Below are 57,671 nucleotides of genomic sequence, written 5' to 3' on the forward strand. Positions count from 1 at the left end.
TCCCTGCCTGAACCGTCGACCCAGCTTGTGTTGCCGGCGAGAATTTCATCGACGAGTTTCTTAATCTCGTCCGCCTCTTCGGGAGACGAATTCTGGTTGCCGACATGCTGGACAGCGAGATAACGCAGACCCACCCCGCTCACACGGCTCGACGACTTAATCTCCTGCCGCTCCAGTCCCGCGCGCGAGCGAAGTCGGCCTTCATAGAAGAGTTCCGACGTGAAGGCGCAGATATCAGGGTGCAGCCGCCATGTTTCTCCAAGGAAAAGTCCGTGGCCGGCCTCGATCGTTGCGTGCTCGCCCAGGACGTGATCAAGCGCCGATGTCGCAACGCCGTCCGGATGGCTACCCTGTATCGGCTGCTCAAGCTGTCTTGGGTCCCCCAGGAGGACAATGCTCTCGGCCGCCTGGGAAACGGCCAATACGTTTGCCAATGACATCTGCGCCGCTTCGTCCACGAACAGAACATCGACACTGCCTGCCGCATCCGGCCGTGCCCAAAACCAGCTGGTGGCACCGCCAACCTGGCAGCCATTGCCGAGCCCGTCGACGAAGTCCGCGTTCTTCGTCGTTTGCTGCAGTCCCGGACGAGACGTCGGCTCATCCTTGACCTTCTGGATGCATTGAATGGGCAGACTTTGCTCGGCGGCCGCTTCTAGGGATTTATCAAGTAAGTGACGAATAATCTTATGGCTATTGGCTGTAACGCCAATCGTCCGCTGGTCACGGGCAAGCGCGCAGATCATCCGCGCACCGGCATGAGTTTTGCCGGCCCCCGGTGGCCCCTGCACAGGCAAAACGCTCTGATCAAGCGAGAGTGCAGCACGTATTGCGGTCGCTAGCGGCGGCTCGCCGGCTTGCTCGAACACCTGCCCGGACAGACGTGGAGCGACTTTGAGCAGCAAGTCGCGCGCTGCACGATAAGCGCCCGGTCCAATGATGTCGTGGTCCGCGACATACTCACCAATCCGGAACACCGATTGAGCGAGAACCTGATTGTCGATGAACTTATGCGCGAACACGGCCTCTGGATGGAAACTGGCCGTATCCTGGCGCTTCTTGATGTCGATCGTTCTGTCATCATCGGAAATCGCGACGACGCTGCCAAGCTTGTCGCCGCCGACACTTCTCAGATCGTCATCAGCGCGAACGTCAGTTTCCTGAACCGTGAATTTGTAGCGATGAATCGGCGCCTTCGCTGTTCCACCAGCGTGGCTGAGAAAGGTTAGCTCTCCCAACCCCGCGCGCTCATACAAGAGATCCTCGGCCGGCAAATCGCTCAACCGAAAATACTCCCACCAAACCGCCTTGTTCTCGCGGCCGAAGAAGTCGATCAAGTGGGCCAGTAACCAGCGCGCCTGCTGCTCTTGACTTCGTTCGGCGATGTCGTCCGGAACATCGCCTGTTAACCGCGCCACAAGTCCAGCGACCCGCCGCTTCCAGGCACTGAGATCCTCGCCAATCTCGGCAGCCTTCGGCTGCGGCCGATCGATCGTCTGCCCTTGCGCGATGAGCTCGTCGCGCACCCCCTCAAGCCAGTCCCGCAGGGCGCGAGTCGAGGCGCAATCGTCGCGATTGTAACCGATGATGGCGGCCTGATCGCCTGGTTCAATTCCATCTGCGTCGGCCAATTCGAGGCAAGCCTGCACCCGCGCCATAGCGCTGCCGACATCGATCAGCGCAACGGTGCGGTCAAACCGGTACAGCGGTTCCAGCTTCTTGATGGAGTAACTTTCGACGCTGGCGCGAATGCTCTGCCGGACAATGGCGTACAAGTCCACGAACACGCCAGCGCGAAGCAGGTTGTCGACCTCGTCCTCCCGCGTGGCGTACCGCCCCATCAGACGCTTCAACGCCGCCGGTTCATAGGGCGCGAAGTGATAGATGTGCAAGCCGGGGTGCTTGGTCAGCCGCCCCGTGACGAAGTCGATGAAGCGTTCGAACGCGGCCCGTTCGTGGTGCCGTGTCGTCACCCAGTCGCCGACATAGGCGTCTGTGCCGTCTTCATTGGCATAGAGGTAGCCGAACAGGAACTCGAGCCCGCCGCCGTCCACGAACGGATCGCCCTCGAAATCGAAAAAGATGTCGCCGGCGGAAGGCTCAGGCAGCCGGAACAGGCCAAATTCCGATACCAGCGGCAGCGGCTCGTAAAGCACCTCACCCGCAATACGCCCCTCCACCTGGAGCCTCGCCTGCTCGCGAACCTTCTCGTACCTTGACGAAGTGCCCCGATCGGGCCGCCACTGCAGCGGGATCGGCAGGGTCGCAAGTGCGGCCATTGTACCCGCACCTCGCCTCACCAGCTCCTCAATCTGCGTTTTGGCTATCCCCGCGACGAGCGACAGGTGATCGTCGGCCCGCCGCCTCGATGCACAGGGCTCGCGCCATCGGCAGACCTCGCAGTGCTCGATGGGGTCGGGATAGAGGCCATCAAGCGGGGGCTCAGCCGCAAAGGTTTCCAGGCTTTGCTTGATCCGGCGGTAGAACGCCGCAAAATCGGCCACGCGGTAGGCCTCAGGCAGGTACTCCGTGCCGGGCGTCACAACGTGGGCCGCCTCCGGGACCTTCTGCTGGGTGATCGCCAATAGATCCGAGTAGAGGCTCAGCTGCAGAACGGTGTTGCCCTTGGTCTCGCGGGCCAACTTGGTGTCGGTGACCTCGTAGGACCAGGCGCCCAAGCCGCTCGGTGCCTCGACCCGCCGCAGCACGTCGGCGCGACCGCTCCAATGCCCATTCCGTAACGCCGCCTGAACGATTACCGCATCGCCCCGCACCATCGCTTGCCGGGTTTGGTCAACCGAGACGTGATCGACACCGACGCCGGCGATAACTGTGACGGTCCCACCCTCCTTGGCCAGGTGATCGACGAAACCCTGCTCATGAACCTTGCCGCGCTGCACCAGGGCATCGAGAGTCGGGTCATCGCGGAGCTTTGGCTTGGCCAGCTCGCCCTGGGCGACCTTGAGGTCGAGGTGTGTGAGGTAACGACAATTCAGGTGTCCAACGAGGTCGCCAGCGCTGAAGACGATCACCGCACCGTTCTTTTGCATCTATCCCCCCGAGACTGCTGCCGGGACGCAAGGGCCACGGCGCAGCAACGATACCGGCCTTCCGACGGGCGCAAAAGGCCTCCGGAAGTAAAACACACATAGCGCGAATCGACAGCGTCGAGGTTACGCTCGTTCCCAAGGCGGAAGAGAATGCACCGCATCAATCGGACAACAAGCTCTACTACAAGCGCCAAGACTCTATCGGAATGATGTGGAGGGCAATGAGAGCCGGGACAGAGCCGCGTGCACTGTGAAGTTTGGCTTGCGAGTGACCTTGGCAGTAGCGGTTGAATCTTGGCATAAGGGTGTGACTACTTAACGCTTTATCCCAAGGATGTTTTCGTGAGCACCATAATTGACCTTGCCGCCCTTAAACCGATAGCGAAACCCCTGGTAATCGACTTGGTCAAAGAGGCAGGCGTGGATGTGAGCGAATGGAGCGATTTCAAGGGCTCCAACCCGGCTATCAACCCAAAGTACTGCTATAACTGGTCCTTCCGTCAGCCGGACAAGGTGGTCGTTGCACTATTCTTCCACGAAGACCTCACGATTGCCGGAGAGAACATCGTACATGACCAAAATATTCGCCTGCGCGACGGGCGGTTTGGCGGCAGAGGCGCTGCACAATGGAAGAAGCGCGCGAATGAGCTCGATGACAATCTGCGGATTGCATATCGCGATGGGCTGCCAGTACGCGCGATTATCTTAGAAGGCGAGAAGCGCGATCATTTGGACGCTGAAGCGGAATCATCGGCGGTCGAGAAACGACGTCTTGATCCCGTACCTTGGGCTGTCACTTCCTACGATGTGACAAGCGGCAATTGCATTGTGACCCGTGGTGCTTTGCCAGCTAGCTCAACCGATGCGGACGATCCAGAAATTCAAGGTTTCGAGGGCGAGGAGCGCAGAAGGTACATTCTTCATCGCAGACGCGAAGCCTCTGTACGCGCAAAGAAGATCCAGGCAGCTCTCTGGGAAAACAAGGGCCTTTTAAAATGTGAGGTACCGCGCTGCGGCTTCGACTTCAAGGCAACTTACGGGGAGCTTGGCAAGGAGTTTGCGCATGTCCATCACTTAAAGCCACTGAGCGAAGCTCCTGCTGAAGGACGGCCGATCAAACTGAACGAACTTGCAATCGTTTGTGCGAACTGCCATGCGATGATCCACCGCGGCGGAGAGTGCAGACCAATCGACGCTCTCATACCAGCCCATTGAATGCATTAACCGCAAAGATGGCTGCCCTCGCCAAGGTCCAAGGCGCCTAGCCGCCGGCTCCCACTCACGACGAACGCTCGCGTATCACATGTTATGGAGGAAACTAGGGCAATGACTCATTCGGAATAGCTTGTCCAAAGCGTGAGGCACTTTGCCCAGCCGTTGGTTAGCCTCTCCGTAACCGGAGACTAGAGATATCGACGGCGAGCGCACGAATTTCAGGCAACGTGAGCTTCCCAGCGAGCTTCTTAACAAACTGATGAGGATCGGGCTGGCCAAATGCCAGCCGATACAGTGCCAGCTCTTCGGTCAAGTCGTCGAAGCGTATCGTTTCGGCACTATGTAGGGGCGCTAGCACGACGCGCGTGTATTGACCATTCTTCATCACCCACCACGGCCGTAGTCCCGGCGCATTACCTTGCCGATCCTTTGCGTAACCCTTCGCAATTTCGATGATCCTGCTCCATGGGCTTCTAAAACTCTCTCCCTCCGCGCGCGAGAGAGCAGCTTCCTCGTACATTCGCGCCAGCGCTCTTCGCACTGACAAAGATGCGAACCTTGCTACTCGACCTTCTCTTTGCTCAAGGGATATCGGATCGGACGGGGGGTCCCAGTGAACGACGCGGCTGCACCACACATGAAAATCCAGTCCCTCCTGCCCAACGGACGTAGTCGTCAACACATGCGGCCAAAACGGCGAGTTAAATGCCGCCTGGAGCTGGTTAGGGCGAAGCGTCCCACTTTTAGCAGCCTCTTGTCCTGCGAACGCAAGCGCAGCATGCGCGCGAAGCCGACCGACTATTCTACGCTTCTTAGTAGTGTTTTCATGTAGGGCCAAAGCACCGTCGCTTACGGTCAATGCTTCTTTGAGGTGTGCTAGGACATCCAGCAATCCAGATTTCGTGGAGTTCAGTAGTCGAAAGGTCGCTATGTGTTCGTCAAGAACAGCCTCAAAATTGCCAGCCACGATGGCATCTAGAAGGCTGTCGCGATCCGCAGCTGATCTCGATCGGAAGCCTCTGACGTTGTGACGAGCAAGTGCACCATCAAAGTATCTTCTGCCGAGATAGGGCCTGAGGGCGTTCCAACTCAGCTCCCCTATTGCGGACAAGTGCTTCTTCGTTTCAGGCCCGTAATGCCGATAAAGTGCCCGGACAAGCACTGTCCCCGGTCCAGCGAGAGCCAATTTCGCAACTCGCTCTGAGTCGCTTCCCTTCCGAAGTCCGAGACGTGCCGGCAACACCAGTCGCGACTCGCCTTCGTTCACATGCTGTAACTCGTACCTCCTCAATTTCTGCATAACCGACTCATGCGCGGATGACTTCCTTGTCAATCGAAACCGACTCCGAGCTTGCTTGACAAAGACGTCAAGAATTTCCTCGCTCGTGCGCTTTTCCACCCCGAGAGGATCAAAAATCATAGCTAGCGACATCCAAGGATGAAACAACGAACGAAGCTCATCATTCCTATTGCCCTTCCGACCAATGAACCTCGGGCGCCGCGGGATATCGGACCATTTAACGAACTTCGATCCTGTCGCGCGTTCGATTGCAAAGCTCACGAGGCCGCTAATAGCTGGCGGGGTTGCCCGATATCTCGCAAAGACAATAGACTTTGGTTCGCGGTCTTCGGCTTCGCGCCATTCACCGGCAAGGCGCCACCAAGGTAGCGATGGCGCTACCCAAGGCAATGCCAGCACCTTCTCAGGCGATACTTCGCTCAAGAAGCACCGAAGCTTTGGGTGATTTAGTGCCTGCTCCTGCCTCCTCGGCGAATGTCCATCAACGGGACGCCTAAGGTTAGGTGCTGCCGTTCGCTTGATTTGAGCCTGGGCGAGCGCGCGGCTGACGACATAGCCGGCCGGAAGAGTTTGGGTCGGGTAGGGCAGTGACATCCAAAGCGGCGTCGCGTGGGCTACCCCTTTCGCTCGCAGTTGATGACTCCGAGCGCTCTGCAACCTTCTCGCCAAATCATCGAAAATCACAAGGTCAGCAGGAATCGGCAACGGATGAGGCCTGGCTACGATTGGCGCCGCCATCAACTCGTCATCCCAACGCTCTGTCCGCTCGAGGATCGGCCTCAACTTACCTTCCAATTTGTCTCTGGCAAGCTGAACCGATTTCAGCCACGTTGCACGGCTGCGCTCATCCTCATTGCGAAGTATCGCGTTTCGGAACGCGGCGGCTGAGTTGCGAATGCAATTTGCTTCGCTGGCATCCTTGGTAAGAAATTCGACGATCTTATGCAGTGGCGCTGTCGCATCGCCGCCGCGATGCCAGGCAAAGGGTGTCGCGGACAACATCAACACGGCCGCATCTGAAAAGACGCTTTTCGCCAGCGACGCATCATTCACTTTATTCAATAGCTGCGGATAGTTTTGAAATTCATCCAAAATGATCAGATCCGGCTTAAGGACCCCTCTTTCCAACGTAGCCCTGCATAAAGCCACCCGAAGAGCCTTCCTGATGTCAGCCAGGCAGGCAAGGCGCGCACCCGAGTTGCGGTTTGACGATTCCAACCTGGCTCGAATTTCCTTCCGCAAGCTTCGACCGCGGATTCTCCCTTCGATCTTGAGTGACTCTGCGAGTGACGATAGGAAAGTCCGAGACATTCGCATGATCATCGACTTGGACTGCCGGATGTCACTTTGAATTTTTCTTGCAGTCGCAAGGACGAGTTGATCGAACTCGTCGAGTTTGACTCGGGATGCGGCGGGGCCGGGTCGACGCGCTCCGCCTGCAAGGAATACCCTTACCTCCCGATCAAGAGTTCGGCCCATTGAGAAGCGCGCCCATGCGGCCGCAGTCGCGCGCTCCAGCTTGGTCCCCGTACCGAACGAGGACGCTTCCATATCTGGCAGCGACGTCGACGGAGTAAACAGCGCCAGCCGAAGTTTCTCGGTCGGCTGCCATTGCCAAGCCAGGGATATTCTATTTGTTTGGGAGTCAAGGGCCCGAGTCTGACGCGCAAGAGGATGTTCGGCGGCTGGCAAAAACCTTGTCTTGTTCTGCGCTACAAGCTGCAGATTGCTTCCGAAATAAACAACGCAGAACGACTTTCCTTCATGGAGAGCTTGCTGAGCCAGTCGGTGTGCAATCGATGCCGCGATTACAGTTTTGCCGAGCCCTACTTCATCTGCCACCAAGAAGCGGCGGGCTCCTCTCTTTTGCGTAAGGGCAGAAATCGCAACAGAAACGGTCTCTTCTTGAAATGCCTGCAACATTCAAATTGCCTGCGTGCCAAACGCCACCGCGAACGGTTCCCATAACGCACGTAGCTGAGCTATCTGCGCGGCAGAGATGGCAGCATCGTCGTTTTCCCAAGAGGCCAACACTGAATTAACCTTTTGGATGAATTCGAAACGCCAACCATCACGATTTCGGATCCGATGGCGAAGCAATTCCTCCAGGCGTAAGGAGGGCGCGATTGACAGGCTGTCACCTGAAACGTTACTCGAGCGCTTCTTGGAATTGTGTCGCCTTAGCGTAACAGGAAGGCCCGCAAGTTCTGCTGAGATCAATTCACATAGCTCTTGGAATCCTAACCGACGCAACAGGGCCGTTTCACTCCTTTCGCGCATTTTGTCCAGCGTTAGCCCCTGCGGAAGTTTGACTTCCGCTCGTTGCACCCAAGAAATCGGAGCGGCTGGCAAGTGTGAGTTATCAGAGACCTTCCAACAGACGAATTCTGTGAATTCATCCGCTCGAACGCCACTCCACTCCGCAGTAAGCTGGCTGGGACCGACGCTCTTAAATTCAGCAAGCCGTGTAAGGGGCGTCACCTCAACAGACAAATCTGGTCGAACCAAATCGACGCGCCAGTCTGATAACGTCAACTGAACACTCGTTCCGTCGTAAGATAGAATGGTCTTCAGCGTAGCCGCCATCTCAGAACGAGTTGCCTCTAGGAGACGCGAGCGCTCCAACGTCTCTGAAAGATCGACGTCTTCCGATTCGAAACAGCGGCTCATCCCCCGAAGCTCGGAGGCGAGACGGTCTCCCATAGCAGAAGGAATGGATAACCTGATCATGATCTCGGCATTGCGCCCAGACAGTCCGCGGCCGGTAAGGTTTGCGCTTCCGAGCCAGAGAGTGGCTCGCCCTTTCTTCCTCCGGGCAAGGACGATCTTTGCATGCAAGCCCGATGGTTGATAGTCCGATGGCTGTGTAGCTGCATCTAAATCATCTCCTGTTACCCCAGCATAGTCGTTATCGGATTCCAACGGCGGGGCGCTCGATCCTTGCTGTGATGACGCAAAAAATGCGGCGCGAGCATTTACCTTGGAGCGCACCCTCTCGGACGATGCCTGAAGCGACTCTTGGGTTGATACCAGCACGGTGCGCGACGGATGTAATGCGCACTTGTCGAGAATGATCTGAATTCCATCATTCACAAACGGGGAAACCAACCACAAATCTTTAAGCTCCGTTTCAGTCGGCAACGCAAACCAGTTGTTGGGAATAAAGCCCCGTACGGGATCACCGCTCGCAGCGATGGTTTCGACAACTACGCCGGGAGAAGCATCCCAATAGATTGCTGACGCTAAATATTTGAGTTGCTCGGACAGCTCCCTAACAGCTACGCCATTTCGCGTGACTGAGTTCGCCAATACCTCTTCGATGTTGGACTGTGCTGCAGAGAAGATCTCGAACAGGGCGGCTCCAAGGGAAGGAATCTTCTGCCGCGAGGGCTTCAGCTCCGTCGAACCCTCCAGGAGTATACCAAAGTCTGCGTCGCGGCTGCGGCTCAAATTCCGACTGCCGATCCACAGCCGCCACGAAGACCCCAGGCGCTTTGAACGCTCTTCATATCCGACCAGAACAATCTTCGGATGAAATGAAGAGTTTCGTTCATGGCGTGCCACATGCACGATGCACCTTTCAAGCGGTGACAGGCATCGCGCTTGGCCGGGCCGTCGCGGAGGCCTCATCCTTCCGTTCTGACAAAGAACAACGGTTCTGCCAGCTAACGTAAGAGCGGCGCGTAGATCGTCTGCGTCAGATGTATCCGTTGAGTCTATTCGGAGGCCGGAAAGCCCCCTGAGTAAGGCTAAGAGAGCAATCGAGTCCAGGGAGAAGCTGCAAACAACTACGGACCGAACGAATTGCCCCGGTTGCGGCCTCAACGATTCAATAAGCGCATGATGCGGGCGAGTCGTCATTTAGTTGGCTTCACGGTGAGTTCACTCAATAGAGAGCTGGCTATTCCCCATCTAAAGTCTGGTGGCCGAGTCAAAGGTCGATCACTGTCGACATCTTTGATCCGACGGGCGATCCATTCTGACCGCAGGTCCTTTGCTTCGCAAAGTCTCGCCCTAAGCGAAGCTCCCTTAGCCTGAGCCTCTCTGACTGCGAACGAATGTTCCAAATGCCGAATATCCTTCCCAGATTTCATCCACTGTTTTGCTTCTTCTAAGAACTTGAAGAGATTCCCTGCTCGAACAGGCCCGCTCGCTTCTCGGTCCATAAGCACGGTCTCCGGCTGGAGCTCAGCTACCAACTTTGCTTCATAGCCGGAACGTAACTGAGATAGAGCTGCTTCTGCGCGATCGACCACCTCCTTCGCGCGAGAGACTTTGTCCCGATCCCGGCACCGTCGGGCTACCAAGACAACGTAAGCCGCGTTACATACATGCATTAGAGCGGACGTTGCCTTGGCACGGACCAATGCTTTGGCTTCCGCATCGTCATCGCTTACTAAGCGTTCGAAATCCGCTTCCCAGAAATTCGGAGCGCGCACAAGACCTAAAAGGCCAGATTTCGAATTCGCTACCCGGGCTAGAAGTGCCGGAGCATTAGAACCCGGCCGAACAACTGAAGACATGCGCTCGCGAAGAAAATCGACTTCCCAGCGATCTAGATCAAATCCAAGCGGCCTGCCTAGCTCACCAAGGTCTTTCAAACTGTGGGTGGATTGAAGACCTTCTTGCCATTTCTCCTCGAGCTCGGAGCAGAACAAATTTCGTCGCTCGTTCTCAACATCGCCGCCGCGCAGCGTTCGTCTGGTATATATCTTCCAATCCGCATGCATAACGGGCCGGACTGGCCAACGATCCCTTCTGTCGAAGATCTGCCAATGCGCGAGTGCGGTAAAATAGGACATGCTCGGCAGGACCTTCGGTACTTTGCCACGTCCCGATCGAGAGCTGCGATCGACGACTGTCCAACCGATCACCCCTGATCGAGTCAGCGACTGACCAGCATTTTCGACAGCCTCCTTGAGTTGCACCGCGATATCCCATTCTAAGCCGGGTAGGAGCTCGTCTGGTGCACCGTCCCGCGCTTCCTGCCGTAGGCGCTCGTATGCGGCCGCTACAAAAAGCACGTAGCGAAGCTTCGTCATCTGCGTAGATGTGCCAGGAAAGAACCGATCGGCGTATAGGAAGTGCAAGAATGATAAACCTAGTTCGTCTCGAACATCCTGCTCGTCCAGATCGGCAGCTCGTTCAGCCGCTCGGATCTCTTCGTCTGAAATACTAGTCCAGCCAAGCCAGGTCACGACATCTGCCCAATGAATCAACTATAGGCTGCACCGTAGCAAACGCGAATCCCTAGTCCACTGGACTTTTGATTAATTTTTTCAGATGGGAGGCTCCAAACCAACTAGTCGGTTTTTAACATCGTGGGAAGCAATCGCGTTACGCAATACAATCTGCCTAGATCTCGTATAGAGAGATTGAGGGGCCGGAAGACTGGGCGCATTTGATCTATTGTGATGGCGCTTCCAGAGGTAAAGTTCGCAAATGAGATGTTATGGAGGAAATCGGCCAGCGACCGACTTTCACTCTGCTCAGTTTGCTCGGTCAAGCAGCGGCAACCCGCACGCCGTTAAGAACTCGGCCGTCCCGTCGTAGAAGGCTGGTGGACGGGTGGCGTCAATCGAATCCCCTCTCGGGATGTAGATCACCATCCCCTGTCGTGCGCGGGTCAGCAGCACACGGTAAGCGTTGGTCAGATAGATCTTGCGGTTGTCGTCATTGACGTTCTGCCATCGCGTGCCGGAAAACCGATAGAACTGCCACCTGCCATCGACCGACCGAAAATCAGCATCCCAGCACACCCCCGCCCAATCGAGCTCGAGGCCCTGAATATCAAACTCGGTTGCAAGATCCTCCATATAGTAGGACGAGCGAACATCATCTTTTCCGTTCAAGAACCATGTCGTTGCTTCGATCTTTTCGTGAACGTTGATTCCCTCAGGCTTCAGGCGCGATGCGCCCGACGAGGCCACCAGACCAATGCGTTCCGAACCCCGCCCACGATCTCGGAGCCATTGCCGAGCGTGGCCGAGCTCTCGCGTCAGCACGATCGGATAGGTCTCCTTAATCGCCTGGTAAAGCGCTTTAGCCTCTTTGGCCTGCCCAGCGACGAGAGCGCCAACGAACGCAGAGAGCTTTTCGGCACGAAACGATCGCACAGAGACCGCCAAATGAAGCGCGGGCAGAGATTGGCTCTCAAGCCCTACGAGAAGTGCCGGCAGATCTTGCCCCCAATGGTAGTCTCGATGAGCTAGTTGTTCCGACGTATAGACTTTCCAGTCCCGAAAACTTCGCTGGAGCGCGGAAAACCATTCGGTTAGGCCCGCTTCACCGGCGTTTATCTCCTGTCCTCCGCCTATGAGACATATGATTGTGCACCAGCCGTCGTGCCTGTCCATGACGCTGATGAGAAACTCAGGTTCCGACATCTGGAAATTTGTCTGCCCCTTCTTCTGACTCATAAAATTTGACAGATGCTTGGCGTCCCATGCCCGCTGCGCCTCGTCGAACACCGCAACCCGCTCGATCGGAGGCTCAGAGGTGACGAGGTTGCTGTCGCGGAAGTGCATAATGTTCTGAACGAAGCTTTTGACTTTCCGGAGCGCGTCGGACTTCTTACTCTTCTCGCCGCGCTCCTTTAATTGCGCGTGTTCGTCCCGTGCGAGTGCCTCGCGCAGCACCTCCACCAAGGGGCCGTTGCCGGACAGGAAGACGGCATGCTCTTCCTCGTGAGCCTTCGTCCGAAGTGTCACGAGATTGAGGCCTGCCAAGGTCTTGCCTGCACCCGGCACTCCCGTGACAAAGCAGATCGCCTTGCGTCGGTGGGCCTTGGCATCCTCTATGATGTCAGCAAGGCATGCTGCCGTCTGACTTAGATTTTTAGCTCCGGCGTCGGAGCGCGTAATATCTTCGACCCGATGGCCCTGGTAGAGCGCCTGCGCGGCTTCAATGATTGTGGGCGTGGGCTTGTAGCCACTCCGCGACCACTGAGCGCCATCCAAGTCAGCCTGCTTTGGTATCTCACGCACGACACGCCCGAGGATCTCTCGCAGATTATCCCCATTCGATTTGACCGGGCTTGCGACGCCGTCATTTTGCCATGCGAGCTCAACCGATGGATTCGCCGCCATCGTCGCCACAACGATCGGTACGATTCGCCGATCATGGCTCCCAGCATGGAAGTTCTTGAGGTCGAGGGCATAGTCGACAACTTGATCGAGGGCTGCCGCATCGAACTGATCCGAGCCCACTTTGAATTCGACGACGAAAACGATTCCCGCCGTAGTCACCACCACGTCGGCACGCTTGCCCATGCGCGGGATCGCAAACTCAAATGCAATCCAACCATCGAGCCCACCAAATTGAGCCCGCGCGAGCTCGATCTGGCTCAGCCACGCGTTGCGCTGCAGCGCATCTAGTGCAAAGGGATTCTGCTTGGCGAGACGTCCCAGAATAGCGTCTGGGGCTAGATCGACAAGCTCTTGGATCGAGCTAGAATAAAAGGCACCATTCATTGTGTTTCGCGCGCTTCCGCCTGATTTTTGGTTGATTCTATGATGTCGAACGAGATCAATCTAATAGCAATGGCCGACATATTATCGAAGTCCCCGGACTATCGGGTCCTTCGCCGGCTCACGCCCCGGACAGAATTCGTCCCATGCGATGGGCAGACAACAAAGAAAGGTATCTTGCTTGATGTTGAAACCACCGGCCTGAATACAGAACAAGACGAAATCATCGAGCTGGCGATGGTGAAATTCGACTATCTGCCAGATGACAGGATTGCACGAATCACCGACGTCTTTTCATCATTCAACGAGCCTCAGAATCCCATCCCTGCTGAGATCACCGAGCTCACGGGCATTACGGACGAAATAGTTCTGGGCCACCGGATCGATCCGGACGCGGTTTCGGCGTTCGTCTCAGACGCTGTGATCATCGTCGCCCACAATGCAAATTTTGACCGGAAATTTGCCGAACGCTATTGGCCCTTTTTTGAGCGGAAGCCCTGGGCATGCTCTGCGACGGAAATCGAATGGCGTAGGCACGGATTTGACGGATCGCGCCTGGGCTACTTATTGGCCGGAGTGGGCCTCTTTCACCAAGCCCATCGCGCAATCGACGATTGCCGCGCCTTGATTGAAATCTTGGCCACAGACATCCCAAACCAGGTTCGGTCGGCTTTCGCCATTCTCCTCGAACGTGCTCGGCGCAAGACAGTTCGGATATGGGCAGAGCAATCGCCCTTCGAACTTAAGGACACGTTGAAAAGGCGAGGTTATCGATGGAGCGACGGCACAGATGGAAGGCCGAGATCTTGGTACATCGACGTCGACGACGCTCTCCAAGTAGCAGAAATCGAATTCCTGAGAACGACCATTTATCTGCAGGATGTCGATCCAAGAATTCAGACCTTGAGCGCGATGAACAGATTTTCGACCCGCATATAAAGGAATAGTGGAACTGCTGCCCGGCCCTGCAAATCCGGTAACGGCCCCAGCTCTACCGCATCGATTCTGACTAGCGTGCTTCACGTTGGGCCTTGAACGCAGCAATGAATACCTCGACCCCGGCGCTGGTTAGTCCGTCTTCGGTGATGAGGCCCAGCTGCGCTAAGTTGACTGTCTCATTGGGACTGTCATTCTGTGTCGACCCGCCGCCGAAAAGCTTGACGACTATTCGCTGCTCCCGCCGCGTCAGCCCATTCCAGAGCTTCAAATCAGCCACCTCGACGCCTCGCGCGAATCGCTCCTGACCCTGGGAATTAGCTGACCAGTCAGAGGCGAAATCGTGGCAGATGCCGCAACGTCGCCGTTGCTCATGGGGGCGGTAGCAGGCTCAACCGTCAGCTTGCTTCTGCCACTAACATTATGACCGCTCTGAGGGCAGTGCCGGCGCTGCAAACATCCCGCAAAATCGCCCATGATTGCAGCGCAGCGTCCTTTCTTCACCGGGCTAAGACTTTTCGGCTCCAATCTCCTGTTTAGTCAAAGTGGGCTTTTTGTTTTTATTTCTGAACTTTTTGCGTGCGAACCAGGAAGACCGGTCCGGGAGGTCTGCTGCTAGACTTTTGGCCCTCCCCCCTCGCAAGGCCCGCTTCACCGTGGAGACGAAGAGCGCGCGCATAGAACGACATGATTCAAGGTCTCGTCGTCGAGCTCGTGACGTCGCTCCAACGCGGTGAGGCGCTCCCTTTCCGAATTGCTCAGCTCACCCAGCACTAACCAACCCTCTGGTCCTAATCGGCGAGCTATCCGGTTCTGAATGACTTCAGTTGGTTCTTGGTTAGCCCGGAAAGCCTGCAGTCTTGCCTGCGCATCATTCGTTGTTGGCAAGGCTGACGGTTCTTTTGAAGGTTCTATTGAAGGTTTAAGCCGCATAGCTGTGCGGCCTGGCAGACGTTCCAGATGCGGCCTGGCCGTGCCGCAAACTGATGCGCTACTGCGGTCAAATGCGGCCTGGTGGTCGATCAAAGCGCCGCCCGGACCAGCATCAAACGAGCGAAGCCTTTCGACGAGTCGATCAGCCGCTTCGATGACACTCCCTCCAGTGCCACGCCTCTCGACACCCTGCGCGTGAGCAAACTTTGGGCTGGCCGCAGCTCGGCTGCTTCGCGGAGCACTGATATCGGCATGGAGCGGTCGAGCCTCGTTCCGAGCGCCCAAATTGTGGGGCATTCCCTCGCGAGCGGACATGCTTAATTGATAAACGAACGTTTGCCATTGCCCACGGCGCTTTGGTGGGCGCGCGATGGTCAGAAATTCCTCATTCTTCAACTTCTTTGTATGACGCTGAATCGTATCGAGCGACATACCTGTATCTTCGGCCAGCGTCTCCTGAGACGGCCAACAGATGCCATGCTTGTCGGCATAGGTTGCTAAGACGAGAAGCAACAGCTTGCGTGCGGGCGGCTCGACCTTCTGACGCAACGCCCAGGCGGTAGCTTGCCAACTCATTGGTGGGCATCCGCGGCCGCGTAAATCGCATGTAGAGCTTGCTTCTGCTTGCGAAAAACTCCTAAGGCCTTATCGTCCCGATCGAACGCCTGATACTCTCGCTCTCCCGAGCGAACGAGGCGCCCAAGTCGCACACGGCCTGAATAAACCGAATATTCAATCGGGTCTTGGGCGTAGCAATCCCGATGTATGTCGAACGGTGGAGTTTTCACGACCGGAACTCCGTCCGGCGACCAAACGTATTGGCATCGATCCACGTGATGAGATCACGGCGGCGGTAGCGCACGGCGCGGCCGACTTGAACGAATGGAGGACCGGCTGCGCGAATGCGCCAGGACTGGAGCGTGCGAATAGACAGGCACAGCAGATCTGCGGCCTCCTGCTCTCTAAGCAGGGCGTCTGGGTCTCGAGGTGAGCTTTCAAAGGGCATGTCAGCACTGCATTGGTTTTCGATGCAGTAAGACTGACTACGTTCAGGAACGGAAAATAGCCGACGCGATCTCGAAGTGCGGCGAATCGATCTACGATCGCTTACGCCGGGGGCCTGGACGCTCCCATAGGTACCGCTGTTCTTCGCTCAAGCTACTCAGAGCGTTCGCCCGGCATCGTACAAACTCTCGCGCGCTGAGCGATCCTGGCCACCTGGTTTCCGCCTCGCTCCAGAGCTGATCGTTAGACATTGGCTCGATTGCTGAATCGGACATCATGGCCGACAGCCAAGCTACGCATTCCCGACGGGATTTCTCTTTGGTCTGAATCTGTTTTCGTGCCCTCGTCGGCTCATCGGACTTTGGTTCCGCAACGGCCCTTTCAGTGATCACCGCCTGCTGATCTGGGAGCTGAAGCCAGACTCCTGTCCAAACGGCCATAGGACGATGATTTCGCATCTCGCAAACGGCGCTATTCTGTACGTCTATCAGGAGGTCCGATCGCGTCCACTGGCCCCTCCCGATTGGAGCCTCCAAACCAGTAGCTGCCACCGTGCCGATGGCAATGAGATCGCGACGCACAAGGAGGCTTGTAAACGAATCAATCCGTTCAGCGAGCCTGCGGGAAACAGCGATCTCCTGATCGGAAGGGCTCGGCAATGGGTCACCCAAGAAGACGATGGGTTGACGAACGAAGGCGTGGGCGATGGTTTCCGCGGTGGCGTGCAGAGGCCAGTGGAAGTCAACAAATGGCCCCGGAAACTGGCCTTCCGAAAACACCGCCGGATTGGTCGGCAAGACCTTCCGACCAAGGTCGGCGACTTCTTCGTCCGCCAGCACGTGCTTGCGAAACGCCTCGCCAAGTGTCAGCCCATCAAGAGAGCTTGCCGCACCTTGAGCTTCCGCTTGCTCACGTCTTCGAGCATCTGGCTTTTCGAACAGCATTGGCAGGCTCCGAATCAGTCACCCAGTTTTGCCCCACCAAGGATCGAGTGAAAGATCGGGCCAAGGGCTATTCCCCAGAGAAGCATGCCTCATCGACTACGCCCAATTGCGATCCAATGCCGGCTTCTACCGTTTCATATGAAACCGTTGGACCGTCGAGAGGACTGCGCCCAGTAACGGCGCATGACTACTCAAGACGACGACACACTCCCAGAGGTCGCTGCCCTCCTCGCGGCAGCCCTCGTGCGGCTTTTGGCCCGGAAGTCCAGTCATAAATTGCGCGGTGAAGCAAAATCTCTGCTCGACTGTGGCAGGCCATCTGGGGGTGATGTCGCTCGCAAAGCCCAGGAAGTTAGCCCGTGAAAGAGAGCGTTTTATCGCAGTTGGCGGCCCTGAAAGGCGCCTCCGCCCCCGTTCTGAAGGCCCGTTGGCGCGAGCTTTTCGATACCGAGCCCCCTGCCTATAACCGCCGTTTCTTGGAGAGCCGGCTGGCCTATCGCATTCAGGAATTGGCCTATGGCGGTCTGTCCCGCGAAACCACCGAGCGGCTCAAAGCCATGGCCAAGCAATATGAGAAACCGGCCGACCGCAAGGCCAGACCGCCTTTGCGCCCCGTCGCCGGCACCAAGCTGATCCGCGAATGGGAGGGCGTGGAGCACTGCGTCACCGTTCGCCATGACGATTTCGAATATCTCGGCCGTCCCTACAAGTCTCTGTCCTCAGTTGCCCGCCAGATCACCGGCACCCAGTGGAATGGCTGGGTTTTCTTCGGCCTCAAGAATTCGGTTGGCAAATGACCTCCCGCCGACCGCAAAAGCGCCCAGCTAGCCCATTCGCAAGCGCCTTTAAACAAGCCGGCTCGCCCCGCTCCGCAACTCGTAAGGTTCGCTGCGCGGTGTATACCCGGAAGTCGAGCGAGGAAGGCCTCGACATGGACTTCAACTCGCTCGACGCTCAGAGAGAATCTTGTGAGGCTTACATCGTTAGTCAGCGAGCGGAGGGCTGGACGGCGGTTTCCGATCGCTACGATGATGGCGGATTCTCGGGTGGTACCCTCGAGCGACCGGCCCTGAAGCACCTTCTGGCTGCCGTCCAAGCCGGCAGGATCGATGTCATTGTCGTCTACAAGATCGACCGGCTTTCGCGGTCGATGCTGGACTTCCTCAACCTTGTCGAATTGTTCGAACGCCATGGCGTGACGTTTGTCTCGGTCACCCAATCTTTCAATACCAAGGATGCCATGGGCCGCATGGCGCTGAACATCTTGGTGACATTTGCCCAATTCGAGCGCGAGCTGATTGGTGAGCGAATCCGCGACAAGGTCGCAGCCTCTCGCAAGCGCGGCAAATGGATGGGCGGCTGGACGCCACTCGGCTACGAAGTCCGGGATCGCAAATTGCTGGTTCACCAGGGCGATGCCGAGCGGGTTAGGGCCATTTTCCGGCGCTTCGTGCAGCTTAAGTCTGCGACCCTTCTGGCCCGCGAACTTATCGCTGCCAACGAGCGCACACGGTACGGTCACCTCCTAGACAAGACCCTGCTGTACAGGATCCTCCGTAACCGTGTTTATCTCGGCGAGGCCGTTCACAAGGGCACCTGCTACCCGGGCGAACACGAGGCCATCATCGATCAGAAACTCTGGGATCAAGCGCACAGCATTCTGAAGGAAAGTCCCCGCAAGCGCGCCAACAACAGTCGGGCGCAAACACCAGCTCTATTGAAAGGTCTGCTGTTCGGCCCGGATGGCGCGGCGATGTCGCCGACCCACACGCGAAAATCGGGCCGCCTTTATCGCTACTATATCAGCCAGACTGCTATGAAGCAGGGTAGATCAGACTGCCCGGTCAAGCTGGTGCCCGCGGCGGAGCTCGAGCGCATCATCATCGACCAAGTCCGCCGGCTACTGCAAACCCCTGAGATCATCGTCCAGACCTGGCGCGCGCTGCGAAAGCAGGCCACTGAGGTCAGCGAAAGCGAAGTCCGAAGCGCGCTGGTCGGCTTTGACGAACTCTGGGATGAGTTATTTCCGGCCGAACAGGCCCGCATTGTTCAGTTGCTGGTCGAACGCATCCACATTCATGCCGAACGGCTGGACATCACCTTGAAGGTCCAGGGCCTGACCTCGCTCTCCTCCGAATTGCAGCCCCAGCCCTTCCAGCAGGTCGCCGAATGAATCGACCGACCACCCTCACCCTCGGCCCTATCGGTCGACCGAAGCTCGGCCGCGACGGCCGAACCATGGTCGTGAGCATCCCGATTTCATTCCGGCGGCAGGGTGGTCGCAAACGCGTCGTCACGCCTGCGAGTGTGGACACCTGGTCACCGCCGAAGCCCCAGGTCGACAACACGTTGATCAAAGCTGTGGTCCGCGCCCATCGCTGGCGCCACATGCTTGAATCGAACTTGTTTAGCTCGGTGCGAGAACTCGCCAAGGCCGAGAAGATCAACGAGTCTTATCTTTGCCGTGTGCTTCGGCTCACTCTCCTCTCGCCGGCCATCACCGAAGCGATCTTGAACGGGCTGCAGCCGGACGGTCTCGAGCTGGCGCAGCTGTTGAAATCCATCCCACCTGAGTGGGACCAGCAGCAGGCCCTGATCAGCGCATCCGCTCGGAAAGCCGGAAGCCGCTAAAACCTCTTCCAAGATGGAAGCGGTTTTGCGCGGGCCGATTCGCTGATCGAACGTTATGGAACGTGCCGGATTAAGTACAGTTGGATGGGAACCGCGAACCGCCGGCAAAAGCATTGAATGACAAACGAATTTTCGCCCGCATCAGTCTCTTTTGTAGCAACAATTTGTATTTTGCAACAGGCTGTTAGCGAGCGTGCCGATGCGTCCATTGTCGTACGTAACCAGCGACATCGAGGAGAGTCCGCTAAGACCGGCGTTGCCGATCCGGTGACGGAACAGAGTTCGAGGGAGGCTACTGAGCGTGCGGCCGTTTAGGCTGCTCGGAGATCGCGCCTGCTATGCCAGCTCATTCATAAGTGATGCGCTGCACTGTAACTGGATGGAAGCGAGCATCAGAGGCGGAGCAACTCCGACGATCTGTTCTGGTGTCCAACCTGCCCGAGCTCTGTGACGCGCAACATCGGCGGAAATTCCGTGAGCCTGCGCAGCACTTGCTATCGACCGGAAAGTGCGTCCACGGATCACAATGCCGAGGAGGGGCGGGTCCAACTCAAACGCTTGTGTGAGACTCCAGCCTTTCGAGAGCCTGAGGCGCACTCTTGCATCCGGAAGTTCGAAGAAGCGACAGTCATCTGCGAAAGTGAGAACCTCTTTTGCCTCCGACGCTGATTGGTCTCGTCTTTTTTGGCATTGATTGATCGGAGGCCGCCTGCTGCTCCCAGTGGTTTCTGACACTCGACAGGCCCTTCCGCCCTGTAGTCAGCAACTTGTCCCATTCACCCTTCTCCAACAATCGTGTTATTTTCCGCTAGCTGCGCGGCGACTCATCATCTTGTCGAGAGATTCGCTTAAGTATTAACAACTACTAGATATCAGGTTAGTCGCAGACCAGTGCAGCGTTGTAATAACGCCGCGGCTCCAAGAATCCCAATGCAGTGAGGCGCGGGCAGGTACAGCGGGTGATAGAGCCGTCTAACAGCTTGGCCTTTGACAAAACTGCACTAGCGCAACGAAGGAATGCCGTTTGGTGGGGCGTTCTGTATTTCAGCAAGGCAGCACCGGCTTGACTTTGGGGGATGATTTGATGCGCAACCGTTACGACGAGACATGGCACCGATTGATCGAATGGACGAAGGGTCAAGCGCCATCCGAACGGCTGGCAGCACAAATTCTAATTCATGAAGGCTTCTCCTCGTTGGACCCAAGTCATCCTCTGGGAGGCCCCGATGGTGGCAAGGATGCGGTGGCGACCAAGGGCGGCGTTCTCTTTGCGATGGCCGTCTACTTTCCGCGCGGCGCCCAACGGTTTTCGGACATCCTGTCAAAGTTTGAGGGTGATCTCGCGGGGGCGCAGCGCACAGGGGCCAAGGGCATCGCATTCGTCACCAATCAGGAACTCAGACTCGGTGAGCGCGAGCAGCTCAGGGCGGTCGCAGGTGAAACCCTCTTGGATCTCTTTCACTTGGAGCGCGTTACGACAATTCTTGATACGCCTGCCATGGGGGGCGTTCGCGAGCAATTTTTGGACATGGAGCCCGAAGGAGCACACGTCCATCACCTAGGCGGTCTCGGAGGTTCGGCTCCTGGCGCCGGAGGTGGTGGTGGGGGCGCAATCGGCGGCAATGCATCGGGAGGACATGGCGGCCCTGGAGGGGACATGATCCTTCTCGACGGCAGTCCGGGGAAAGCACCCGGTGCGGGTGGTGGGGGAGCCGGCACCATCGGCGAGGACGCTATAGGGGGCGAAGGCGGAGGCGGAGGCGAATACGTCAAGGCAACGTTTGGCCCCGAAGAACTCGCCGGGGTCCACCATCTTCAGTTTCACGTTGGAGAAGGAGGCAAAGGCGGTCCCGGTGAAGATACCATTGTCAACCTTTGTGCAGAGGACGGCACAGTCCTTCGCCAGATCAAGGCCAAGGGCGGCAAGGTGGGAGCACCACCCTACTGCCCCCCTCCTCGTCGTGTACCAAACCAGTCGGATTTGGATGCGGGCTTGAGGGTCACAAGCATGCTCGCCGCCGAGTTCATTCGGGTGCGGGATGGACTATGGACAATTGTGGAAGGAGGTTGGGATTGGATACAGGTGACTACAGTCCCGTTTCGACAATTGCTGCCGATCTATGTCGAAATCGACACGGGGACCATTTCACCGGCGGGCAGCAACCTTGAACTAACTCTGGTCATCTTGCGCCCGGATGGCTTTCTAGTGACTCAACAGAGCCAAATCATCACGGTTGAGGGCGGTCTAATCAAGCGGTCGCGGTTCGTTGCGGGATTGGAGCTTGTAGGTTCTCAAGGAGGGGTTTGGCACGTGCAGGTAAGAGCGGGCCTGAACGTGATCGCCGACTTCCCAATTGAGATACGCCTTCCTACACAAAACTCCTGACGCGTATGGCAGGAGGGAAGACTAAATTTCAGCCTGAAGCAGACCGGGGCTTCCCTTAGCAATAGGCAGCGGTGACGCGAAGCAAAACGTTGGAGCTGTAAATCTAGGGAAGGTACGCATCGTTCCATTCGTCGTCAGCCGTCATCGAGAGCAACTGAACCTCTATGGTCGGATCCGCAATCGCCACTCTCAATTCTTCGGCTTTAGCCGAGAGACGCGCAGACATTTCTTCCATCACCGCTAGCGTAACGACGTCTGGACGGAGGCGCCGCGCTACCTCAACTAGTGATTCCAAAGCAATTTCGCGCGCCGAGCTTTTCACTTCACAGAGATGAACGCGTCCGTCCAGAATGCAAATTAGATCAGCTTCGTGATCGTGACGTGTCTGTTCGTTATCAGGGTATTCTTTCCACAGATTGTGAGGGCCCAAGTAGAAAAATGTGTCGCGCGCTCGCTTTTCAAGCTCGATGAGGCACCACACGACCGCAAGTAAGCCGTGCTCTCTCAAAGCGTCTTGTAAGAAACCGTTAAGACGGAAACTCCATGGCTTGTCTACGAATGCCTTTTCGTTCGCTCCACAAATCGAGCATGAAAGCTCTGGTCCGAGGGAGGAAATGTCATTCCAGTTCGTGGCGAAGCACGTATCACATCGCCACTCATAACCCTGAAACAAAACCCTTTGAGCGCATCGATCCTGGACTGCAGCTCTTAGCGAATTTCTCGCCCGATTCATCCAATCAGCGGGATCCTCTACCTTATTGTCTCTCAGAATAGCTTCTTCCTTTACCAGGTAAGGATCGTGTCTCTTTAGTAGCTCTCCGTATGACAAGGCTCCCTGTGGCACGCGCACTTGGTAGGCTTCTCTCGTCACTAATGCAGTTAACCTCTCCCAAGTCGCATCATCCCAATTGCTTGGCTGCGTCCTTACGGCTCGGATCTTCTTCTTAATGGCGTCTTTGATTTGCTCTCTACGCGCCCGACCAACAGCCCCTCCCAGTTCTTCGAAGACTGAGCGCCAATAATTGTGCAGGAGGATAGCGCCAGCATTTTGAAGACCGCCGAACATTCGAAGCGCGCCCATCAAGTACCGTCCCTTGTCGGACGGCTGCGACCAAGCGAACGGTCCAGTCGGAGTGATGGGCGCTGAAAGCCGATGGAGCGGTGGCCACTCGTTGCCTCGCTGCATTGCGCGGCGGAACGCGATCTCGTCGTTCGGAATTGTTATGACGGGAAGAGCTTCGTTCAAGCCAGCGAACAGGACGAGCGATCCCTGCGCGTTTGCTCTCGTCCAGCGCCATTCCCGGCCACTGTGACTACTCTCGTAGGAATGCAAGAAGGCGCCGTGCAGAGGGAGACGGCGGGGAAAATGCCAGTTATGTCGAACGTTTGAATAGCGAGAGTGGCTTTCCCGTCTCTCCAAGCTGACATCGACGGCCCAAGAACCCGTAGTAGCGAAGCTCTCGACCTGAATGTGGTTGAGATGCTTCGGCACTACCTGTGGGGGCTTGACCTGACGCTCGGCTGCAGAAAACTCTTTCCATTCGGGTTTGTTTTCGAGAAAGCCGCCGCTCACTAGCTGGCGGGCATACGACAACACCTCGTCAGATGGAACGATGCTGTCCAAAGTAATCGCGCGGCCAACGCGATAAGCGTTCCACCTATCTCTTGCAATAAACCGGTTCTGCAGTTCGCCAAGTCTCTCCTGAGAAACGCTTGTAGAGACCAATTCAACCAAAGGCGGCCCCGAACTGCGCCAAACGACGTTTCTGGCCTTTAGAAGCTCAATTAGAGCGGCGAAAAACGCATCCTGTTCAAGGAGGGAGACCGGCGCAATCAGGCTACATATTCCGATTCCGATATGAATGGCCACTCGACTGCGGAGATTCCAGAATGCAATCCGGTCGTCGGCAGTATCCCCTACAACAATGGTAAAGGCAGACTCAGAACCGCTACGCACTTCAATACGGGGCGTCGCGTCAGCACTTAGTTGCGAGAGCCCGTACGTATTGCGATTAGCGGCCATGAACTGCAGCAACGAACAAGGATCAGAAACCGTCTCACCGTTGTAGTTTGCCGCCATACGGTTGGCACGAACTTCGGCTGAAGCCAAGGCGACGGGCCGGAAGGCATCCGCTAGGTTAGAAGGCATTGGCCACATGCCATGGCTTCCGTACAATGAACCAAAGTTGTCATCGACAAACCGGTCGTTAGGCTGACCCGGCAGATAATCGACGATATGTAACGGCTGTGGTGCGGATGCGGGAAATGCACGAGCGTATTGAAGCGTCGTTGAAAGCGACGACAGCACCTTGATCGGCAGCTCGACTCGGAAATCGTGTGCGGTTGGGGGATTCTTGGACGGCTCGCGATGCCGCGTAATATACGCTGGTCCAAGCTCTTCACGCAGCCGATACAGACTTTGATCTGCCAGATCAGTGAAAGAGTAAACGATGTCGGGATCGAAGACCTTAAGCCAACGCAGATACGCGGGCTGTGGGTAGCCATCGACGCAAGGGCAAATGAGGCTGTAGCGTCCACCCCATCTCGAAACGGATTCTGCAAAAATTGCGTCTATGATGAGTTGAGTATGCGGGTGACTCGAAATTAAGAACGCAACTCTGATCGGTCGGGCTCGGGCAAACCCCTGCGGCTGTTCGTTTTCTGGCTCTTCCATCGAATCACAAAACTCCGATCCAACGCAGATTGAAGCAGCGGCAGGAGCTATGCAAAATGGAATCGCAGGGATTCCGCAACCTGCTCGTCTAAAACCTAAATGGACGATTGCCCGGTGTTCGGAGGCATGATCAACGCGCTTTACAGTAACGACCAACGACAGCCCACCCTTCAGATCGGGCCGGTCTTGGGGTGCCGGTTTCAAGTTCGCGGATTGACCCTAGCTCTTCTTGGCTGAGCGAGACGGGTTCAAACCGCCGCGCAGCCAAGCCGTTGATTTTCTGAGAAATGCCGTACTAGACCGATTTTGCGGGTTCAAAGATTCGGAGAAAATTCGGTTCTCCGGCTTCATTCAGCCCCTTGTTGGATGACCGCTTGGAGTTCTCCGCCCGCGAAAAAGCAGGAAAACGGCCGAGTTTCTGGCCTGTCTGCCGCTCCAAGTACGAGATCGTTTTTGCCGGTTGGCGGAGAGAGTGGGATTCGAACCCACGGTACGGTTTCCCGCACACACGCTTTCCAAGCGTGCGCCTTAAGCCACTCGGCCATCTCTCCGGAGCGCCCTCTCTTGAAGGGGCGCCGACGATTTTGCAAGGGATCGCGGAGATATCGGGCGATTTTTCCGCAACTTACTGTATTTGCAGCACAATATCCGGCTCCGCGGGCACCCGAAGCGGCCGCGGGGCTGAACCGCGGGCGGCCCTGGCGCGACGATTCACGGCAAGCCGCCACACACGACCGGGGACGCCATGACCATCCGCAAGACCATCGCCGCCTTGAGCCTGATTTCGACCCTCGGCTCCGCCCTTGCCGCGCCGGCCCTGGCACAGGTCTGCACCCGGCAGGGGGTCGACGTCAGCTGCGACGACGGCCGGCGCGGGGTGCTTTCAGGCGATACCATCCTCTGGCCGGACGGAACCCGCTCCAGCTCGGCGCCGCATCAGAGCGTGGTCATCGGCAACAAGAGCTCGGTGCGTGTCGGGACCGGCGTGTTTGTCGGTCAGGGCAAGGGCGTGGTGCCGCTGGACGATCCGAACGCGCCGAACAAGCGGCAATGCGCGATCCTGGACGGCGTGTCGTATTGCTATTGAGGGGCGCTCTTGCCTTCTCCCCCTTGCGGGAGAAGGTGGCGCGAAGCGCCGGATGAGGGGTTGCATCCACGAATCTTGCTGCGAGACGTTCACGCGTGGAGAGACACCCCTCACCCGTCTCGCCGCTGTCGCCATAGCCGATGCAAAGCATCGGCGTTCTTAAGAACGGCGGCCAGAGGCCCCCTATGCCACCCTCTCCCACAACAAGGGGAGAGGGTGAGATCGAGCCAAGCTGAGATTAGATCAACCGCACGCCTGAGATCGCCGACTTCAACCAGCGCAGCGCCTGCGGCGGCTGGGCCGCGAGCGGCGCCACGGCGGCCTTCTCGGTGCGGCACTTCTCGAGCTCGGCGACGAAATCGGCGGACCATTGCTGGATGGTGTGGCCGCGCAGCTTCTTCATCATCGCATCCCAGCGCATCTTGCGCTCGGTGAGCGGCATGGATGCCGCGACCGCGACCGCGCGGGCCATGCCGTCGATATCGTGCGGATTGACCAGCAGCGCAGCGTCGAGCTCGTTGGCGGCGCCGGCGAACTTCGACAGCACCAGCACGCCGGGATCGGCGGGATTTTGCGCGGCGACGTATTCCTTGGCGACGAGGTTCATGCCGTCGTGCAGCGGCGTCACCACGCCGACCTGCGCGGTGCGGTAGAGACCGGCGAGCACGGCCTGGCTGAAGCCTTTGTTCAAATAGCGGATCGGCGTCCAGTCGACCTCGCCGTGGCGGCCGTTGACGTCGGTGACGAGGCGCGCGACCTCGTTCTGGAGATTGCCATAGGCCTCGATGCCGCCGCGCGAGGGATTGGCGATCTGGAGCAGCGAGATGCTGCGCGCAAATTGCGGCTGCTCGGTCCAGAGCCGGTCGAATGCGCTGATGCGGTTGACGAGACCCTTGGAATAGTCGAGCCGGTCGACGCCGATCGCGAGGCGCTCGCCGTTGAGGCTGCGGCGCAGGCGCGACACATCCGGATGCGCGGCCGACTTCGCGGCATAGGCGGCGAACTTCTCCGCATCGATGCCGATCGGGAAAACTTCACAGCGCGTGCGCCCATGCTGCGAGACCACGACCCCGTCCTCGATGGTGAGGCCGAGCTCGGCGCCGACATAGCCGAGGAAGTTCTGCCGATCTTCCTCGGTCTGGAAGCCGAGCAGATCATAGGCCAGCATCGCGGTGATCAGCTCGCGATGGTTGGGTACGCCCTGCATCACAGCAGTGACGGGCCACGGCGTATGCAGGAAGAAGCCGATGGGATCATCGACGCCGAGCTCGCGCAGCTCGGCACCAAGCGCGAGGAAATGATAGTCCTGAACCCAGAACGCAGTCCGGGCTTTGCGGAAACGCATCAAGGCGCGCGCCATGAAGGCGTTGACCTCGCGATAGCTGACATAGTCCTCGCGCGAGACGCGGATCAGGTCGCTGCGCGAATGCAGCGCCGGCCACAGCGCCGAATTGGCAAAGCCTTCGTAGTATCCGCCGTAATGGGCCGCCGGCAGATCCAACGTCGCAATCGCGCCTGTCCCGAGCGCCTCGATCTCGGCGAACGGCTCCTTCTGGTGGCCATCACGCACCCGGCCGGAGGAACCGACCCAGATCGCACCAGAATGTTCCACAACGGGAAGCAATGCCGCCGCAAGGCCGCCCGTCATGGGCTCGTTGGGTTTGCCGCGGGCGACGCGATTTGAAACGACGATCAAGTTCACAGGTCGTCCCCTCCTGTTCATTCCGCCCCATTTAACTGCCGTTCATCAATATGGTTCCTGATCATCGTTTCAACCAATTGAAACCAAAATCGGGCGTGCGCGTTGGAACTGGTTTCGCTCGTGGAACCCAGTCATTTCGCTGCAAAGACAGCGTTTCCGGTCCTGTTGCGCAGCATGCATCGCACCGCGCAATGGCGCTGCGATGCAAGCCTTTGTGTCTGCGAGATGACGCTGCCTTGGTTTCACCTGGGATCGAGCAGGTGCGCAAGGAACGCACGCACATCCGCCGGCGCATCGAAGTGGCCATTCACGCCCATGGCGCGGCGGCCGACCGAGAACGCCAGCCCGTCCATGTCGGGCATGATCGCGAACACGGTCTCATCGGTGACGTCGTCACCGATGAACAGCGGACGACGTCCTTTGAACGGCGCGCGCTTCATCAACTCGCGCACGCCGCTCGCCTTGGTGAATCCGGAATGCTTGATCTCGCAGACGAACTTGCCCGGCAGCACCTCGATCGGCGCATTGGGCAGATCGGCGCGGATCAGTGAGACGGATTCGTAGATCGCCTTCTCCGCATGCGGCGCCAGGCGGTAATGCAGCGCGAGCGAATAGCCCTTGTCCTCGAGCAGGATTCCAGGGCTGAGCTTGGCGATGGCGGCGAGGCGCCGCTTCAGCTCCTTGTCGAGCCGCGGCGCGTGCAGGGCATCCGCTTCACTGTCCACGGCCAGCCGCATCTCCGCGCCATGACCGGCGACGGCGCGGAACACGTCGGGCGCGAAGATCAGGTCGATGTCGTTGAGCGAGCGGCCGCTGACCAGCGCCAGCGCCCCCGAGGTGCGCTCGGTCAAAGCTTTCAGCGTTTCCGACAGGCCCGGCGGCACCCACACCTCGCGCGGCGTCGGCATCAGCTCAAGCAGCGTGCCATCGATGTCGAGCAGAATGGCGATTTCATCGAGATGCGGCACCAACGCATGCGGCACCGGCACCGTTTCCGGCGTCTCGTCGTCATCAGGTATGGTGAGCTTCTGGTCCAACGCCATTTCCGCAAGTTCCGATTTCATCAGTCTACTCCATAAAGGCGAGCGGCCGCGCGATGTGTTCGAGCGATTTGCGCTCGGCGGCGACGGCATAGCGCCACGCCACGATCGCAGCCGCGATCATCAAGACGGCCCCCAGCAGATAGCCGGCGAATACGCTAGTGCGCGATCCCGTGTCGATCAGCGCGCCGAACAGCGCCGGCCCGATCACGCCGCCGATGCCGGTGCCGACCGCATAGAACACCGCGATCGCCAGCGCGCGAACCTCGAGGGGAAAGGTCTCGCTGACGGTGAGATAGGCCGCGCTCGCGGCGGGCGAGGCGAAGAAGAAGATCACCATCCAGGCGATGGTCTGCCCCTGCGCGCTCAGGACACCGATCGAGAACAGATAGCCTGATAGCGCCAGCAACAGGCCCGATGCGCCATAGGTGAACGTGATCATGGTGCGGCGTCCCAGCGTATCGAACAGGCGGCCGAGCAGCAGCGGCCCGAGGAAATTGCCGGCCGCGAACGGCAGCAAGTACCAGCCGACGTGGTCGGCCTTGATGCCGTAGAAATCAGTCAGCACCAGCGCGAAGGTGAAGAAGATGGCGTTGTAGAAGAATGCCTGCGCGCTCATCAGCACGAGGCCGACCAATGCGCGCCGGCGATAGACCGAAAACAAGGTGTGGACCACCTCGGGGATCGGCGTGTGATCGCGCATCTTCAGGCGGATCTTGGTGAAGCGTCCGTCGCTCGTATCCTGGTCGTGCCCGATCACCGACCGCTCGATCCCGTCGACGATGGCATGGGCCTCGTCGGGACGACCATGAATCATCAGCCAGCGCGGACTTTCCGGGATCCACATCCGCATCAAGAGCACGACGAGGCCGAGGGCGGCGCCGATCAGATAGGCCAGGCGCCAGCCGAGATCGGGAGCGAATACTGCGGGATCGAGCAGCACGATGGCCGCCACTGCGCCCATCGCAGCCCCGATCCAGAAGCTGCCGTTGATCACAAGATCGGTCCAGCCGCGATAGCGTGCGGGCACCAACTCCTGGATCGTCGAGTTGATCGCTGTGTACTCGCCGCCAATGCCGGCGCCGGTGAGAAAGCGGAACAGCGCGTAGCTCGCGACATCCCATGACAGCGCGGTTGCGGCCGTTGCCGAGAGGTAGAGCGCCAGCGTGATGAAGAACAGCTTCTTGCGGCCGATACGGTCGGTCAGCCAGCCGAAGCCGAGCGCACCGAGCACGGCGCCCGCGAGGTAGGCGGAGTTGGCGATGCCGAGATCGAGATTGGAGAACTGCATCGATGGGCTTTGCTTCAGCGCACCGGAGAGCGCACCCGCAAGCGTCACCTCGAGGCCGTCGAGAATCCAGGTGATGCCCAGCGCGAGCACGACGCGGGTGTGAAAACCGCTCCACGGCAGCGCATCGAGCCGCGAGGGAATGCTGGTCTCGACGATGCGGTCGGTCACGGCCGCCGCCGAGACTACGGGTGCATAGTTCAGCGCTGGGCTCTGCTGCAGTTCCATCGGATTGTTGCGTCTGATCAATGGAAGCGGCCCCGGCTCACATGACGTGGACGGGGTCGATCCGATCATCGGGGTGCGGCATTCTGCCTGCCACCTGCGACAACGTTTGCGAGGGGGCCGGGTTCCCGCGGGAACGCCAGCGAGCACCGCTCGTTTCCGCTGGACCCGCAAGGAGTTGGCGCATGGCTCAGGTCAGAAAGACGACACATTCTCGAAACAGCAGCTCGCGCAAGACGGCACGCAAGGCAAACACCCGGCGGAGCGGGACCGCGCACAAGAGCACCAAACGCGCCACAAGGCGCTGGTCGCAGCGCGTGACGGAGGAGAGCGATGCGCTCGACCTCAAGCAAGGGGTGTTCAAGCTGACCAGCGCGAAGAGGATTGCGGCCTCGCTGAAGCGCTCGGCCGAGCACAGCTCGCGACGCAAGACTGGCGCCTATCGCTCGGCGCTGTCGATGCTGACCTTCTACATCAACCGCGCCGGCAAGACGCTGCCCAAGACGCAGCGCACGCGACTGGAGCGCGCGAAGGTCGAGCTGAAGCGAGCGTTCGGAAGGGAATGAACTCACTCCGCTGTCGTTCCGGACAGCGGAGTGTAAGGCGATAGCGCGGCCCTTCGGGACCGCGAGCTACAGGAGCAGCGAACCTACGCCGCCCTGATGTTCGCCATGAAGCGGTCGAGCTCGGCGCGAAGACGGGTGCTTTCGCTCGATAGCGTCTTGGCCGAGTTCAGCACCTCTTCCGAGGCCGAGCCGGTCTCGGCGGCGCCGCGGTTGACCTCGCCGATATCGGTGGCCGCGGTCTGGGTGCCCTGCGCCACGGTCTGGACGCTGCGGGCGATCTCCTGGGTGGCGGCGCCCTGCTGCTCCACCGCGCTCGCGATCGAGGTCGAGATCGACGAGATCTGGCCGATCGTCGCGCCGATCTCCTTGATCGCGGCAACCGATTCGGCGGTGGCGCCCTGCATGCCCGTGATGTGCGAGGAGATCTCGTCGGTCGCCTTCGCGGTCTGGCTCGCCAGCGATTTCACCTCGCTCGCAACCACCGCGAAGCCGCGGCCGGCTTCACCGGCGCGGGCGGCCTCGATGGTGGCGTTCAGCGCCAGCAGATTGGTCTGCTCGGCGATCGCGGTGATCAGCTTGACCACCTCGCCGATCTGCTGGGCGGCATGCGAGAGCTTGCCGATGCGGCCGTCGGTCTCCTTGGCCTGCATGACGGCAGCCTCTGCGATGCGGCTGGAATCGCGCACCTGGCGGCCGATCTCCTCGACCGAAGCCGAGAGCTCTTCGGTCGCGGTCGCGACCGACTGCATGTTGGAGGAGGCCTGCTCGGAGACGCCGGCGACCTGGCTCGACAGGCTCTGCGTGGTCTCGGCGGTGCGGGTCAGCGTCGAGGCGGCCGATTCCAGCTGCACGGCGGAGGCCGAGACGTTGGAGACGATGGCGCCGACCGCGCTCTCGAAATCGTCGGCAAAGCGGATCAGTTCGGCGCGGCGGCTTGCGGCCTGCTCGCGGTTCTGCACTTCGCTGGCGGCGGCGTCGCGCTCGGCCTTTGCAACGGCCTGGATCTTGAACTCCTCGACCGCGCTGGCCATCTCGCCGATCTCGTCCTTGCGGCCAAGACCCGGCAGCACGACGTCGAAATTGCCCGAGGCGAGCTCGCGCATCGCCTTGCACATCGCGATCATCGGCCGCGAGATGCCGTTGCCGAGCCACAAGGCCAGCACGATGCCGATGGCCAGCCCGCCGAACGCCATCATCAGCATCAGCTGCTGGGTCTCTACGATCGTCGCATTGGCGCTCGCCTCGATGCGTTGCTGGTCCGCGGTGAGATCCGAACGCAGCTCGGCCGAGAGCTTGAGGATGGTCGCCGCTGTCTTGGTCATCTCGCCGTTCAGCTTGACGATGACCTTCACGTTCTCGGTCAGCTTTGCGAACGAGGTGCGGTACTGCTTCAAGAGATCGCCGATCTCCTTGACGCGATCGGTGATCTTCTGGTCGTTCGCGTAGACAGAGACCAGCAGCGTCTCGAGGAACTTGATGCGGGCGATCACGCCGTCGGCGGTCTTCGGCTCCGGCTTGGCGACGAAAGCGCTGACCGAGGTCGAGACCGCCAGATATTGCGAGGTGATGTCCTTGGCCGTGGTCTGCACCGAGGAGAGACCCGCCAGCGCCGCGGTGTCGGCGAGATCGTCGAATTTGAAGCGGATCTTGTTGCCGACACTGTTGAGCTCGTCGGCCGCGATCTTGTTGTTCTCGCGCGTCAGCGTGATGATCTCGCTGAAGACTTTCGTAAAGCTCTGGAACTCGGCCTCGAGCTTGCCGACCTGCTCGCGGCGAGCCGCGCCCGTGGTGGCGGCCATCGATTTGGCGATCGCGCTCTTCAGATTTCCTTCAGCGGCCTTGGCCGCGGTCTCGTCATCAGCCGCGCCGGTCAGGGTATAGGCCCGTGCCAGCCCCTGATAGGCGATCAGCTCGCGATCGACCGTCCGCGCCAGATCGGCTTCCGCTACGCTGGTGCGGTAGGAGGCCACAGCGCCTGCGATCCGCTCGAAGCCGAAATAGGCGAACGCCATGCTGACGGCGAGGATGGCGAGCACCGCCACGAAGCCGAGGATGATTTTTGCGCGAAAACGCAGCGTTGGCAGCTTCGATTGGCGCGACTTCGATTGGCTCGATTTGGACGTGACCGACATTCCCCCACCCCATTCCATTCGCGGAAAACCAGGCGCAGCCGGGAAGCAGCCCGCTTCCGACTCGTGTGCACGGTAACCGGCAAAGGATAAGCTGCGGTAAACTTGTGGCGCCGCAACTGGCGGTTAGGTGACGTAGGGATTTGTTAAGGTGCGCTTTACTACGCCGCCCTGATGTTCGCCATGAAGCGGTCGAGCTCGGCGCGAAGACGGGTGCTTTCGCTCGATAGCGTCTTGGCCGAGTTCAGCACCTCTTCCGAGGCCGAGCCGGTCTCGGCGGCGCCGCGGTTGACCTCGCCGATATCGATGGCCGCGGTCTGGGTGCCCTGCGCGACGGTCTGGACGCTGCGGGCGATCTCCTGGGTGGCGGCGCCCTGCTGCTCCACCGCGCTCGCGATCGAGGTCGAGATCGACGAGATCTGGCCGATCGTCGCGCCGATCTCCTTGATCGCGGCAACCGATTCGGCGGTGGCGCCCTGCATGCCCGTGATGTGCGAGGAGATCTCGTCGGTCGCCTTCGCGGTCTGGCTCGCCAGCGATTTCACCTCGCTCGCAACCACCGCGAAGCCGCGGCCGGCTTCACCCGCGCGGGCGGCCTCGATGGTGGCGTTCAGCGCCAGTAGATTGGTCTGCTCGGCGATCGCGGTGATCAGCTTGACCACCTCGCCGATCTGCTGGGCGGCATGCGAGAGCTTGCCGATGCGGCCGTCGGTCTCCTTGGCCTGCATCACGGCAGCCTCTGCGATGCGGCTGGAATCGCGCACCTGGCGGCCGATCTCCTCGACCGAAGCCGAGAGCTCTTCGGTCGCGGTCGCGACCGACTGCATGTTGGAGGAGGCCTGCTCGGAGACGCCGGCGACCTGGCTCGACAGGCTCTGCGTGGTCTCGGCGGTGCGGGTCAGCGTCGAGGCGGCCGATTCCAGCTGCACGGCCGAGGCCGAGACGTTGGAGACGATGGCACCCACCGCGCTCTCGAAATCGTCGGCAAAGCGGATCAGTTCGGCGCGGCGGCTTGCGGCCTGCTCGCGGTTCTGCACTTCGCTGGCGGCGGCATCGCGCTCGGCCTTAGCGACGGCCTGGATCTTGAACTCCTCGACCGCGCCGGCCATCTCGCCGATCTCGTCTTTGCGCCCCAGGCCCGGCAACACGACATCGAAATTGCCCGAGGCAAGCTCGCGCATCGCCTTGCACATCGCAATCATCGGCCGCGAGATGCCGGTGCCGAGCAGGAGGCGAGGACCGCGCCTAACAGCGTGCCGCCGACGGCCAGCATCAGCACCAGCTGCTCGGTCTGCCCGATGGTCGCCGCCGACTCCGAATCCAGCCGCTGCTGCTCGGCGACGAGGTCCGCCTTCATGGCGGTGGCGCCTTGCTGGATCGCGCCGGCCGAGCCGCTCATCTCCGTGACGAGGCCATCGACCAGCTTGGCGTTGGCGATCAACTTCTCCAGCGCCTCGCGATAGGCGCCGAGGATGGACTTGGCCTCCTTCAGGCCAGCGACAATCTTGTCGTCCATGGAATAGACCGCGCCCAGCGAGTTCTCGACGAATTTCAGCCGCGCCAGGGCGCTGTTCGCGATCGCCTGATCGGACGTCAGCACGAACTGGGTGGCTGCAGCGCTTGCGGTCTGGAATTGGGCGTTGACCTGCTTGGTGCCGAACTCGATCGCCTGCGCTTCGGCGTCGGAGGCGTTGTTGCCGATGTCGTCGAGCTTGTACTTCAGGAGATTGGCTTGGCGCTGGAGCTGGTTCTGCACCAGCAGCGCGCTGTCGCGCTTGGCCTGGAGCACCTTGGCGAAGGTGGCGGAGAAGTTGGAGAACTCCTTGGCGAGCTTGCCGAGGCTTTCCTGCCGCGGCGGCTTGGTGGCGGCCTTGACGGCCTGGTCGATGGCATTCTTCAGGCTGGCCTCGGCATCGAGCGCCGCCTTGGCGTCGTCTTCCTTGCCGGTGACGACGAAATATTTGACGGCCGAACGATAGGCGAGCAGCTCGCGATCGATGTTACGCGCGAGATCGGCCTCCGACACGCTGCTGCGGTACGATCCGACCCCGTCGGCGACCCGCTCGAAGCCGAAATAGGAAAACGCCATGCTGCCGGCGGAGATCACCAGGACGGCGGCGAAGCCGAGTATGATCTTTGCGCGGAACTTGAGGGTCGGAAATAGTGCACGCTTCGACGGCGACGCGGTACGCCCGGACATTCCCAACCCCCAGCTCATGTGATTCTGCGGCCCGGAAGCAGCCCTTTCCGAACGTTGCGGAAAATTAGGGCAGAATCCTCAAGGGGTGGTAAATCCGTCCGGGCTTGCGGGGAGCGGCTGCCGTGTTGCGGCTCACCGGAAAACGCCCTACTCTCGATAATTATCAGGCACTTGGCATCAGACCGAGCCTTAAGGGAGAAACGGAGTGGGGCAAACCGATTTTCGGTTTGGCGGTGCGTCTGGCGTTGCCGTGGCCAAGTCGAAGGCCGCGAGCGTCGATGACGCCGTGGCCGAGCTGGCGGCCCAGCTCCCGTCCGACGGGCTGGCGCTGATCCTGGTGTTCCTCTCCCCCAGCTACGACCCCCATCGCTTCATCGCGGAGATCAGCCGCCAATTCGACGACACAGAGGTCTGCGGTTGTACCACCGCGGGCGAGCTTGCCCCCGATGGCTGGGACGAGAACAGCGTCGTGGCGCTGGCGTTCAGCCGCGCCGACTTTTCCGCGGTGGTGCGGCCCATCTTCAACCTCGACAGCTTCCGCGTCGAGGACGGCCGCAGGATCGGCGGCGAGCTCCGGCACGAGCTGTTGCGGGCCACGCCGCAGGTCGAGCGCGGCAGTCCCTTCGGCCTGGTCCTGATCGATGGCCTGTGCCGCCGCGAAGAAGCGGTGATGTCCGCGATCTATGCATCGCTGGACGACATTCCGGTCGTCGGCGGGTCGGCAGGCGACGGGCTGCGCTTCGAGAAGACGTTCGTGTTTTTCGACGGCAAGGCACACAGCAATGCCGCGCTGTTGATCCTGCTGAACACCTCATTGCCGTTCCGCGTCTTCAAGTGCGACAATTTCGAGCCGCAGGCGCAGAAGATGGTGGTGACCGAGGCCGACATCGAAAACCGCATGGTCCGGGAGTTGAACGCAGAGCCTGCCGCGCAAGAATATTCGCGCGTGGTCGGCATCATGGATGCCAAGCTCGATCCGTTCTCCTTCGCCTCGCATCCGGTCCTCGTGCGCGTCGGCGGCGCCTATTACGCACGCTCGATCCAGCGGGTCGAGCCGGACGGCTCCTTGCATTTCTTCTGCGCCATCGACGAGGGCATGGTGCTGACCGCCGCGACCTCGCGAAGCCTGGTCGGCGCGGCCCGCGAGACGTTCGCCGACATCCGCGACCAGATCGGAGACGTCTCGCTCTATATCGGCTTCGAATGCCTGCTCCGCCGGCTCGATGCCGAGCAGCATCAGCTCGCCCGCGACATGTCAGAACTGTACCGGCAGAACCGTGTGATCGGCTTTCACACTTACGGCGAGCAGTTCGGCTCCATGCATGTGAACCAGACCTTCACGGGAGTTGCGATCGGAAGGCGCCCGTCGTGACGGACATGTGGCAGGGCCCCGATGCGGTCGACCAGCTCAGGCGCGAGGCCGCCAAGCTGAGGAAGATCAATGCCGCGCTGATGTCGCGCGTCGAGCGCTCGATGGATCAGCAGCTCAACGCCTTTTCATTGTTCGAAACCGCCATCGCGCTCGACCACAAGGTTCGCGACCGGACGCACCAATTGCGCGAGGCGCTGCATTCGGTCGAGCGTGCCAATGAGGGACTCTACCGCGCCAAGCAGCAGGCAGAGGCGGCAAGCTCGCTGAAATCCTCCGTGCTGATCTCGGTCACCCACGATCTGTTGCAGCCGCTCAACGCGGCGCGCCTGACCCTGTCCGCACTGACGGAGATGATGGAGTCGCAGGAAGCGGGCGTGCTGATCGACCAGGCGAGCCGCTCGCTGGTGATGCTGGAGGACCTGCTGCGCTCGCTGCTGGAGATCGCCAAGCTCGATTCCGGCGCGCTCAAGCCCGACGTGCGCGCGATCGCGCTGGCCCCCCTGTTCGAGCAGCTCGGCAACGAGTTCGAGCCGATCGCCGCGCGGCAAGGCCTGTCCTTGCGCATCCGCCCCTCTCAGCTCGCGGTGATGTCGGATGCGATGATGCTGCGGCGGATCCTGCAGAACCTGCTCGCCAATGCCATTCGCTATACCCGCAGCGGCGGCGTCGTGATCGGATGCCGGCCGCGCAGCGGGCAGATCTGCGTCCAGGTCTCCGACACCGGACCCGGGATCGCGCAGGCGCAGCAGGAGGCGATCTTCCGCGAATTCCAGCGCGGCGATGCCAATACGGCCGACCAGGCCGGCTTCGGACTCGGCCTCTCCATCGTCCGCCGCTTCGCCAGCGAGCTCGGGCACGAGGTGCGGCTGTCGTCACAGCTCGGCAAGGGATCGACCTTCACCCTGGAGCTGGAGCCGGCCGACCTCGCTGAAGTCGCCGACGAGGCGCAGGAGGTCGCGCCCGCCGCGCGGCACTACGATTACAGCGGGCTCGAAGGCGCCAAGATCCTGCTGATCGAGAACGATCCGAACGGCTCGGAGGCGATGGCCGCGCTGCTGGAGGGATGGGGCTGCGACGTCGCGACCACGCGATCGGGTGCGGACGCGCTCGTGCGCCTCAGCGAGCTCGGTGGCGCGCCCGATGTCGTGATCGCCGACCTCCATCTCGACCACGGCGAAAGCGGCCTGTCGGCCATCACCGACGTGCGGGAGCATTTGAAGCTCGACACGCCCGCCATGATCATCACCGCCGACTATTCCGAACAGGCGGCGAAGCAGGCGAGCCTGCAGGGCCTCGAAGTGCTGAAGAAGCCGATCAAGCCGGCCGAGATGCGGGCGCTGCTGTCGTTCCTGCTGAGCTGAAGCGCGGATGATCTTCGCCTCGTCTTCCTTGCGGCGGGGCTATCGGACGTAGCCAAGACAAAAATGTCGAAAACAACCCCATGCAAAGTAGACAGGGGCCTGTCACTCCTCCTCCATCGCCTTGATTAGATTGTCGCGGAGCTTGACGACGCTTTTCTGCAGCCGCGCGAACTCATCGGGCTGTAGTCCGCTCGACTTCACGAGATTCATGTGCATGCCTTTCTCGCGGAGGCGTCGGCCGGCGTCGGTGAGACTGACGCGCACCTGCCGCTCGTCGGCGGGATCGCGCTGGCGGCGCAAATAGCCCGCCGCCTCGAGCTTTTTGAGGATCGGCGTCAGGGTGTTGGATTCCAGGAACATCTTGTCGCCGAGTTCGCTGACGGTTTGGTCGTCCTGCTCCCACAGCGCCACGATCGCGATCCACTGGGGGTAGGTTAGGCCGAGCTCATCGAGGCCCGGCTTGTAGGCTCGTCCGTAGGCGAGGTTGGCCGAATAGATCGCGAAGCACAGGAAATCGTCGAGGCGCCGGTCGCCCTCGGCCGGTTTCGGCTGATTGGTCGTTGAATCATCTCTGGAATCGTCTCTGAATTCGGCTCTGGGACCGTTCTGCAGGCTCATGGGGGTGCCCTTTCCAACACGGACATGTGAAACTCCGCGTGCATATATATCGTGTCCGATTAAATCGGAAGGTTGACATTGAGGCTCCAAGGTACTTTATATCGCGCACACGATTATATCGTAAACGCTATAATTCAGGAGAGAAGCAATGCTTGCCCCCGATGCAAATGAAACCACCCAAGCGCCAACGATCGACATGAAGCTCGAAGTCGTCGTCATCCCTGTTTCGGACGTCGATCGCGCCAAGAAGTTCTATGCGAACCTCGGATGGCGGCTCGATGCCGATTTCGCCGGGCCTGACGACTACCGCGTCATCCAGTTCACACCTCCCGGCTCCCCCTCCTCGGTCATTTTCGGCAAGAACGTGACCGCGGCGGCGCCCGGCTCCGCCCAGGGTCTGTACCTGATCGTCTCCGACATTGAAGCCGCGCGAGACGATCTGCGCGGTCGCGGCGTCGAGGTCAGCGAAGTCTTCCACGCTGAAGGCGACGACCACACCGGACCCGACGAGCCTTATCTGTTCGGGCGCCGTCGGATTGCTGGTCTGGATCCCGCACGCGCCAGCTATCGCTCGTACGTCTCGTTCAACGATCCCGATGGCAACGGCTGGCTGTTCCAGGAGATCACCACGCGATTGCCGGGACGCGTAGAGGCAGCAGGAACAACATTCACCTCCTCGTCCGAGCTCGCGAGCGCGCTCCGACGTGCGGCTAAGGCACACGGTGAGCACGAGAAGCGGAACGGCGGTCAGTACGATGCGAACTGGCCGGACTGGTACGCCGACTACATCGCTCGCGAGCAAGCCGGCCAGCCGCTACCGGCTTGAACCGCGGCTCGCCTCGTTCCGACGAATGACACCGGATTATCCTGAGGGCGGATCGGCCTGCGAACGCTCCCCCTTCAGGCCGGCGCCTTCGCCGGCCAGGGTCGCGAAATCGATCCGGGACATTTCGACGATGGCCTTGGTGCGGCTGAGCACGTTGAGCTTGCGCAGGATGTCGGAGACGTGGACCTTCACCGTGGTCTCGGAGATGTTGAGCTCGAAGGCGATCTGCTTGTTCTGCAGGCCGCGCTTGAGCATTTCGAGCACGCGCAATTGCTGCGGCGTCAGCTCGTGCAGGCGTTTCAGCAGATCCTGCGCCGGGCCGGCGGCGCGTTGCGGGCGGACGAGCCCGCGATAGGCGGCTGGGACACAGACCGCACCGCGCAGCACCTCGCCGATCGACTGCGCCAGCTCCTGCTTGGAGGACGATTTGAGGATGTAGCCGGAGACGCCGAGCGACAAGGCGCCGGCTATGATCTGCGGATCCTGATGCCCTGATACGATGACGACGGGAATCCTGGGAAAGGCCTTGCGGATGCGGATGATGCCGGAAAGGCCCGTGGTGCCCGGCATCGACAGATCGAGCAGGATGAGGTCGAGCTCGGCAGCCGCCGCGGCCTGCTCGAGCGCACCGTCGATCGACGTCGCCTGAAGGATCTCGGCCGCCGGCGCCGCCATCTGGAGCGCGCCCTCCAAGGCTTCTCGAAACAACGGATGGTCTTCGACGATCAGAAATCGCATCACGCGTGAGCCATTCCCGGTTGATTGGCCAGATGATCGACGGGTTCGACGCCGAAACGAGAATGTCGCAGCCGGACCAGACCGGCTTGATCCAGGTCAAGCGGGACATCGCGCGTCATTGCGGCCGCCCGCGGTCGGCCCGCGCATAAGGCCGGGCCTTGGGATCCGGCAGGTCCACCTTGCCGATCTCGATGATCGCCTTGTTGCGGCTGAACAGGCCGAGTTTGCGCAGAATTTCGGTAATATGCGCCTTCACCGTGGATTCGGCGAGCTGAAGCTCCTGGCCGATCTGCCGGTTCGGATAGCCGCGCCGCAGCAGATCGAGCACGCGAAGCTGCTGCGGCGTGAGCTCGCGCAGCTTGACCTCGAGCGCCTTGCCGGCCTCGGCCCGGCGCCGCTGCGACGTTGCCACGAAATCCTTCGGCACCGACACCGATCCGTTCAGCACGCCCTCGATCGACTGCGCCAGCTCGCGCTTCGACAGCGACTTCGGCAGAAAACCCGCGGCCCCGAGCTCCAGCGCCTCGCGAACGACGCGCTGGTCCTCCTCGCTCGACACGATGGCGACGGGCAGGCGCGGATGGGCCTCGCGCAAGCGCAGAAAGCCGGAGAAGCCGGTCGCATCGGGCAGCAGGAGGTCGAGCAGCGCGAGGTCGATGCCCTCGCCCTGCTCGGCCGTCAGGATGTGAAGGGCGTCCTCGATCGACATCGCTTCGACAATCCGCGCCTCCGGCAAGGCCAGCCGCACCGCATTACCGAGGGCCTCGCGAAACAGCGGATGATCGTCGATGATCAGGAAGCTGGTCATGGCGCCTTCACAGGACTGCACCGCCGAATGCTGCACCGGACGGGCATCCGCCGCCGCAGCGGAAGAGGCGGAACTATCCGGCATCAATCCGGCACCGGGATGGCGCCGGATGAACGCTACCACATCCTCCCGATCGGGTTCGGTCAAGACCGTTCAATCGTTCGATTCGACCTGGACCGTCAGCAGGAAGGAATAGATGCTGTTGACCTGGTCCTCGGTATAGACCTCCTTCCAGGCCGGCATGCCCTTGTTCGGCCGTCCCTCCTGCACGGTGGTCAAATATTTCTCGCGCATCTCGTCGCCGTAGCGGTGACGCAGCAGCCGCAGATCGATCTTGCGCTCGCTCTGGATCGCATCGGGACCGTGGCAGTGGGCGCAGGTTCCGTTGAAGATCTCCTTGCCCGCGCCGACGGCCTCAAGGCCCGGCGCGACCGCATCGCCCTTGGTCTCGGTCGCCACGACATTGGCGACCTGGGCGACGCCGGCTCCACTTCCCGTACCCGTCGTCACCGGCGCTGGCGTCGGCGCTGCGCCGAAGCGAACCGGCGCGCCGCCCGGCAAACCGTATTTCACGGCGAGCTCGCCGATCTTGCCCTGAAGCTGCGGCAACACGGCATTGACGCGGTCGCGCAACTCGGTCGAGGCCTTGGCAAAGCCGATGGCGGCGTCCCATGACAGGCCCTCGCCCTCGGTGAGCTCGATCTGGTAGCGGCCGCCGTAGCTGGTCTTGTTCAGCCAGCCGGCGACCGGGCCCCAGATGAAGGCGACGTCGGCCCGGCCCTGGTCGAGCGCCTGCATGCCCTCCTCAGGCGACAGCACCGTCACTTTCTGGATGTCGTCGCGGCTCGCGAGCAGGTTTTGCGGCGTGCTGGCGAACTGCACGGCGACGCGCTTGCCCTTGAGGCCCTCGATGCCGCCGATCGCCGCGCCCTTCGCAGATTCCTTGGTGGCGACGAGGGCATAGCCCTCTTTGGCGATGGCGTCGGAGAAGATCACGGCCGGGCCCATGAAATCTGCGGACCTGGGCAGCCCGATCATGGCGTCGCATTGCTTGCCGAGCAGCGTGACCCGCACGGTGCGCTTGCCGAAATAGGATTTGTACCAGTCATAGGCGATCGGCCGGCCGAGCGCCTGCGCCAGGGCCTGCCCGATCTCGACATAGAGGCCCGGCTTCGACGAACTGTCGCTGGAGAATGGAAGGTTGGTCGGATCGGCGCAGAGACGGAACGGTTGCGCCTCGTCGGCCTGCAGCGGCGAGGCCGGAACGATCAGCGCCGCGGCGGCACATGCGAGCAGGCCTGCGATGGCGCGATGTCGGCTCGCACCGGTGGCGGAATGATTCGGACGCATCCTCGTCTCCCTTGCGTTGGCTTTGTTGCGCCGGAGCTTGTTGAGCCAGGCGCGGCGGCACCAAGCATCGGCCGATGCCGCAGCTAAAGTCCGGAGAAAGCGCGCGCGTATCCCGTCACCTCAAGGATACGCGCGCGAGTTGTCACTGGACGGAGAACACGAAGAGCGAGCCGCCCTCGGGGGCTGCGGCCGTCATCTTCTTTCCTACCTCGCCCAGGAACGCAGGCAGCGCAGCGGTGCGGCCGACGACAATGGCGACATATTGCTTGCCGTCGACCTGATAGGTCACCGGGCCTGCGCCGATGCCGGAGCCGAGATTCTTGCTCCACAGCACCTTGCCGGACTTCGCATCGATGGCGCGGAAGTCGCCATGGATGTTGCCGGCAAACACGAGGCCGCCGCCGGTGGTCAGCGTGCCGCCGTTGAAGGGCAGGTCTTCCTTGATCGACCAGACCTTCTTCTGGGCGACCGGATCCCAGGCGACGAGCTCGCCGAGGAAGCCGCCGGGGCCTTCCTTGGTCGGGAATTCGGCGCCGAGATAGAACACGCCGCGCTTGTAGGTGACGTCGCTGACCGACCAGTCCATGCAGACGTTGTTGGACGGGATGTAGACGAGGCCGGTCTGCGGGTTGAACGACATCGGCTGCCAGTTCTTGCCGCCGATCAGGTTCGGGCAGATGTCCTTGGCGGGATGGCCTGGCCCGGGACGCTTGTCGGGATCCTCGACTGCGCGCATCGTGGCGACGTCCCACTTCTTGGCCCAGTTGGAGAACACGTATTTCTCCGCCGACAGCACCTTGCCGGTCTCACGGTTGGCGACGAAGAAGAAGCCGTTGCGATCGGCCTTCATCAGAGTCGGAACGGTGCTGCCGCCGATCTTGAGATCCGCGAGCACGGCTTCGTTGACGCCGTCATAGTCCCAGGCGTCGGCCGGCGTGGTCTGGATGTGCCACTTGATCTTGCCGGTGTTGGGATCGAGCGCGAGCGTCGAGGCCGTGTAGAGGTTGGTCAGCTTGCCGAAATTGCCGTCGCCGGTCGAACGCACCGCCGTGTTCCACGGGGCGGGATTGCTGGTGCCCCAATAGACCGTGTCGGTCTTTGGATCGTAGGAGCCGACCAGCCAGGCCGCGCCGCCGCCATGCTGGGCGGAGTCGCCCTTCCAGGAATCGCCGCCGGGCTCGTCCGGCGAAGGAACGGTGTAGGTCTGCCACACCTGCTTGCCGGTGTTGATGTCGAAGGCCAGCAGCGCGCCGCGCACGCCGTATTCGCCGCCGCCGAAACCGGTGATGACCTTGTCGCGCACGACGAGCGGCGGCGAGGTGATGACCGAGCCCTGCTTGTAGTCGACCACCTTCGCCGTCCACAGCGACTTGCCGGTCGCGGCATCGAGCGCGGTCAGCTTGCCGTCGAGGCGGCCGACGAAGATCTTGCCGTCGGCGTAGGAGACGCCGCGGCTGTTCACGTCGCAGCAGGCGTATTGCAGCACGTCCTCGGGAATATCGGGCTCCCAGGTCCATTTGCGCTGCCCCGTCGCCGCATCGAGCGCATAGACGTATTTCGGACCCCACGAGCTCGAAACGTACAGCGTGTTGCCGATGACGATCGGCGAGGATTCGTTCGAACGCAGCGACGCCAGCGAGAAGGAGTAAGCAAGCGTCAGCTTCCCGGCGTTCTCGGTGTTGATCTGCTTGAGCGGGCTGAAGCGCGTGTTGCCGTAATCGTGGCCGGCAACGGCCCATTGATTCGAATCGGATTGCGCCTTGAGCACCGAGTCGTTGGCGCGAACGCCCGGTGTAACGGCGGCGAGCATCGCAATCATGGAGATGCCGGCCAAGAAGCCCTTCGTTCCAAAGGTCATGTATTCCCTCCGCGATGTTGTTGTGCACGCCTCGTTGGGCGCCTGAGCGCACTGCGCTCGTGATGCGCAGTTCGCCTGCGAGCCATCGTTCGAAATTACAGCATCGCCGTTTCGCGCTTAGTATAGGCGGAAGGTAGTAGTGCAAATCATCGGCGGCTTTCGCCGCTCATCTTGTTGTCCGGACTTGCGTCCTGCCCTTGTTTTGCAGCTCGAAATGCGCGCTCGAATGAAGGCGGCATCGCGCATCAATCACGATGATGGCGCTACCACGCCGGCAAAACTCTCGAAGAAGCTCGCGGCGAGTTTTCGCGACGTCGAGTCGATCAATCGCGAGCCGAGCTGTGCGAGCTTGCCGCCGATCTGCGCATCGGCCTCGTAGTGCAGGATGGTGACGTCAGGGGCTTCTTCCTCCAGTCTGACCTTCGCGCCGCCCTTGGCAAAGCCGGCGACGCCGCCGGCGCCTTCGCCGACGATGCGATAGCCGTTGGGCGCATCGATATCGGTCAGCGTCACCTTGCCGCTGAACGTCGCCTTCACCGGACCGACCTTCAGCACCACGGTCGCCGTCATCTCGGTCGGCGACGCCATCTCGAGCGATTGGCAGCCGGGAATGCAGCGCCTGAGAATTTCGGGATCGTTGAGCGCAGCCCACACCGTGTCCTTCGACGCCGGGATCCGCTGACTGTCGTTCATCTGCATCGCTTCCACCCTTTGTTGCCGTTGCTTGTACGGCTCGACTAGGGGCACGGGCGGCTGCGTTCAATCGCCAGGAAGTATTAGTGCTGCTTTCGGACCTCTCATTCACGCGATGTCATTCCGGGGCGCGCCTCTTGGCGCGAACCCGGAATCCATTTCCCCGCGGACTCTGCGGCCCGATGGATTCCGGGCTCCCTCGCTCCGCTCGGGCCCCGGAATGACGGAGTGGACTGTCCTGGCCGACGCGGCTTGACGGCGGCACTTCGCTGCATTGCCGTAAGCAAAATCAATGGCTTAAGTCGTCTCGTCCTACTACCAAGATCGCGATTACAAAGGCGGGGGCGCATGCTCCTATTCGCGCAACGAGCACGGCATTAAAGGGAGGAACGACGCACGACCGGGCCTAGGTCCAGGGCAAGCGGCGAGATGACCACGGCACGCGCGACCAGCTCACGCGCCTATTGCGGCGGCAGCGAGCACCCCATCGCAGATGCTAGCTGCGACTTTCCGTGTGTCTCCCACAATGTCGCAGCACGTGATGGCGGCGGCACGAGACGTCGTGGCCGAATCGCAGATCGGCGACCGTCATCACGATGACCCTTCCATGACCGCGGTCAGCAAAAACCCAGTTGCAAAGTTTCGTTTGCGCTGTCTCTAATTAGAACCAATCAAAATAACTTTGGGAGGACTTCAAGTGTCTACAGTCAAACTGACGGTCAACGGCAAGGCCGTTGCTGTCGATGTCGAGGACCGCACGCTGCTGGTCCAGCTCCTGCGCGATCACCTCAACCTGACCGGGACCCATGTCGGCTGCGACACCAGCCAGTGCGGCGCCTGCGTCGTGCACATGGACGGCCGCGCGGTGAAATCCTGCACCATGCTGGCGGGGCAGGCCGACGGCGCCAGCGTCACCACGATCGAGGGCATCGCCAAGGGCGACGAACTGCACCCGATGCAGGCCGCCTTCCGCGACAATCATGGCCTGCAGTGCGGCTATTGCACGCCGGGCATGATCATGTCGGCGATCGACATCGTGCACCGCCATGGTGGACAGCTCGACGAGGCGACCGTCCGCACCGAGCTCGAAGGCAATATCTGTCGCTGCACCGGCTATCACAACATCGTCAAGGCGGTGCTGGACGCCGCCGGCCGCATGAAGGTCTCGCAGGCGGCCGAGTAAGCGGCGCGCCTCGAAACAAGAACAACCGTCGCAGCCGTCGATGGACGGCGCGATCAAGGAAATTTCCGGTCGGGAGGACCAGACATGGGTGTTGAAGGCATCGGCGCACGCGTCGTGCGCAAGGAAGACAAGCGTTTCATTACCGGCAAGGGCCGTTACGTCGACGACATCAAATTGACGGGTATGACCCATGCCTATTTCATCCGCAGCCCGCACGCGCACGCCAAGGTCAAGAAGATCGACTCGTCCGCGGCGCTGAAGATGCCGGGCGTGGTCGCGGTGCTCACCGGACAGGAGCTGGTCGACGACAAGGTCGGCAACCTGATCTGCGGATGGGCCATCACCTCCAAGGACGGCAGCCCGATGAAGATGGGCGCATGGCCGGCGATGGCGCCGGAGACGGTGCGCTTCGTCGGACAGGCAATTGCCGTCGTGATCGCCGACAGCAAGAATCTCGCGCGCGACGCGGCGGAAGCCGTCGTGGTCGACTACGAGGAGCTCCCCGCGGTCGCCGACATGCACGCCGCCATCAAGCCCGGCGCGCCGCAGCTTCATCCCGAGGCGCCCGGCAACCAGGTCTATGATTGGGTGATCGGCGACGAGAGCGCGGTGAATGCCGCCTTCTCGAAAGCCGCCAATGTGGTGAAGCTCGACATCACCAACAACCGGCTCGCGCCGAATGCGATGGAGCCGCGCGCGGCGATCGCCGATTACGATACCGCCGAGGAGCACTTCACCCTCTATACGACGTCGCAGAACCCGCACGTCGCGCGTCTCGTGCTCTCGGCGTTCTACAACATCGCCCCCGAGCACAAGCTGCGCGTGATCGCGCCCGACGTCGGCGGCGGCTTCGGCTCCAAGATCTTCATCTATCCCGAGGAGATGGTGGCGCTGTGGGCCTCGAAGAAGGTCGGCCGCCCCGTCAAGTGGACCGGCGACCGCACCGAAGCCTTCCTCACCGACGCGCATGGCCGCGATCACATCACCCATGCCGAGATGGCCTTCGACGCCAACAACAAGATCATCGGCCTCAAGGTGAAGACCTACGCCAATTTCGGCGCCTACATGTCGCTGTTCTCGTCGTCGGTGCCGACCTATCTCTATGCGACGCTGCTGTCGGGCCAGTACAACATCCCGGCGATCCATGCCGAGGTGATCGGGGTCTACACCAACACCACGCCGGTCGACGCCTATCGCGGCGCGGGCCGGCCGGAGGCGAGCTATCTGATCGAACGGTTGATGGAAACGGCGGCGCGGCAGCTGAACGTCGATCCGGCCCAGCTGCGGCGGACCAACTTCATCACCCAGTTCCCGCACCAGACGCCTGTCATCATGGCCTACGACACCGGCGACTTCAACGCTTCCCTCGATGCGGCGATGAAGGCGATCGATTATGCCGGCTTCCCTGACCGCAAGGCCAAGGCGAAGGCCGACGGCAAGCTGCGCGGCATCGGCGTGTCCTGCTACATCGAGGCCTGCGGCATCGCGCCGTCGAAGGCGGTCGGCAGCCTGGGCGCCGGCGTCGGCCTCTGGGAATCGGCCGAGGTGCGCGTCAATCCGGTCGGCACCGTCGAGATCCTCACCGGTTCGCACAGCCACGGCCAGGGTCACGAGACCACGTTCTGCCAGCTCGTCGCTGAGCGCCTGGGCGTTCCGATCAGCCAGGTCTCGATCGTCCATGGCGACACCGACAAGGTGCAGTTCGGCATGGGCACCTACGGCTCGCGCTCGGCGGCCGTCGGCCTCACCGCGATCCTGAAGGCGATGGAGAAGATGGAATCCAAGGCCAAGAAGATCGCCGCGCATGCGCTGGAGGCATCGGAGGCCGACATCGTCATCGAGAACGGCGAGTTCAAGGTGACAGGCACCGACAAGGCGATCGCCCTGCCGATGGTCGCGCTCGCGGCCTATACGGCGCACAATCTGCCTGACGGGATGGAGCCGGGTTTGAAGGAGAGCGCCTTCTACGACCCGACCAACTTCACCTTCCCGGCCGGCGCCTATATCTGCGAGCTCGAGGTCGATCCCGGCACCGGCAAGACTTCCTTCGTCAATTTCGTGGCGGCCGACGATTTCGGTCGGCTGATCAACCCGATGATCGTCGAGGGCCAAGTCCATGGCGGCCTTGTGCAGGGGATCGGGCAGGCGTTGCTCGAGCATGCGATCTATGATGCCAACGGCCAGCCGGTCACGGCCTCGTTCATGGATTACGCCATGCCGCGCGCCGACGACGTGCCGTCGTTCAACCTGTCCCACACCACGACGCTCTGCCCGGGCAATCCCTTGGGCATCAAGGGTTGCGGTGAGGCCGGCGCGATCGGCGCATCGGCGGCCGTGATCAACGCGATCACGGATGCGATCGGCAAGAACAATCTGGAAATGCCCGCAACCCCTGACAGGGTGTGGCGCACGATCCACGCGGCTTAAGGGAGGACCGAAGATGTACCAGACCACCTATCATCGCGCCTCCTCGGTCGACGAGGCCGTCAGCCTGTTCGCCAAGGGAAGCGAGTCGAAGTTCCTCGCCGGCGGCCAGACGCTGCTGCCGGTCATGAAGCAGCGTCTCGCAGGTCCTTCCGACGTCATCGACCTCGGCAGGATCAAGGAGCTGCAGGGTGTCGAGCTCTCGGGCGACACGCTGACCATCAAGGCGGCGACGACCTATTACGACATCATGACGAATGCCGACGTGAAGCAGGCGATCCCCGCGATCTCCTATCTCACCTCGGTGCTCGGCGATCCCGCCGTGCGCTATCGCGGCACGATCGGCGGCTCGATCGCGAACAATGATCCGGCTGCGGATTTCCCGGCGGCGCTGCTCGCGCTCGGCGCCACTGTGAAGACCAACAAGCGGTCGATTGCGGCGGATGATTTCTTCCAGGGCCTGTTCACGACGGCGCTCGAAGACGGCGAGATCATCACCGCCGTGTCATTCCCGGTGCCGGCGAAGGCGGGCTACGAGAAGATGCGGCACCCGGCCTCGCGCTTTGCGCTCACGGGCGTGTTCGTGGCGCAGACCAAGTCGGGCGAGGTTCGGGTCGCCGCCACCGGCGCCTCGCAAACCGGCGTGATGCGGGTGGGCGCGATCGAAGCGGCGCTGAAGGCGAACTGGTCGCCATCGGCGATCGACAGCGTGACAATTTCGGCGAACGGATTGCTGGCCGACATCCACGGCACGGCGGAATATCGCGCCAATCTGATCAAGGTGATGGCACAACGCGCGGTCGCCGCTGCGCGCTGACGATTCGACTTAGCGTCTCCACGCAAATTTTCCGCGGCGCGCACTTCGGTGCGCGCCGTTTTATTTTGGCCGTGCGGCATGAAAACCGCTTGCCTCGCTGGCGTGAAGGCGAGAAAAGTTAATCGGCCGATTAACTCGCTCAACAGAAGAAACGTCAGAGGCGATTGCCGATCGCCGGCATCCGTCCGCGACCCGAGGAAACAACAACGTGCTCGACAAACCCGCCCCCACCTCCTCCGTCCGCGCTTCCGGCCCGCTCTCGGGCTTCCGCATCGTCGAATTCGCCGGCATCGGGCCCGGTCCGTTCGCCTGCATGATGCTGGCCGACATGGGCGCCGACGTCGTCACGCTCGACCGCGTCGGCGCGAAGAAGAGCATGAAGTCGGTGGCCGGGCGCGGCCGCAAGGTGATCGAGCTCGACCTCAAGGACAAGGCGGCGATCGCGCAAGTATTGGATCTGCTCGCGAGCGCGGACGCGCTGGTCGAGGGTTTTCGCCCCGGTGTGATGGAGCGGCTCGGCCTCGGGCCGGACGTCGTGCTCGCACGCAACCCGAAGCTGGTCTATGGCCGCATGACCGGCTGGGGCCAGGAAGGCCCGCTCGCCAACGCCGCCGGCCACGACATCAATTACATCTCCATCACCGGCGCGCTCGCCGCGATCGGCACTGAGGAAGCGCCGGTGCCGCCCCTCAATTTGGTCGGCGATTTCGGCGGCGGTGCACTCTATCTCGTCGTCGGCGTGCTCGCAGCACTTCTGGAAGCGCAGAAGTCGGGCAAGGGCCAGGTGGTGGACGCGGCGATGTGCGACGGCGCGGCCTCGCTGATGTCGTTCTTCTTCGACATGACTACGATGGGACGCTGGACCGAAGGGCGCAACCAGAACTTCCTCGACGGCGGCGCGCATTTCTACGGCGTCTACGGATGCGCCTGCGGGCACTTCATCTCGATCGGCTCGATCGAGCCGCAATTCTACGCGCTGCTGCGCGAGCATGCGGGCCTGACGGATGCCGATTTCGACGCGCAGATGGACCGCAAGGCCTGGCCGGCGCTGAAGGAGAAGCTGAAGGCCGTGTTCAAGAGCAAGACGCGCGAGGACTGGTGCAAGATCATGGAAGGCACTGACATTTGCTTCGCGCCGGTGCTGACCATGTCTGAGGCGACACAGCATCCGCACATGGTCGCCCGCAACGTCTTCATCGAGCGTCACGGCGTGAAACAGCCGGCCCCGGCGCCGCGGTTCTCGCGCACGCCCTCGGCCGCGCGCGAGCCGGAGGCGGCGGAGATCGGGGCGGTGATGAAGGCGTGGCAGGCGCCGAAGTAATTTCCGCGGTCACTCCGGGGCGCGCGGAGCGCGAGCCCGGGATCCATAACCACAGTCGCGTAGGGTGGGCAAAGGCGCGAAGCGCCGTGCCCACGTCTTCGTATCAATTGGGCAGGACGTGGGCACGCTTCGCTTTGCCCACCCTACAGCAGTGTGCGTGACGGGCCGCGCCTACGCCGCGTCCCCCACCTTCAACACGCCGCGGCGGATCTGGTCCTCCTCGATGGATTCGAACAGGGCCTTGAAATTGCCCTCGCCAAAGCCGTCGTCGCCCTTGCGCTGAATGAACTCGAAGAAGATCGGGCCGATTGCGTTGGCCGAGAAGATCTGCAGCAGCACCTTGGTCTGGCCGCCATCGACCACGCCCTCGCCGTCGATCAGGATGCCGTTCTTCTTGAGCCGGGCGACATCCTCTCCGTGCTTGGGCAGGCGCGTATCGATCTTCTCGAAATAAGTGTCGGGCGGCGACGGCATGAACGGCAGGCCGGCCTCGCGCAGCCCTTCGATGGTGCGATAGATATCGCGGCAGCCGCAGGCGATGTGCTGGATGCCCTCGCCGCGATAGGTCTCCAGATATTCCTCGATCTGGCCGGACTCGCCGGCGTCCTCGTTGATCGGAATGCGGATCTTGCCGTCGGGGCTGGTCAGCGCGCGCGAGAACAGGCCGGAGGCGCGGCCCTCGATGTCGAAGAAGCGGATCTGGCGGAAGTTGAACAGCTTCTCGTAGAACCCGGCCCAGACATTCATGCGGCCGCGATGGACGTTGTGGGTGAGATGGTCGAGATAGAACAGGCCGGCGCCATGCGGCTTGGGATCGCGCGCGCCCAGCCATTCGAACTCGGCGTCATAGGCCGAGCCCTTGGCACCGTAACGATCGACCAGATAAAGCAGGCTGCCGCCGATGCCCTTGATCGCGGGCACATCGAGCGTCTTCTGCGCCGACGACACATCGGCCGGCTCGGCGCCGAGCGCAATCGCGCGGTCATAGGCCGCCTTGGCATCGACGACGCGAAAGGCCATGGACGGCGCACAAGGGCCGTGCGCGGCGACGAACTCATAGCCGTGCGTGCCGGGCTCCTCGTTGACGAGATAGTTGATGTCGCCCTGGCGATAGACCGTGATCTTCTTGGTTCTGTGGCGCGCGACGGGCGCATAGCCCATCAGCTTGAACAGCGCGTGCAAGTCTTGCGGATTGGGATGCGCGTATTCGACGAACTCGAAGCCGTCGGTGCCCATCGGGTTGTCGGCAGTGATCGTGGCCGGCGGTGCATCGTGCGGAAACGGACCCATGGTGTTCTCCCAAATGGCTGCTGCCAGGAACTATCCTTCATGGGCCATGCAATGAGCGTGCAAACGAGACGGGCTTTGGCTATTCTATGCACGATCCGCGCATGAAACGGATGAAAGACGCATGATTTCTGTTGACGCCTTCGACCTCAGGATTCTCGGCGCGCTCCAGGACGATGGCCGCCTCACCAACCAGGAGCTCGCCGAGCTCGCGGGCCTGTCAGCCTCGCAATGCTCGCGGCGGCGGATGCGGCTGGAGGAGGAGAAGGTGATCGCGGGCTACCACGCCGACCTCTCCAGCGAGGCGCTCGGCTTCGGCGTGATCGCCTTCATCCAGGTGGGACTGGCGACCCACTCGCCGGACAATTCCAAGCGTTTTCGCGCGCTGGTGAACCGGATCGATGAGATCCAGGAGGCGTATTCGCTGACGGGCGATGCCGACTATGTGCTCAAGGCCGTGCTGCGCGATCTCAAGGGCCTGTCCAACCTCGTCAATGACGTGCTGATGCCGCACCAGAGCGTGGCGCATGTGCGCTCCTCGATCGTGCTTGATAGGCTGAAGGAGAGCTCGAAGCTGCCGCTGAAGGAGATCAAGCCCGGCTGAAATCGAGGGAACTATGGCATTCGCGCTGGCAACGCGATCTGCGATGATCGCAGCTCCAGTTGCGGAGATTCAACATGGCGCTCCAGCTGCGACCGAACTGCGAATATTGCGATTGCGACCTGCCGCCCGACGCGACCAATGCGCGGATCTGCTCCTATGAATGCACGTTCTGCGCGGACTGCGTCGAGACCAAGCTGTTCAATGTCTGCCCGAACTGCGGCGGCGGCCTCGCCCCGCGCCCGATCAGGCCGGCGCAGGAATGGCGGCCGGGCGTGTGCACGGCCAAGCAGGCGCCGTCGGACAAGCGGGTGCATCTGAAGTACAGCCTGGAGGATGTCGCGGCGCATTGCGCGCGGGTGCGCGACGTGCCGCCGGAGAAACGGTGATTTGGCCCGCTACTCCGCCGCCAATATCGTTCCTTCGACCTCGCCGAACCCGACGCGATAGCCGTTGCCCTGGCACCAGCCGCGCATGACGAGGCTGTCGCCGTCCTCCAGAAACGAGCGCTTGGCGCCGCCGGGCAGTTCGACCGGCTCGGTGCCGTTCCAGCTGATCTCGAGCAGGCTGCCGCGCTGGTTCTTCTCCGGGCCGGAGATGGTGCCGCTCCCTAAGAGATCGCCGACATTCATGGCGCAGCCCGAGGAGGCGTGGTGCATCAATTGCTGCACCGACGACCAGTACATGTACTTGAAATTGGTGCGGCTGATGCTGGCGGGCGCATTGGCACCCGCAGCGCGCAAGGAGACGTCGAGCTCGACATCGTAGTTCTGCGGCCTGGTCTGCTTGAGATAATCGAGCGGCACCGGCTGCTGCTCCGGCCCGTTCAGGCGGAACGGCTCCAGCGCCTCGCGCGTCACCACCCAGGGGCTGATCGAGGTCGCGAACGCCTTGGCGAGGAACGGGCCGAGCGGCACATATTCCCATTGCTGGATGTCGCGCGCGCTCCAGTCGTTGAGCAGCACGAAGCCGAAGATCATCTCCTCGGCCTGGCTCTCGGTGAGCATCCCGCCCATCGGCGACGGCTGACCGATCACGACGCCCATCTCCAGCTCGAAATCGAGCCGCTTGCACGGCGCAAAGCTCGGCAGCTCCGCATTCGGCGGCTTCAGCTGCCCGCGCGGCCGCTTCACCCTGGTGCCGGAGACCACGACGGTGGAGGCGCGGCCGTTATAGGCGATCGGCATATGCAGCCAGTTCGGCTGCAGCGCATTGTCCTTGCCGCGGAACATCACGCCGACATTGGTGGCGTGCTCCTTCGACGAATAGAAATCGGTGTAGCCGGAGACGGCGAAGGGCAGGTGGAGCTTCGCGTCGCGCATGAGAACGAAAGCGCGCGAGCGCAACTGCTCGTTATCGCGAAGCTCCGGATTGTCGTGCCGCAAGAGCTCGCTGATGCGCGCGCGGGTTTTCGACCAAACCTTTGGACCCAGATGCATCAAGGCGTTCAGTCCTCCTGCAAATGTGCCCGGATCGCCCGCACTGATCAGGCCATCTTGCTCGAGCTCCCAGAGATCGAGCACGTAGTCGCCGATCGCTACGCCGAGGCGCGGGGCACGGCCATCCTTGGTCGAGAACACGCCATAGGGCAGATTTTGGATCGGGAAGTCCGAGGCCGGATCGACGGCGATGAAGGAGCGGAGGCTGGGGTCGTTGGGGTGGGGCATTGGTTCCTGCCGAATGTTTATTCACAGTTTCTCCGCCGTCATTCCGGGGCGCGCGGAGCGCGAGCCCGGAATCCATATTCACAATCGTGGTTATGGATTCCGGGCCTGCGCCTTCGGCGCATCCCGGAATGACCAAGTAACTACGGCTTGCCCGGATCGAACCGCTTCTCCAACCCCTTCCAACAATCCGCGTAATCGGCCTGGAGTGTGGCGGCGTTCGCCGCGTGTGCCGTGACGCGCTGCGGGTAGCGGGTCTCGAACATGAAGGCCATGGTGCCGGTCAGCTTCACCGGCTTCAATTCGCCGTTGCTGGCGTGCTCGAAGGCGTCGCGGTCGGGGCCGTGCGGCAGCATGCAATTGTGCAGCGAGATGCCGCCGGGGACGAAGCCCTGCGGCTTGGCGTCGTAGACGCCGTAGATCAGGCCCATGAACTCGCTCATGATGTTCATGTGATACCAGGGCGGCCGGAAGGTATTTTCCGCGACCATCCAGCGCTCCGGGAAAATCACGAAGTCGATGTTCGCGGTGCCCGCCGTCTCCGACGGCGAGGTCAACACCGTGAAGATCGAGGGATCGGGATGGTCGAAGCCGATCGCGCCGACGGGAGAGAAGGTACGCAGATCATACTTGTACGGCGCGTAATTGCCGTGCCAGGCCACGACGTCGATCGGCGAATGCGGCAACGTGGTCTTGAACAGCGAGCCGCCCCATTTCACGTAGAGCTCGGTCGGCGTGTCCTTGTCCTCGTAGTTTGCCACCGGCGTCAGGAAGTCACGCGCATTGGCGAGGCAATTGGCGCCAATCGGCCCGCGCTCCGGCAGCGTGAAGGCGCCGCCATAATTTTCGCAGAGATAGCCGCGCGCCGGGCCGTTCGGAATCTCGACGCGGAACTTGACGCCGCGCGGGATCACCACGATCTCGCCAGGCTCGGCATCGATACGGCCGAACTCGGTGACTAGGCGCAGATTGCCCTGCTGCAGCACGAACATCAGCTCGCCGTCGGCATCGTAGAAATGCTGATCCACCATCGACTTGGTGATGAGGTAGACATGCGCGGCCATGCCGGCCTGCGTATTCACATCCCCCGCCGTCGTCATGGTCTGCACGCCCTGAATGAAGGTGACATCCTCCTTCGGCAGCGGCGTCGGATCCCAGCGCAGCTGCGCGATCGGCAGGTCGTATTCATGGCACGGCGCCGAACGCCACAGCCCGGCGTCGACCTTCTCGAAGCGGCCGGAATGCTTCACTGAGGGGCGGATGCGGTAGAGCCAGGAGCGCTCATTGCTGCCGCGCGGCGCGGTGAAGGGCGAGCCCGAGAGCTGCTCGGCATAGAGTCCGTAGGCGCAGCGCTGCGGCGAGTTGCGCCCGATCGGCAGAGCGCCCGGCAGCGCCTCGGTCTCGAAAGAGTTGCCGAAGCCGGACATGTAGCCTGGCGTCACCTGGGCCGAGCTGCGGATGATCTGATCAGGCGAGGTATTGATGTTCATGACTATCCTCCTCCTTGCAAGGCGGCCCACATTTCCTGATCGCGCTTGTCGGTCCAGATCACGGGGTCGTCGATTCCGGACGCTTCGTCGTAGGCGCGCGACACGTTGAACGGCAGGCAGTGCTCGTAAATGGCAAAGCTCGAGAATTTCGGATCCATCACCTCGCGCGTCGCCGCCATCGATTCCTTTAAGCTGCGGCCCCTGGCGACCGAGATTTCGGCCGCGCCATAGAGCGAGGTGACGAAGTCGCGCGTCATCGCGATGGCCTCGCGCACCGTGGCGGTGCCCTTCAGCGCATCGCCGCGGCCCGGCGCGATCGCCTTCGGATTGAAGTTGCGGATCTCGTTTAGCGTCATCGGCCATTCGCGCAAATGCGCATCGCCGCAATAACAGGCCGAGTGATATTCGATGAGGTCGCCCGAGAACATCACCTCTGCATCCGGCACCCAGCCGACGATGTCGCCCGAGGTGTGGCCGGCGCCGAGCTGCATCAGGCGCACCTCGCGCTTGCCGAGATAGATCGTCATCTCGCCTTCGAAGGTCAGCGTCGGCCAGGTCAGGCCGGGAATGCTTTCCGCATCCTGGAACAGGCGCGGAAAGCGGCCGTACTCGGAATCCCAATCCTGCTGGCCGCGCTCCGCAATCAGCCGATGAGTCTCCTGCGAGGCGACGATACCTTGGGCGTGATAGGCGGAGGCGCCCAGCACGCGCACGGCGTGATAATGCGACAGCACGACATATTTGATCGGCTTGTCGGTCACCGTGCGGACCCGCTCGATCACCTTGTTCGCCATGGCCGGCGTCGCCTGCGCGTCGAACACGAGGCAGCCATCGTCGCCGACGATCACGCCGGTGTTGGGATCGCCCTCGGCGGTGAAGGCATAGAGATCGGTGCCGATCTCGGAGAAGGTGATCTTTTTTTCCGCGAGATCGCCGGTGGATGCGAAGTTCTTCGCCATGAATTCGTCCTTACAGGGCTATTGTTGTTGCTGTTGTTGCTGTTGTTGCTGCTGACCATCGATCATGCGGCGCTTGGCGAGCCCGATCGCCTCGCGCAGCACGTCGATGTCGCCGATATGGTTGGCGAGGATCAGCACCAACGCCGCGTCGAAATCGGCGCTCTGCTCCTCGGTGAGACCGCGATGCGCCTCGACGATGGCACGGAAGGCATCGTCGGGGCGTGCGAAGTTCGAGCTGGTGGAGAGCGGCATGCCAAACCTCAATACAAACCTTCGGCTCGCGCCAGCGCCGCCGCGATCGCCGCACGCGTCGGATGACGGAAGCGCGCCGCGACATAACCGTCAGGCCTCAGCAGATAGGCGGCACCCGGCTCGGCGCCGTAGCGCTTTGCGACCAGGCCCGAGGGATCGGCAAATTCACCGTCGGCGCCAATGCGGATGCCCTTGATACCATCAGGCGCATCGATCGGCGCGCCATTGCTGAACGACAGCAGAGTGAAATCCGTTCCACCTTTGCGGAAGGCATCCGTCAGATAGATCGGCTCGCCGGCGGACGTTGCGGCGGGCGCGTCGAGCATCGAACCGCCGGGCGGGGGTCCACCGCGCCACGCATCCGCATCAAGCGAGGACAGCGGCGTATCGTAGCTGCACGGCACCGACAGCCGACCGCCATTGACCATGCGCTTGCCGAATTCGGTCTCCTTGGCGAGCGACAGCACCGCCTTGCGCAGCCGTGCCTCCTGATGCGAGTTCGGCGCCATGAAGTCGGTCGAGCGGGTGGATTCGCGGATGTTCTCGTCGGCCGCCATGCTGCGCTCGACATGGTAGCTCTCGAGCAGGCTCGCAGGCGATTTGCCGCGCAGCACGCGGTCGAGCTTCCAGGACAGATTCTCTGCGTCTTCGAGTCCCGAGTTCGCGCCACGCGCGCCGAAGGGCGAGACCTGATGCGCGGAATCGCCGGCGAAGATGACGCGGCCATGGATGAAGCGGTCCATCCGCCGGCATTGGAATTTGTAGAGCGAAATCCACTCGAATTCGAACTTGTCGTGGCCGAGCATGCGCGCGATCCGCGGCCGCACGTTTTCCGGCTTCTTCTCGAGAACCGGATCGGCATAGCGGTTGAGCTGGAGATCGATGCGCCAGACGTCGTCGGGCTGCCGGTGCAGCAGCGCCGAACGTCCGGCATGAAACGGGGGATCGAACCAGAACCAGCGCTCGGTCGGAAATTCCGCGGTCATCTTGACGTCGGCGATCAGGAACTGATCCTCGAACACCTGGCCGGCGAATTCCGCCCCGACCATCTGCCGCAGCGAGGAGCGCGCGCCGTCGCAGGCGACGACATAGCGCACATTCAGGCGGTAGGCGCCCTCGGGCGTCTCGATCGTCAGCAGCGCGGAATCGTTGCGCTGCTCGAGCGCCGTCACCTTGTTGCGCCAGCGCAGGTCGATCTCCGGCAGCTCGTTGATGCGATCGACCAGATAGGCCTCGGCGTAATATTGCTGGAGATTGATGAAGGCCGGC

43 protein-coding genes, 1 tRNA gene and 1 pseudogene (2 of these 45 cut by a window edge) are annotated in these 57,671 nt (G+C 61.2%); 17 read left to right on the top strand and 28 right to left on the bottom strand.

The annotated features are described in order from the left end of the window. A protein-coding gene (locus I6F20_RS32800; RefSeq protein WP_225129892.1) for a TM0106 family RecB-like putative nuclease crosses the window boundary here: on the bottom strand, window positions 1–3,050 show its 5' portion. The gene continues 349 nt to the left of window position 1, outside the view; only the first 3,050 of its 3,399 coding nucleotides appear in the window; it begins with the start codon at window positions 3,048–3,050; its stop codon lies beyond the left edge, outside the window. A 342-nt stretch (window positions 3,051–3,392) separates the two neighbouring features. Between I6F20_RS32800 and I6F20_RS38255 the strand changes: the two genes are divergently transcribed. Next, window positions 3,393–4,265: an HNH endonuclease gene (locus I6F20_RS38255; protein ID WP_225129894.1), complete on the top strand. Its 873-nt coding sequence runs from the start codon at window positions 3,393–3,395 to the stop codon at window positions 4,263–4,265. A gap of 166 nt (window positions 4,266–4,431) precedes the next feature. On the opposite strand, the gene I6F20_RS32810 is transcribed toward I6F20_RS38255, so the two are convergent. From I6F20_RS32810 to I6F20_RS32825, 4 genes are all read right to left on the bottom strand, one after another. Then, window positions 4,432–7,488: a DEAD/DEAH box helicase gene (locus tag I6F20_RS32810; protein WP_225129896.1), complete on the bottom strand. Its 3,057-nt coding sequence runs from the start codon at window positions 7,486–7,488 to the stop codon at window positions 4,432–4,434. After that, complete coding sequence (locus tag I6F20_RS32815; protein WP_225129898.1) at window positions 7,489–9,135, bottom strand: phospholipase D-like domain-containing protein; 1,647 nt, start codon at window positions 9,133–9,135, stop codon at window positions 7,489–7,491. Window positions 9,136–9,422: 287 nt separating this feature from the next. Next, on the bottom strand, window positions 9,423–10,763 hold the full coding sequence (locus I6F20_RS32820) for a DUF6361 family protein (protein WP_225129900.1): 1,341 nt from the start codon (window positions 10,761–10,763) through the stop codon (window positions 9,423–9,425). A gap of 291 nt (window positions 10,764–11,054) precedes the next feature. Continuing rightward, entirely contained in the window at window positions 11,055–13,037 is a 1,983-nt protein-coding gene (locus tag I6F20_RS32825; RefSeq protein WP_225129901.1) for a DUF2075 domain-containing protein, read from the bottom strand. A 42-nt stretch (window positions 13,038–13,079) separates the two neighbouring features. Between I6F20_RS32825 and I6F20_RS32830 the strand changes: the two genes are divergently transcribed. Further along, on the top strand, window positions 13,080–13,973 hold the full coding sequence (locus I6F20_RS32830; RefSeq protein WP_346277039.1) for a 3'-5' exonuclease: 894 nt from the start codon (window positions 13,080–13,082) through the stop codon (window positions 13,971–13,973). Between the two features lie 70 nt (window positions 13,974–14,043). Here I6F20_RS32830 and I6F20_RS32835 read toward each other — a convergent pair whose 3' ends face one another. The 4 genes from I6F20_RS32835 to I6F20_RS32850 form a co-directional block, all read right to left on the bottom strand. Further along, window positions 14,044–14,250, bottom strand: a complete 207-nt coding sequence (locus I6F20_RS32835; RefSeq protein WP_225129905.1) for a hypothetical protein — start codon at window positions 14,248–14,250, stop codon at window positions 14,044–14,046. Window positions 14,251–14,621: 371 nt separating this feature from the next. Beyond that, window positions 14,622–15,479, bottom strand: coding sequence for a helix-turn-helix domain-containing protein (locus I6F20_RS32840; protein WP_225129907.1), 858 nt, complete (start codon window positions 15,477–15,479; stop codon window positions 14,622–14,624). A gap of 208 nt (window positions 15,480–15,687) precedes the next feature. Further along, entirely contained in the window at window positions 15,688–15,909 is a 222-nt protein-coding gene (locus tag I6F20_RS32845) for a helix-turn-helix transcriptional regulator (protein ID WP_225129909.1), read from the bottom strand. 91 nt (window positions 15,910–16,000) lie between these two features. Next, window positions 16,001–16,852, bottom strand: coding sequence for a hypothetical protein (locus tag I6F20_RS32850; RefSeq protein WP_225129911.1), 852 nt, complete (start codon window positions 16,850–16,852; stop codon window positions 16,001–16,003). A gap of 359 nt (window positions 16,853–17,211) precedes the next feature. Here I6F20_RS32850 and I6F20_RS32855 point away from each other — a divergent pair, with 359 nt between their 5' ends. From I6F20_RS32855 to I6F20_RS38065, 4 genes are all read left to right on the top strand, one after another. Next, a complete protein-coding gene (locus I6F20_RS32855) occupies window positions 17,212–17,649 on the top strand; it encodes a DUF2924 domain-containing protein (RefSeq protein ID WP_225129913.1) in 438 nt (145 codons plus the stop codon). Window positions 17,650–17,783: 134 nt separating this feature from the next. Next, window positions 17,784–19,025, top strand: a complete 1,242-nt coding sequence (locus tag I6F20_RS32860; RefSeq protein WP_249787972.1) for a recombinase family protein — start codon at window positions 17,784–17,786, stop codon at window positions 19,023–19,025. Continuing rightward, window positions 19,022–19,483, top strand: a complete 462-nt coding sequence (locus tag I6F20_RS32865) for a hypothetical protein (RefSeq protein ID WP_225129916.1) — start codon at window positions 19,022–19,024, stop codon at window positions 19,481–19,483. The genes I6F20_RS32860 and I6F20_RS32865 overlap by 4 nt, the downstream gene beginning before the upstream one ends. A gap of 1,084 nt (window positions 19,484–20,567) precedes the next feature. After that, window positions 20,568–21,869, top strand: coding sequence for a glycine-rich domain-containing protein (locus I6F20_RS38065; protein ID WP_275945416.1), 1,302 nt, complete (start codon window positions 20,568–20,570; stop codon window positions 21,867–21,869). A 103-nt stretch (window positions 21,870–21,972) separates the two neighbouring features. On the opposite strand, the gene I6F20_RS32885 is transcribed toward I6F20_RS38065, so the two are convergent. Then, on the bottom strand, window positions 21,973–24,543 hold the full coding sequence (locus I6F20_RS32885; RefSeq protein ID WP_225129922.1) for a hypothetical protein: 2,571 nt from the start codon (window positions 24,541–24,543) through the stop codon (window positions 21,973–21,975). Window positions 24,544–25,004: 461 nt separating this feature from the next. Further along, window positions 25,005–25,094 (bottom strand) — tRNA-Ser (locus tag I6F20_RS32890). Between the two features lie 194 nt (window positions 25,095–25,288). Between I6F20_RS32890 and I6F20_RS32895 the strand changes: the two genes are divergently transcribed. Beyond that, window positions 25,289–25,630: a hypothetical protein gene (locus I6F20_RS32895; RefSeq protein ID WP_225129924.1), complete on the top strand. Its 342-nt coding sequence runs from the start codon at window positions 25,289–25,291 to the stop codon at window positions 25,628–25,630. 238 nt (window positions 25,631–25,868) lie between these two features. Here the strand turns inward: I6F20_RS32895 and I6F20_RS32900 are convergent, their stop codons facing one another. From I6F20_RS32900 to I6F20_RS32910, 3 genes are all read right to left on the bottom strand, one after another. Further along, the gene (locus I6F20_RS32900; protein ID WP_036016051.1) at window positions 25,869–27,332 is read right to left on the bottom strand and encodes a trehalose-6-phosphate synthase; all 1,464 of its coding nucleotides are present in this window, start codon (window positions 27,330–27,332) and stop codon (window positions 25,869–25,871) included. A gap of 242 nt (window positions 27,333–27,574) precedes the next feature. Next, window positions 27,575–28,396, bottom strand: coding sequence for a trehalose-phosphatase (gene otsB / locus I6F20_RS32905; RefSeq protein ID WP_225129926.1), 822 nt, complete (start codon window positions 28,394–28,396; stop codon window positions 27,575–27,577). Window positions 28,397–28,400: 4 nt separating this feature from the next. Next, window positions 28,401–29,888, bottom strand: a complete 1,488-nt coding sequence (locus I6F20_RS32910) for an MFS transporter (protein ID WP_036026149.1) — start codon at window positions 29,886–29,888, stop codon at window positions 28,401–28,403. A gap of 182 nt (window positions 29,889–30,070) precedes the next feature. Between I6F20_RS32910 and I6F20_RS32915 the strand changes: the two genes are divergently transcribed. Continuing rightward, window positions 30,071–30,451: a DUF3175 domain-containing protein gene (locus tag I6F20_RS32915; RefSeq protein WP_063822471.1), complete on the top strand. Its 381-nt coding sequence runs from the start codon at window positions 30,071–30,073 to the stop codon at window positions 30,449–30,451. Between the two features lie 83 nt (window positions 30,452–30,534). Here the strand turns inward: I6F20_RS32915 and I6F20_RS32920 are convergent, their stop codons facing one another. Together I6F20_RS32920 and I6F20_RS32925 are read right to left on the bottom strand one after the other, a co-directional pair. Further along, complete coding sequence (locus tag I6F20_RS32920) at window positions 30,535–32,583, bottom strand: methyl-accepting chemotaxis protein (protein ID WP_225129928.1); 2,049 nt, start codon at window positions 32,581–32,583, stop codon at window positions 30,535–30,537. A gap of 158 nt (window positions 32,584–32,741) precedes the next feature. Beyond that, window positions 32,742–34,780, bottom strand: a pseudogene (locus I6F20_RS32925) (methyl-accepting chemotaxis protein). Window positions 34,781–34,985: 205 nt separating this feature from the next. On the opposite strand from I6F20_RS32925, the gene I6F20_RS32930 reads away from it, so the two are divergent. Together I6F20_RS32930 and I6F20_RS32935 are read left to right on the top strand one after the other, a co-directional pair. Next, a complete protein-coding gene (locus I6F20_RS32930; RefSeq protein ID WP_036031395.1) occupies window positions 34,986–36,152 on the top strand; it encodes an FIST N-terminal domain-containing protein in 1,167 nt (388 codons plus the stop codon). 5 nt (window positions 36,153–36,157) lie between these two features. Continuing rightward, the gene (locus tag I6F20_RS32935; RefSeq protein WP_225129959.1) at window positions 36,158–37,513 is read left to right on the top strand and encodes a hybrid sensor histidine kinase/response regulator; all 1,356 of its coding nucleotides are present in this window, start codon (window positions 36,158–36,160) and stop codon (window positions 37,511–37,513) included. A 102-nt stretch (window positions 37,514–37,615) separates the two neighbouring features. Here I6F20_RS32935 and I6F20_RS32940 read toward each other — a convergent pair whose 3' ends face one another. Further along, the gene (locus I6F20_RS32940; RefSeq protein ID WP_036031390.1) at window positions 37,616–38,131 is read right to left on the bottom strand and encodes a MarR family winged helix-turn-helix transcriptional regulator; all 516 of its coding nucleotides are present in this window, start codon (window positions 38,129–38,131) and stop codon (window positions 37,616–37,618) included. 148 nt (window positions 38,132–38,279) lie between these two features. Here I6F20_RS32940 and I6F20_RS32945 point away from each other — a divergent pair, with 148 nt between their 5' ends. Then, the gene (locus tag I6F20_RS32945) at window positions 38,280–38,957 is read left to right on the top strand and encodes a VOC family protein (RefSeq protein WP_225129929.1); all 678 of its coding nucleotides are present in this window, start codon (window positions 38,280–38,282) and stop codon (window positions 38,955–38,957) included. Between the two features lie 36 nt (window positions 38,958–38,993). On the opposite strand, the gene I6F20_RS32950 is transcribed toward I6F20_RS32945, so the two are convergent. From I6F20_RS32950 to I6F20_RS32970, 5 genes are all read right to left on the bottom strand, one after another. Next, window positions 38,994–39,695: a response regulator gene (locus tag I6F20_RS32950; RefSeq protein WP_050996263.1), complete on the bottom strand. Its 702-nt coding sequence runs from the start codon at window positions 39,693–39,695 to the stop codon at window positions 38,994–38,996. A gap of 115 nt (window positions 39,696–39,810) precedes the next feature. After that, entirely contained in the window at window positions 39,811–40,503 is a 693-nt protein-coding gene (locus I6F20_RS32955) for a response regulator (protein ID WP_225129962.1), read from the bottom strand. 153 nt (window positions 40,504–40,656) lie between these two features. Continuing rightward, window positions 40,657–41,853, bottom strand: a complete 1,197-nt coding sequence (locus I6F20_RS32960; protein WP_225129930.1) for a c-type cytochrome — start codon at window positions 41,851–41,853, stop codon at window positions 40,657–40,659. Window positions 41,854–41,995: 142 nt separating this feature from the next. Further along, window positions 41,996–43,711 (bottom strand): PQQ-dependent methanol/ethanol family dehydrogenase, encoded by a 1,716-nt coding sequence (locus I6F20_RS32965; protein ID WP_063822491.1) that lies wholly within the window; start codon window positions 43,709–43,711, stop codon window positions 41,996–41,998. Between the two features lie 249 nt (window positions 43,712–43,960). Further along, window positions 43,961–44,410: an SRPBCC family protein gene (locus I6F20_RS32970; protein WP_225129932.1), complete on the bottom strand. Its 450-nt coding sequence runs from the start codon at window positions 44,408–44,410 to the stop codon at window positions 43,961–43,963. Window positions 44,411–45,101: 691 nt separating this feature from the next. On the opposite strand from I6F20_RS32970, the gene I6F20_RS32975 reads away from it, so the two are divergent. From I6F20_RS32975 to I6F20_RS32990, 4 genes are all read left to right on the top strand, one after another. Beyond that, complete coding sequence (locus tag I6F20_RS32975; protein WP_036016131.1) at window positions 45,102–45,587, top strand: (2Fe-2S)-binding protein; 486 nt, start codon at window positions 45,102–45,104, stop codon at window positions 45,585–45,587. Window positions 45,588–45,671: 84 nt separating this feature from the next. Beyond that, window positions 45,672–48,014, top strand: a complete 2,343-nt coding sequence (locus I6F20_RS32980) for a xanthine dehydrogenase family protein molybdopterin-binding subunit (RefSeq protein ID WP_225129933.1) — start codon at window positions 45,672–45,674, stop codon at window positions 48,012–48,014. A gap of 13 nt (window positions 48,015–48,027) precedes the next feature. Next, a complete protein-coding gene (locus I6F20_RS32985; protein WP_225129935.1) occupies window positions 48,028–48,828 on the top strand; it encodes an FAD binding domain-containing protein in 801 nt (266 codons plus the stop codon). Between the two features lie 208 nt (window positions 48,829–49,036). Next, window positions 49,037–50,149, top strand: a complete 1,113-nt coding sequence (locus I6F20_RS32990) for a CaiB/BaiF CoA transferase family protein (protein WP_225129937.1) — start codon at window positions 49,037–49,039, stop codon at window positions 50,147–50,149. Window positions 50,150–50,320: 171 nt separating this feature from the next. On the opposite strand, the gene hppD is transcribed toward I6F20_RS32990, so the two are convergent. After that, the gene (gene hppD, locus I6F20_RS32995) at window positions 50,321–51,439 is read right to left on the bottom strand and encodes a 4-hydroxyphenylpyruvate dioxygenase (protein WP_225129939.1); all 1,119 of its coding nucleotides are present in this window, start codon (window positions 51,437–51,439) and stop codon (window positions 50,321–50,323) included. Window positions 51,440–51,560: 121 nt separating this feature from the next. On the opposite strand from hppD, the gene I6F20_RS33000 reads away from it, so the two are divergent. Beyond that, window positions 51,561–52,040: an Lrp/AsnC family transcriptional regulator gene (locus I6F20_RS33000; RefSeq protein WP_036016121.1), complete on the top strand. Its 480-nt coding sequence runs from the start codon at window positions 51,561–51,563 to the stop codon at window positions 52,038–52,040. A gap of 74 nt (window positions 52,041–52,114) precedes the next feature. Beyond that, window positions 52,115–52,426, top strand: coding sequence for a DUF1272 domain-containing protein (locus I6F20_RS33005; RefSeq protein WP_225129941.1), 312 nt, complete (start codon window positions 52,115–52,117; stop codon window positions 52,424–52,426). Window positions 52,427–52,435: 9 nt separating this feature from the next. Here the strand turns inward: I6F20_RS33005 and fahA are convergent, their stop codons facing one another. The 5 genes from fahA to I6F20_RS33030 form a co-directional block, all read right to left on the bottom strand. After that, on the bottom strand, window positions 52,436–53,704 hold the full coding sequence (gene fahA / locus I6F20_RS33010) for a fumarylacetoacetase (RefSeq protein WP_225129943.1): 1,269 nt from the start codon (window positions 53,702–53,704) through the stop codon (window positions 52,436–52,438). Window positions 53,705–53,844: 140 nt separating this feature from the next. Further along, on the bottom strand, window positions 53,845–55,191 hold the full coding sequence (gene hmgA, locus I6F20_RS33015; protein WP_225129946.1) for a homogentisate 1,2-dioxygenase: 1,347 nt from the start codon (window positions 55,189–55,191) through the stop codon (window positions 53,845–53,847). 2 nt (window positions 55,192–55,193) lie between these two features. Then, window positions 55,194–56,150: an MBL fold metallo-hydrolase gene (locus tag I6F20_RS33020; protein WP_225129948.1), complete on the bottom strand. Its 957-nt coding sequence runs from the start codon at window positions 56,148–56,150 to the stop codon at window positions 55,194–55,196. 18 nt (window positions 56,151–56,168) lie between these two features. Next, the gene (locus I6F20_RS33025; RefSeq protein WP_225129950.1) at window positions 56,169–56,402 is read right to left on the bottom strand and encodes a DUF2783 domain-containing protein; all 234 of its coding nucleotides are present in this window, start codon (window positions 56,400–56,402) and stop codon (window positions 56,169–56,171) included. A gap of 8 nt (window positions 56,403–56,410) precedes the next feature. Continuing rightward, on the bottom strand, window positions 56,411–57,671 hold the 3' portion of the coding sequence (locus I6F20_RS33030; RefSeq protein WP_225129951.1) for an FAD-dependent oxidoreductase. The gene runs 398 nt beyond the window's last position; 1,261 of the gene's 1,659 nt are visible here — the last part of the coding sequence; the start codon falls outside the window, past its right edge; the stop codon is at window positions 56,411–56,413.

Origin of the sequence: Bradyrhizobium sp. IC3123 (genome assembly GCF_020193625.1) — a bacterium.
Lineage (GTDB): Bacteria > Pseudomonadota > Alphaproteobacteria > Rhizobiales > Xanthobacteraceae > Bradyrhizobium > Bradyrhizobium yuanmingense.

Coding starts and splice junctions, on each gene's coding strand:
- I6F20_RS32920 (WP_225129928.1), bottom strand. CDS start 32,583: ATGTCGGTCACGTCCAAATCGAGCCAATCGAAGTCGCGCCAATCGAAG.
- I6F20_RS32865 (WP_225129916.1), top strand. CDS start 19,022: ATGAATCGACCGACCACCCTCACCCTCGGCCCTATCGGTCGACCGAAG.
- I6F20_RS32825 (WP_225129901.1), bottom strand. CDS start 13,037: ATGAATGGTGCCTTTTATTCTAGCTCGATCCAAGAGCTTGTCGATCTA.
- I6F20_RS32940 (WP_036031390.1), bottom strand. CDS start 38,131: ATGAGCCTGCAGAACGGTCCCAGAGCCGAATTCAGAGACGATTCCAGA.
- I6F20_RS32830 (WP_346277039.1), top strand. CDS start 13,080: ATGTCGAACGAGATCAATCTAATAGCAATGGCCGACATATTATCGAAG.
- I6F20_RS32965 (WP_063822491.1), bottom strand. CDS start 43,711: ATGACCTTTGGAACGAAGGGCTTCTTGGCCGGCATCTCCATGATTGCG.
- I6F20_RS32985 (WP_225129935.1), top strand. CDS start 48,028: ATGTACCAGACCACCTATCATCGCGCCTCCTCGGTCGACGAGGCCGTC.
- I6F20_RS32970 (WP_225129932.1), bottom strand. CDS start 44,410: ATGCAGATGAACGACAGTCAGCGGATCCCGGCGTCGAAGGACACGGTG.
- I6F20_RS33005 (WP_225129941.1), top strand. CDS start 52,115: ATGGCGCTCCAGCTGCGACCGAACTGCGAATATTGCGATTGCGACCTG.
- otsB (WP_225129926.1), bottom strand. CDS start 28,396: ATGAAATCGGAACTTGCGGAAATGGCGTTGGACCAGAAGCTCACCATA.
- I6F20_RS32850 (WP_225129911.1), bottom strand. CDS start 16,852: ATGCTGTTCGAAAAGCCAGATGCTCGAAGACGTGAGCAAGCGGAAGCT.
- I6F20_RS32910 (WP_036026149.1), bottom strand. CDS start 29,888: ATGGAACTGCAGCAGAGCCCAGCGCTGAACTATGCACCCGTAGTCTCG.
- I6F20_RS32840 (WP_225129907.1), bottom strand. CDS start 15,479: ATGAGTTGGCAAGCTACCGCCTGGGCGTTGCGTCAGAAGGTCGAGCCG.
- I6F20_RS32950 (WP_050996263.1), bottom strand. CDS start 39,695: ATGCGATTTCTGATCGTCGAAGACCATCCGTTGTTTCGAGAAGCCTTG.
- fahA (WP_225129943.1), bottom strand. CDS start 53,704: ATGCCCCACCCCAACGACCCCAGCCTCCGCTCCTTCATCGCCGTCGAT.
- I6F20_RS33000 (WP_036016121.1), top strand. CDS start 51,561: ATGATTTCTGTTGACGCCTTCGACCTCAGGATTCTCGGCGCGCTCCAG.
- I6F20_RS32955 (WP_225129962.1), bottom strand. CDS start 40,503: ATGACCAGCTTCCTGATCATCGACGATCATCCGCTGTTTCGCGAGGCC.
- I6F20_RS38065 (WP_275945416.1), top strand. CDS start 20,568: ATGCGCAACCGTTACGACGAGACATGGCACCGATTGATCGAATGGACG.
- I6F20_RS32810 (WP_225129896.1), bottom strand. CDS start 7,488: ATGTTGCAGGCATTTCAAGAAGAGACCGTTTCTGTTGCGATTTCTGCC.
- I6F20_RS32860 (WP_249787972.1), top strand. CDS start 17,784: ATGGACTTCAACTCGCTCGACGCTCAGAGAGAATCTTGTGAGGCTTAC.
- I6F20_RS32980 (WP_225129933.1), top strand. CDS start 45,672: ATGGGTGTTGAAGGCATCGGCGCACGCGTCGTGCGCAAGGAAGACAAG.
- I6F20_RS32935 (WP_225129959.1), top strand. CDS start 36,158: ATGTGGCAGGGCCCCGATGCGGTCGACCAGCTCAGGCGCGAGGCCGCC.
- hppD (WP_225129939.1), bottom strand. CDS start 51,439: ATGGGTCCGTTTCCGCACGATGCACCGCCGGCCACGATCACTGCCGAC.
- I6F20_RS33025 (WP_225129950.1), bottom strand. CDS start 56,402: ATGCCGCTCTCCACCAGCTCGAACTTCGCACGCCCCGACGATGCCTTC.
- hmgA (WP_225129946.1), bottom strand. CDS start 55,191: ATGAACATCAATACCTCGCCTGATCAGATCATCCGCAGCTCGGCCCAG.
- I6F20_RS32895 (WP_225129924.1), top strand. CDS start 25,289: ATGACCATCCGCAAGACCATCGCCGCCTTGAGCCTGATTTCGACCCTC.
- I6F20_RS32960 (WP_225129930.1), bottom strand. CDS start 41,853: ATGCGTCCGAATCATTCCGCCACCGGTGCGAGCCGACATCGCGCCATC.
- I6F20_RS33020 (WP_225129948.1), bottom strand. CDS start 56,150: ATGGCGAAGAACTTCGCATCCACCGGCGATCTCGCGGAAAAAAAGATC.
- I6F20_RS32845 (WP_225129909.1), bottom strand. CDS start 15,909: ATGCCCTTTGAAAGCTCACCTCGAGACCCAGACGCCCTGCTTAGAGAG.
- I6F20_RS32885 (WP_225129922.1), bottom strand. CDS start 24,543: ATGGAAGAGCCAGAAAACGAACAGCCGCAGGGGTTTGCCCGAGCCCGA.
- I6F20_RS32915 (WP_063822471.1), top strand. CDS start 30,071: ATGGCTCAGGTCAGAAAGACGACACATTCTCGAAACAGCAGCTCGCGC.
- I6F20_RS32945 (WP_225129929.1), top strand. CDS start 38,280: ATGCTTGCCCCCGATGCAAATGAAACCACCCAAGCGCCAACGATCGAC.